At 51.6% G+C, this 56,631-nt stretch carries 61 protein-coding genes, 1 tRNA gene and 2 pseudogenes (2 of these 64 only partly in view); 49 read left to right on the top strand and 15 right to left on the bottom strand.

Annotation, left to right across the window (positions count from 1 at the left end):
- The 3 genes from PSTEL_RS18280 to PSTEL_RS27710 all read left to right on the top strand — a co-directional run.
- A protein-coding gene (locus tag PSTEL_RS18280) for a right-handed parallel beta-helix repeat-containing protein (RefSeq protein ID WP_038697515.1) crosses the window boundary here: on the top strand, positions 1–3,470 show its end. The gene continues 4,597 nt to the left of window position 1, outside the view; the window shows 3,470 of its 8,067 coding nt (coding positions 4,598–8,067); its start codon lies beyond the left edge, outside the window; its stop codon occupies positions 3,468–3,470.
- A gap of 333 nt (positions 3,471–3,803) precedes the next feature.
- The gene (locus PSTEL_RS18275; RefSeq protein ID WP_084065163.1) at positions 3,804–4,574 is read left to right on the top strand and encodes a glycoside hydrolase family 43 protein; all 771 of its coding nucleotides are present in this window, start codon (positions 3,804–3,806) and stop codon (positions 4,572–4,574) included.
- Between the two features lie 52 nt (positions 4,575–4,626).
- Positions 4,627–4,779 carry a hypothetical protein gene (locus PSTEL_RS27710; RefSeq protein ID WP_156995909.1) on the top strand — a complete coding sequence of 51 codons (153 nt, stop codon included), beginning with the start codon at positions 4,627–4,629 and terminating at the stop codon, positions 4,777–4,779.
- A 15-nt stretch (positions 4,780–4,794) separates the two neighbouring features.
- Here PSTEL_RS27710 and PSTEL_RS28555 read toward each other — a convergent pair whose 3' ends face one another.
- Positions 4,795–5,181 carry an alkaline phosphatase family protein gene (locus PSTEL_RS28555; RefSeq protein ID WP_052098663.1) on the bottom strand — a complete coding sequence of 129 codons (387 nt, stop codon included), beginning with the start codon at positions 5,179–5,181 and terminating at the stop codon, positions 4,795–4,797.
- Between the two features lie 22 nt (positions 5,182–5,203).
- Complete coding sequence (locus PSTEL_RS28550) at positions 5,204–5,569, bottom strand: hypothetical protein (RefSeq protein WP_052098661.1); 366 nt, start codon at positions 5,567–5,569, stop codon at positions 5,204–5,206.
- Positions 5,570–5,692: 123 nt separating this feature from the next.
- Here PSTEL_RS28550 and PSTEL_RS18265 point away from each other — a divergent pair, with 123 nt between their 5' ends.
- The 6 genes from PSTEL_RS18265 (at position 5,693) to PSTEL_RS18235 (ending at position 9,683) form a co-directional block, all read left to right on the top strand.
- Positions 5,693–6,394, top strand: coding sequence for a TetR/AcrR family transcriptional regulator (locus tag PSTEL_RS18265; RefSeq protein WP_084065161.1), 702 nt, complete (start codon positions 5,693–5,695; stop codon positions 6,392–6,394).
- Positions 6,395–6,414: 20 nt separating this feature from the next.
- Complete coding sequence (locus PSTEL_RS18260) at positions 6,415–7,128, top strand: DUF6544 family protein (protein ID WP_169744604.1); 714 nt, start codon at positions 6,415–6,417, stop codon at positions 7,126–7,128.
- Between the two features lie 101 nt (positions 7,129–7,229).
- A complete protein-coding gene (locus PSTEL_RS18255) occupies positions 7,230–8,048 on the top strand; it encodes a DUF2935 domain-containing protein (RefSeq protein ID WP_038697513.1) in 819 nt (272 codons plus the stop codon).
- A 182-nt stretch (positions 8,049–8,230) separates the two neighbouring features.
- Positions 8,231–8,614, top strand: coding sequence for a YmaF family protein (locus tag PSTEL_RS18250; protein WP_038697511.1), 384 nt, complete (start codon positions 8,231–8,233; stop codon positions 8,612–8,614).
- A gap of 224 nt (positions 8,615–8,838) precedes the next feature.
- Positions 8,839–9,144, top strand: coding sequence for a PepSY domain-containing protein (locus PSTEL_RS18240; RefSeq protein WP_156995908.1), 306 nt, complete (start codon positions 8,839–8,841; stop codon positions 9,142–9,144).
- On the top strand, positions 9,141–9,683 hold the full coding sequence (locus tag PSTEL_RS18235; protein WP_038697505.1) for a hypothetical protein: 543 nt from the start codon (positions 9,141–9,143) through the stop codon (positions 9,681–9,683). The genes PSTEL_RS18240 and PSTEL_RS18235 overlap by 4 nt, the downstream gene beginning before the upstream one ends.
- 284 nt (positions 9,684–9,967) lie before the next feature.
- Here PSTEL_RS18235 and mprF read toward each other — a convergent pair whose 3' ends face one another.
- The gene (mprF, locus tag PSTEL_RS18230; protein WP_052098656.1) at positions 9,968–12,625 is read right to left on the bottom strand and encodes a bifunctional lysylphosphatidylglycerol flippase/synthetase MprF; all 2,658 of its coding nucleotides are present in this window, start codon (positions 12,623–12,625) and stop codon (positions 9,968–9,970) included.
- Positions 12,626–13,186: 561 nt separating this feature from the next.
- On the opposite strand from mprF, the gene PSTEL_RS18225 reads away from it, so the two are divergent.
- Together PSTEL_RS18225 and PSTEL_RS18220 are read left to right on the top strand one after the other, a co-directional pair.
- On the top strand, positions 13,187–15,106 hold the full coding sequence (locus PSTEL_RS18225) for a PAS domain S-box protein (protein ID WP_038697503.1): 1,920 nt from the start codon (positions 13,187–13,189) through the stop codon (positions 15,104–15,106).
- Between the two features lie 159 nt (positions 15,107–15,265).
- Positions 15,266–15,886: a polysaccharide deacetylase family protein gene (locus tag PSTEL_RS18220; protein WP_038697501.1), complete on the top strand. Its 621-nt coding sequence runs from the start codon at positions 15,266–15,268 to the stop codon at positions 15,884–15,886.
- A 138-nt stretch (positions 15,887–16,024) separates the two neighbouring features.
- On the opposite strand, the gene PSTEL_RS18215 is transcribed toward PSTEL_RS18220, so the two are convergent.
- Positions 16,025–16,231 carry a hypothetical protein gene (locus PSTEL_RS18215; RefSeq protein ID WP_038697499.1) on the bottom strand — a complete coding sequence of 69 codons (207 nt, stop codon included), beginning with the start codon at positions 16,229–16,231 and terminating at the stop codon, positions 16,025–16,027.
- Between the two features lie 357 nt (positions 16,232–16,588).
- Here PSTEL_RS18215 and PSTEL_RS18210 point away from each other — a divergent pair, with 357 nt between their 5' ends.
- On the top strand, positions 16,589–17,194 hold the full coding sequence (locus PSTEL_RS18210; protein ID WP_084065160.1) for an acetylglutamate kinase: 606 nt from the start codon (positions 16,589–16,591) through the stop codon (positions 17,192–17,194).
- Between the two features lie 135 nt (positions 17,195–17,329).
- Here PSTEL_RS18210 and PSTEL_RS18205 read toward each other — a convergent pair whose 3' ends face one another.
- The gene (locus PSTEL_RS18205) at positions 17,330–17,860 is read right to left on the bottom strand and encodes a thermonuclease family protein (protein WP_245624982.1); all 531 of its coding nucleotides are present in this window, start codon (positions 17,858–17,860) and stop codon (positions 17,330–17,332) included.
- A gap of 120 nt (positions 17,861–17,980) precedes the next feature.
- Between PSTEL_RS18205 and PSTEL_RS28185 the strand changes: the two genes are divergently transcribed.
- The gene (locus tag PSTEL_RS28185) at positions 17,981–18,100 is read left to right on the top strand and encodes a YjcZ family sporulation protein (RefSeq protein WP_218917554.1); all 120 of its coding nucleotides are present in this window, start codon (positions 17,981–17,983) and stop codon (positions 18,098–18,100) included.
- 159 nt (positions 18,101–18,259) lie between these two features.
- Positions 18,260–18,394: a hypothetical protein gene (locus PSTEL_RS28180; RefSeq protein WP_425415236.1), complete on the top strand. Its 135-nt coding sequence runs from the start codon at positions 18,260–18,262 to the stop codon at positions 18,392–18,394.
- Between the two features lie 283 nt (positions 18,395–18,677).
- Here PSTEL_RS28180 and PSTEL_RS18200 read toward each other — a convergent pair whose 3' ends face one another.
- Positions 18,678–19,118, bottom strand: a complete 441-nt coding sequence (locus tag PSTEL_RS18200) for a NucA/NucB deoxyribonuclease domain-containing protein (protein ID WP_038697497.1) — start codon at positions 19,116–19,118, stop codon at positions 18,678–18,680.
- A gap of 137 nt (positions 19,119–19,255) precedes the next feature.
- Between PSTEL_RS18200 and PSTEL_RS18195 the strand changes: the two genes are divergently transcribed.
- Together PSTEL_RS18195 and PSTEL_RS18190 are read left to right on the top strand one after the other, a co-directional pair.
- Positions 19,256–19,780, top strand: a complete 525-nt coding sequence (locus PSTEL_RS18195) for a hypothetical protein (protein ID WP_038697495.1) — start codon at positions 19,256–19,258, stop codon at positions 19,778–19,780.
- 337 nt (positions 19,781–20,117) lie between these two features.
- Complete coding sequence (locus PSTEL_RS18190; RefSeq protein WP_038697493.1) at positions 20,118–20,453, top strand: YolD-like family protein; 336 nt, start codon at positions 20,118–20,120, stop codon at positions 20,451–20,453.
- 17 nt (positions 20,454–20,470) lie between these two features.
- Here PSTEL_RS18190 and PSTEL_RS28020 read toward each other — a convergent pair whose 3' ends face one another.
- Positions 20,471–20,623 carry a hypothetical protein gene (locus PSTEL_RS28020; RefSeq protein ID WP_169744603.1) on the bottom strand — a complete coding sequence of 51 codons (153 nt, stop codon included), beginning with the start codon at positions 20,621–20,623 and terminating at the stop codon, positions 20,471–20,473.
- Between the two features lie 124 nt (positions 20,624–20,747).
- On the opposite strand from PSTEL_RS28020, the gene PSTEL_RS28175 reads away from it, so the two are divergent.
- The 4 genes from PSTEL_RS28175 (at position 20,748) to PSTEL_RS18170 (ending at position 24,220) form a co-directional block, all read left to right on the top strand.
- Positions 20,748–21,119 (top strand): WGxxGxxG family protein, encoded by a 372-nt coding sequence (locus tag PSTEL_RS28175; RefSeq protein ID WP_052098652.1) that lies wholly within the window; start codon positions 20,748–20,750, stop codon positions 21,117–21,119.
- A 492-nt stretch (positions 21,120–21,611) separates the two neighbouring features.
- On the top strand, positions 21,612–23,012 hold the full coding sequence (ltrA, locus tag PSTEL_RS18180; RefSeq protein ID WP_038694523.1) for a group II intron reverse transcriptase/maturase: 1,401 nt from the start codon (positions 21,612–21,614) through the stop codon (positions 23,010–23,012).
- A 198-nt stretch (positions 23,013–23,210) separates the two neighbouring features.
- Complete coding sequence (locus PSTEL_RS18175) at positions 23,211–24,038, top strand: sugar phosphate isomerase/epimerase family protein (protein WP_038697491.1); 828 nt, start codon at positions 23,211–23,213, stop codon at positions 24,036–24,038.
- 96 nt (positions 24,039–24,134) lie between these two features.
- Positions 24,135–24,220 (top strand) — tRNA-Leu (locus PSTEL_RS18170).
- A gap of 234 nt (positions 24,221–24,454) precedes the next feature.
- On the opposite strand, the gene PSTEL_RS18165 is transcribed toward PSTEL_RS18170, so the two are convergent.
- Together PSTEL_RS18165 and PSTEL_RS18160 are read right to left on the bottom strand one after the other, a co-directional pair.
- Positions 24,455–24,766 (bottom strand): hypothetical protein, encoded by a 312-nt coding sequence (locus tag PSTEL_RS18165; protein WP_169744602.1) that lies wholly within the window; start codon positions 24,764–24,766, stop codon positions 24,455–24,457.
- A gap of 18 nt (positions 24,767–24,784) precedes the next feature.
- Entirely contained in the window at positions 24,785–25,240 is a 456-nt protein-coding gene (locus tag PSTEL_RS18160; RefSeq protein WP_038697487.1) for a nucleotidyltransferase domain-containing protein, read from the bottom strand.
- 179 nt (positions 25,241–25,419) lie between these two features.
- Between PSTEL_RS18160 and PSTEL_RS18155 the strand changes: the two genes are divergently transcribed.
- The gene (locus PSTEL_RS18155; protein ID WP_038697485.1) at positions 25,420–26,064 is read left to right on the top strand and encodes an HAD family hydrolase; all 645 of its coding nucleotides are present in this window, start codon (positions 25,420–25,422) and stop codon (positions 26,062–26,064) included.
- Between the two features lie 125 nt (positions 26,065–26,189).
- Here PSTEL_RS18155 and PSTEL_RS18150 read toward each other — a convergent pair whose 3' ends face one another.
- Positions 26,190–26,930 (bottom strand): glycosyltransferase family 2 protein, encoded by a 741-nt coding sequence (locus PSTEL_RS18150; RefSeq protein ID WP_156995906.1) that lies wholly within the window; start codon positions 26,928–26,930, stop codon positions 26,190–26,192.
- Positions 26,931–27,005: 75 nt separating this feature from the next.
- Between PSTEL_RS18150 and PSTEL_RS27155 the strand changes: the two genes are divergently transcribed.
- Complete coding sequence (locus PSTEL_RS27155; protein WP_084065157.1) at positions 27,006–27,575, top strand: DNA/RNA nuclease SfsA; 570 nt, start codon at positions 27,006–27,008, stop codon at positions 27,573–27,575.
- Between the two features lie 8 nt (positions 27,576–27,583).
- Here PSTEL_RS27155 and PSTEL_RS18145 read toward each other — a convergent pair.
- A pseudogene (locus PSTEL_RS18145) lies at positions 27,584–27,949 on the bottom strand (MFS transporter); the annotation flags it as partial.
- The gene (locus PSTEL_RS18140; protein ID WP_156995905.1) at positions 27,946–28,827 is read right to left on the bottom strand and encodes an SDR family NAD(P)-dependent oxidoreductase; all 882 of its coding nucleotides are present in this window, start codon (positions 28,825–28,827) and stop codon (positions 27,946–27,948) included. The gene PSTEL_RS18140 and the pseudogene PSTEL_RS18145, both read right to left, overlap by 4 nt.
- Before the next feature lie 134 nt (positions 28,828–28,961).
- Between PSTEL_RS18140 and PSTEL_RS18135 the strand changes: the two genes are divergently transcribed.
- Positions 28,962–29,444, top strand: coding sequence for a MarR family winged helix-turn-helix transcriptional regulator (locus tag PSTEL_RS18135; RefSeq protein WP_052099272.1), 483 nt, complete (start codon positions 28,962–28,964; stop codon positions 29,442–29,444).
- 288 nt (positions 29,445–29,732) lie between these two features.
- Positions 29,733–31,982, top strand: coding sequence for an amylo-alpha-1,6-glucosidase (locus tag PSTEL_RS18130; RefSeq protein ID WP_084065155.1), 2,250 nt, complete (start codon positions 29,733–29,735; stop codon positions 31,980–31,982).
- A gap of 215 nt (positions 31,983–32,197) precedes the next feature.
- Here the strand turns inward: PSTEL_RS18130 and PSTEL_RS28845 are convergent, their stop codons facing one another.
- Positions 32,198–32,491, bottom strand: a complete 294-nt coding sequence (locus tag PSTEL_RS28845; protein WP_342666581.1) for a DUF6809 family protein — start codon at positions 32,489–32,491, stop codon at positions 32,198–32,200.
- An 83-nt stretch (positions 32,492–32,574) separates the two neighbouring features.
- On the opposite strand from PSTEL_RS28845, the gene PSTEL_RS18125 reads away from it, so the two are divergent.
- The 3 genes and pseudogenes from PSTEL_RS18125 to PSTEL_RS27145 form a co-directional block, all read left to right on the top strand.
- A complete protein-coding gene (locus PSTEL_RS18125; RefSeq protein ID WP_038697478.1) occupies positions 32,575–32,808 on the top strand; it encodes a helix-turn-helix domain-containing protein in 234 nt (77 codons plus the stop codon).
- Positions 32,809–33,053: 245 nt separating this feature from the next.
- A complete protein-coding gene (locus PSTEL_RS18120) occupies positions 33,054–33,902 on the top strand; it encodes a hypothetical protein (RefSeq protein WP_038697477.1) in 849 nt (282 codons plus the stop codon).
- Positions 33,903–34,102: 200 nt separating this feature from the next.
- Positions 34,103–34,829: pseudogene (locus tag PSTEL_RS27145) on the top strand (IS5 family transposase); the annotation flags it as partial.
- Between the two features lie 249 nt (positions 34,830–35,078).
- Here PSTEL_RS27145 and PSTEL_RS18110 read toward each other — a convergent pair.
- The gene (locus tag PSTEL_RS18110; protein WP_038697474.1) at positions 35,079–35,789 is read right to left on the bottom strand and encodes an SDR family NAD(P)-dependent oxidoreductase; all 711 of its coding nucleotides are present in this window, start codon (positions 35,787–35,789) and stop codon (positions 35,079–35,081) included.
- Between the two features lie 90 nt (positions 35,790–35,879).
- Here PSTEL_RS18110 and PSTEL_RS18105 point away from each other — a divergent pair, with 90 nt between their 5' ends.
- The 3 genes from PSTEL_RS18105 (at position 35,880) to PSTEL_RS18095 (ending at position 37,934) form a co-directional block, all read left to right on the top strand.
- On the top strand, positions 35,880–36,248 hold the full coding sequence (locus PSTEL_RS18105) for a MerR family transcriptional regulator (protein WP_245624980.1): 369 nt from the start codon (positions 35,880–35,882) through the stop codon (positions 36,246–36,248).
- A 252-nt stretch (positions 36,249–36,500) separates the two neighbouring features.
- Entirely contained in the window at positions 36,501–36,899 is a 399-nt protein-coding gene (locus tag PSTEL_RS18100; RefSeq protein WP_038697472.1) for an Rrf2 family transcriptional regulator, read from the top strand.
- Positions 36,900–37,010: 111 nt separating this feature from the next.
- The gene (locus PSTEL_RS18095) at positions 37,011–37,934 is read left to right on the top strand and encodes a class I SAM-dependent methyltransferase (RefSeq protein ID WP_038701210.1); all 924 of its coding nucleotides are present in this window, start codon (positions 37,011–37,013) and stop codon (positions 37,932–37,934) included.
- A 294-nt stretch (positions 37,935–38,228) separates the two neighbouring features.
- Here PSTEL_RS18095 and PSTEL_RS18090 read toward each other — a convergent pair whose 3' ends face one another.
- Entirely contained in the window at positions 38,229–39,245 is a 1,017-nt protein-coding gene (locus PSTEL_RS18090; RefSeq protein ID WP_038697470.1) for a serine hydrolase domain-containing protein, read from the bottom strand.
- Positions 39,246–39,993: 748 nt separating this feature from the next.
- Here PSTEL_RS18090 and PSTEL_RS18085 point away from each other — a divergent pair.
- The 19 genes from PSTEL_RS18085 to PSTEL_RS17995 all read left to right on the top strand — a co-directional run.
- The gene (locus PSTEL_RS18085; protein WP_038697468.1) at positions 39,994–41,091 is read left to right on the top strand and encodes a M42 family metallopeptidase; all 1,098 of its coding nucleotides are present in this window, start codon (positions 39,994–39,996) and stop codon (positions 41,089–41,091) included.
- A gap of 39 nt (positions 41,092–41,130) precedes the next feature.
- Positions 41,131–42,669 carry an FGGY-family carbohydrate kinase gene (locus PSTEL_RS18080; RefSeq protein ID WP_052098648.1) on the top strand — a complete coding sequence of 513 codons (1,539 nt, stop codon included), beginning with the start codon at positions 41,131–41,133 and terminating at the stop codon, positions 42,667–42,669.
- A gap of 211 nt (positions 42,670–42,880) precedes the next feature.
- Complete coding sequence (gene deoD / locus PSTEL_RS18075) at positions 42,881–43,588, top strand: purine-nucleoside phosphorylase (protein ID WP_038697466.1); 708 nt, start codon at positions 42,881–42,883, stop codon at positions 43,586–43,588.
- 22 nt (positions 43,589–43,610) lie between these two features.
- A complete protein-coding gene (locus PSTEL_RS18070) occupies positions 43,611–44,372 on the top strand; it encodes a DeoR/GlpR family DNA-binding transcription regulator (protein WP_038697464.1) in 762 nt (253 codons plus the stop codon).
- A gap of 304 nt (positions 44,373–44,676) precedes the next feature.
- On the top strand, positions 44,677–45,483 hold the full coding sequence (locus PSTEL_RS18065; RefSeq protein ID WP_038697462.1) for a BtpA/SgcQ family protein: 807 nt from the start codon (positions 44,677–44,679) through the stop codon (positions 45,481–45,483).
- 57 nt (positions 45,484–45,540) lie between these two features.
- Positions 45,541–46,689, top strand: coding sequence for a BMP family ABC transporter substrate-binding protein (locus tag PSTEL_RS18060; protein WP_038697460.1), 1,149 nt, complete (start codon positions 45,541–45,543; stop codon positions 46,687–46,689).
- A 109-nt stretch (positions 46,690–46,798) separates the two neighbouring features.
- Positions 46,799–48,352 (top strand): ABC transporter ATP-binding protein, encoded by a 1,554-nt coding sequence (locus PSTEL_RS18055; protein ID WP_038697458.1) that lies wholly within the window; start codon positions 46,799–46,801, stop codon positions 48,350–48,352.
- A gap of 103 nt (positions 48,353–48,455) precedes the next feature.
- Complete coding sequence (locus PSTEL_RS18050) at positions 48,456–49,391, top strand: ABC transporter permease (RefSeq protein ID WP_235775382.1); 936 nt, start codon at positions 48,456–48,458, stop codon at positions 49,389–49,391.
- The gene (locus tag PSTEL_RS18045; RefSeq protein ID WP_038697454.1) at positions 49,384–50,298 is read left to right on the top strand and encodes an ABC transporter permease; all 915 of its coding nucleotides are present in this window, start codon (positions 49,384–49,386) and stop codon (positions 50,296–50,298) included. The genes PSTEL_RS18050 and PSTEL_RS18045 overlap by 8 nt, the downstream gene beginning before the upstream one ends.
- Before the next feature lie 59 nt (positions 50,299–50,357).
- Positions 50,358–50,705, top strand: coding sequence for a hypothetical protein (locus PSTEL_RS18040; RefSeq protein WP_038697452.1), 348 nt, complete (start codon positions 50,358–50,360; stop codon positions 50,703–50,705).
- Between the two features lie 188 nt (positions 50,706–50,893).
- Positions 50,894–51,457, top strand: coding sequence for a cysteine hydrolase family protein (locus tag PSTEL_RS18035; protein WP_218917553.1), 564 nt, complete (start codon positions 50,894–50,896; stop codon positions 51,455–51,457).
- 32 nt (positions 51,458–51,489) lie between these two features.
- Positions 51,490–52,275, top strand: a complete 786-nt coding sequence (locus PSTEL_RS18030; RefSeq protein WP_038697448.1) for a creatininase family protein — start codon at positions 51,490–51,492, stop codon at positions 52,273–52,275.
- A gap of 75 nt (positions 52,276–52,350) precedes the next feature.
- Positions 52,351–52,917 (top strand): UbiX family flavin prenyltransferase, encoded by a 567-nt coding sequence (locus PSTEL_RS18025; protein WP_038697446.1) that lies wholly within the window; start codon positions 52,351–52,353, stop codon positions 52,915–52,917.
- On the top strand, positions 52,914–54,251 hold the full coding sequence (locus tag PSTEL_RS18020; RefSeq protein WP_038697444.1) for a UbiD family decarboxylase: 1,338 nt from the start codon (positions 52,914–52,916) through the stop codon (positions 54,249–54,251). Before PSTEL_RS18025 ends, PSTEL_RS18020 begins: the two co-directional genes overlap by 4 nt.
- Positions 54,252–54,272: 21 nt before the next feature.
- Positions 54,273–54,539 (top strand): BMC domain-containing protein, encoded by a 267-nt coding sequence (locus PSTEL_RS18015; protein WP_038697442.1) that lies wholly within the window; start codon positions 54,273–54,275, stop codon positions 54,537–54,539.
- Positions 54,540–54,552: 13 nt separating this feature from the next.
- Positions 54,553–55,707 carry a hypothetical protein gene (locus tag PSTEL_RS18010; protein WP_038697440.1) on the top strand — a complete coding sequence of 385 codons (1,155 nt, stop codon included), beginning with the start codon at positions 54,553–54,555 and terminating at the stop codon, positions 55,705–55,707.
- Positions 55,708–55,729: 22 nt separating this feature from the next.
- Positions 55,730–56,140, top strand: a complete 411-nt coding sequence (locus PSTEL_RS18005; RefSeq protein ID WP_084065152.1) for a BMC domain-containing protein — start codon at positions 55,730–55,732, stop codon at positions 56,138–56,140.
- A 103-nt stretch (positions 56,141–56,243) separates the two neighbouring features.
- A complete protein-coding gene (locus PSTEL_RS18000; RefSeq protein ID WP_038697438.1) occupies positions 56,244–56,525 on the top strand; it encodes a BMC domain-containing protein in 282 nt (93 codons plus the stop codon).
- Positions 56,526–56,533: 8 nt separating this feature from the next.
- On the top strand, positions 56,534–56,631 hold the 5' portion of the coding sequence (locus PSTEL_RS17995) for a hypothetical protein (protein WP_156995903.1). The gene runs 784 nt beyond the window's last position; only the first 98 of its 882 coding nucleotides appear in the window; its start codon is at positions 56,534–56,536; the stop codon falls past the right edge of the window.

The raw sequence follows: 56,631 nt of genomic DNA, 5'->3' as shown, positions 1-56,631 counted from the left end.
TAAATGCCGGTGCGGGGAACACGGCAGTCGCGCTAACATCTTCGCCGAAGGCTCAGCTGAATCATTTGACGATCGCAAATGCCAAGAACGGGATCAGCGCTTATGACAGCCCGGATCTCTCTATTGCCAAGGTTACTATTAATAACGTGGAAAAAGGGATTGTTCTGGACGGCGCCAGCAAGGTGAGTCCGGTATCGGTTACCCAATCCAAGGTTGATCAGGCAAGCAGCACTGCAATTGAAGCGAGTAATCAAATCACCCTAACCCTGCACAGCAGCCTGATTACCAATTCGGCAGCAGGCATTGTGGGAACAGGGCAATCCAGTTTCTTCATTATAAATAACACCTTCTATAACAACAGCGGATACAGTCTTGATGTAACCCAGGCGGCCGGCAATGAGACCAATCTGGATATCATCAACAATATCTTCTCGCGAAGCGCCAGAGGGCAGGGGGCATACACCCGAATCGCCAAGAGCTCGGGATTCATCTCGGATTACAACCTGTATGATGCGGATGCGGAAGAGAAGATCACCCATATCAATGATACCGATCAGACCTTAGCGGAAACGGCAGCAGGCGGCAGTGAACAAAAGGGACGCCTCGGCGATCCCAAGTTCAAGAATGCGGCGGACGGTGATTTCAATCTCGTGAAGGGGAGCGCTGCAGCGAGAAATGGTGTGAAATCGGTCAGCGATATTTCAGCAGACGGTTCTTCCCAAGATATTCTCGCTCCTGCCGCAGATTATGAAGGCACACCATTCAGTGAACTGGCTCAGGATATTGGCGCGTATTATTCGCCTTACAGCATGAAGACCATCCACCTGGCAGGCGACAATGCGGGATCGCTTAGTGGAGACGGTTCGGCGGAGCATCCGTTCCGGACTTTTGCCCAGGCTATTAATGCAGCGGATTCCGGCGATACGATCATTGTTCATAAAGGGATATACTCCGGCCGGTACGATATTAATGACAAGCATGGTGTCGCGGATGCGCCTATTGTCATCAAAGCCAGCACAGACCCGAATGATCCGCTGGATTTGGTCAATTCATCGCTGCCCGGCCCTGTCTTTACGAGCAAAATCAATTATGCCGACCGTGATGAAGAAGCCAAAGACGAGCTGATGACGAAGATTACGAACAGCTCCTACATTACTATCGAAGGGCTCTCCATCACAGGCTTCAGAGGGGCGGGCATCTGGACGCTGGACAGCGATAACCTCGTATTGAAGAATTTGAAAATATGGGATATTGATACACCCGAAGAGATTACATCCGGGGTACAGGGCTTGTTGATTAATGGGACGACGAATTCCCAGTTCAAAGACATCGACATTTGGGACATCGGCCAGACGAGAAAGAGCCAGGCAGACCATGGCGCTTATGTCGGCCACAGCTCCAATCTTGTATTTGACGGGATCAAAGTATCGAATTCGCCAGGCGGCGGCATCCAGTTCTACGCCGGTGATAATTACAGCATTCAATCGACGGATGTTGTCATCAAGAACAGTGTATTCTCTGAATCCAAATACGGCCTGATCCTCGTCGGAATCCAGGGATTCACCGTTACCAACAATACGTTCTATAACAGCTGGGCCAACGATTTGTATCTGGACTGGAATGTGCGAGATAACCTGTTCCAGAACAATATTTTCTACAACGACCGCTCAGAGGAATACAACTCGGTCGACGGGATGGTCAAGCCGGTGATTGTCGGCTATCAGTACAATACCGTAAGAACGAATCCGGATCAGTCTACAACCAATATGGTTGAGGATAACACGTTCCGAAATAACTTGTATGAATACACGACGTTCCCTGCGAACGCGCAATTCGGCGCTTCGGTAATGCCGATTCAGGAATTTATGGCAGCCGAAAATGCGGCGGCAACGAACAACAAGTACTCGAATATGTTCACAGGCAGCGTGAAATTTAAAGGCACTCTTGCCGGTACAGATGATGAGTATGAAAGAGCGCAGCTTATCTTCGACAATATTCTGGATCTGACCTCCGGCAGCGACGCGATAGACAAAGGAGTAAGCGAAGACGCGCCAACTGTCGATATTCTTGGACGCAGCAGAGTGAATGAACCTGATCTGGGTGCGTATGAGTATATCGGAACGGATAATGGTGAAGGAAATGGCAATAATGGCGGCGACAATGGCAACAACGGCGGCGACAATGGCAACAACGGCGGCAATAACGGCGGAGACAACGGCGGTAATAATGGAGGCGACAACGGGAATAACGGCAACAACGGTGATAATGGTAACAACGGAAACAACGGAAACAATGGAAACAACGGCAGCTCCGCCGGTGCTGGCGCAGGAGGACTGAATGACAGCAGCGCAGCAACTCTTGAGCTGACGTCCAGTCAGCTTGCCGGGCTGTTCAATCAGGCGAGTGCAGACAACAGTGGTGTCAGAACGTTAACCATCAAGCTCGAAAAAGCAGACGGTGATGGGAATTATGTGCTGAAATTGCCTGCCGATGCACTGACAGCAGCTCAAGCTAACAAAAAGATCATCATCGAAACACCTGTCGGGTCCCTGACTGTGCCCGCAAATATGCTGACCCAGAGCGCTGCAGGAAATGCTGCTCATATCGAACTTAGCGTAGGCCTTGCCGATAAGTCGAAGCTGAGCAAGGAACTGCAGACGCAGATCGGAGACCGGCCATTGATTGAGCTTACACTGTTGGCCGACGGGAAGAAGATCGCCTGGAATAATCCAGGAGCTCCGGTGACCGTTGCAATGAACTATACCCCTACAGCGCAAGAGCTGAAAGAAGCGGAGCATTTGGTAGTTTGGTATGTGGATGACAAGGGAGGGGTATCAGCTGTTCCGAGTGGAAAGTATGACCCTGCCTCCGGTACAATCACCTTTACGACGACACATTTTAGCCTGTATGCAGCGGCATTTGTGCACAAGACATTCGATGACACCGCCAAGTACGGATGGGCCGAGCATCAGATCGCTGTTCTTGCATCGAAGGGAATTATAAGCGGCACTTCGGATACGGCGTATTCACCGGGAGCCAACATTACGAGAGGCGACTTTATCAAGCTGCTTGTCAACGGACTCGGACTGAGTGCGGCTGCGGATAGCAGCTTCGATGACATTAGACCATCCGATTATTACTATGAAGCAGCGGGTATCGCCAAGAAATTAGGCATAACAGAAGGTGTCGGCGACAACCGGTTTGATCCGAAGGCTTATATTACGAGGCAGGATATGATGGTGATGGTAGGCAACGCGCTTCACGCCGCAGGCAAGCTGTCCGTAACGAGAGATGCGGGTGTGCTCGCAGCTTACAGCGACGCTTCAAATATTGCACCATATGCCGCAGCCAGCGCTGCCAATCTTGTCGATCAAGGCATCATCAAGGGAAGCGGCGGACGCATCAACCCGCTGGGCTATGCAACAAGAGCTGAAATAGCAGTTCTGATCTATACGGTTTACAACATGTGAAAGTGAATTGATTATCTAAATCTCGTACGAGTAGACAACAGTCAAGGCTGAGAGAGCCTTGACTGTTGTTTTTTATTGGCTTGTCTGACAGGGCAGCAGAGCAGTTAATGACTCTCTAATCATTTTTAATTAACATAATCATTAATTGAATTCGACCTTCCTCTCATATACCTTGTCATTTTGCATGACTTGTTGAATATTTATGGCATTGACTTCCCGAACGAAATAATGACTTTGTAATTTATAACTTAATTAATATTAACATTAATTAAAGGTCATTCCGATTTCATCATTTCCATTTTCAATAACTATCGCCGCTAGGAGGGCTATATCGTGACACTGCACAACAGCCAATACTCAGGATATCTTCTGGTTCATTTTATCGGGGAGCAGCCTGATGGGGAACAGGTCTATTTCTCTTACAGCGAGGACGGCCTGCATTGGAAGGACTTGAAAGCGGGCTTGCCGGTTCTGCGTTCGGAGCTGGGGGAGAAGGGCGTGAGAGATCCTTTTATCGTTCGCTCGCTGGGGGAAGACAAGTTCTATTTGATCGCCACCGATCTTCACATTGCAGCCGGAAAAGGCTGGGAAGCCGCAGTGAATGAGGGCAGCCGTGACATCATCATCTGGGAATCGCCCGACCTGGTGAATTGGTCTTCACCCTGGTCTGTAACGGTCGGCGTAGAAGGGGCCGGGTGCGTCTGGGCTCCGGAAGCGATTTATGACGAAGCAGCGGATGATTTCCTGGTGTTCTGGGCCTCCGCTACACAGGAGCCGCAGGAGAATGAACGGAAGCATAAAATCTACAGCGTGCGGACGAAGGATTTCCGCAAGTTTGGTACGACTGAAAAATATATCGAACGGGACAACGATATCATTGATACCACGATTATTGAGCAGGGCGGCGCTTACTACCGGTTCTCCAAAGATGAGACGACCAAGAATATCCGGGTTGAAAAAGGCTCATCGCTGCACAAGGAAGCCTTCACCCCTTTGAGCGCTCCCGTACTGGAGGGATTGACCGGTGTGGAAGGGCCGCAGATTTTCAAGCTGGGTGATCGCGAGCAATGGTGCCTGATTTGTTCTATGAACTATGATATGTAGTCCGTAATAATTTGAGGTTCAACCGACAGGCAGCGGGCAGAACTGGAAGCTGATGAAGACCAAGGTGGGCAAGGTTGAAGGCAACCCAAAAAGCGGCAGCTTTCCGAAATCGGAGGCTGGCCGCTTTGTCATTGCATTTGGTCAAGTCCGCTCCTTAGCATCAGTGAAGAACAGAGCGCGATGCGGCCAGTTGGCAAGCCTGTAAAGTTCATTAAGAACATTACTGCTTCCAGATGTCCAGCGGAACTGCCTGTTCGGAATGCCCCAGCTTGTCCAACCCGTAGAGGTCTTCAAGAGTGCGTAGCAGCGAGTAGTGGCTGCTCTTCTGCGTGATCGTCTTCTGCGCGACCATAGGGCCGATGATAAGAGTGGGAATTTTATTATTCGAGCTCATGTCATCCTCGTCCCAAGTGACGACTAACATGCTGTTGTGGGTCTTGGCCCACTGAATGTATCCGGAAAGATGCGATTTCAGCCAATCATCCGCTTCCTTGATCGTTCCGTCATGGATATCGTGATCCAGATTCGGAATGACGAATGAAACGGTTGGCAGCCGGTCGTATTGCTTCGGGAACGAACTCATCGGCAGATTGACGCTGCTGGGCACATTGGAGAAATCAACCCAGGGATTATGCTTCCGGGCGTATTGCGTGCTCAGTTTGTAAGGTCCGGTATAGCCCGTGTAAGGCAGCTCCTTGAGTTGATCCTGAATAAAGAGCGAGATAGTTAGGCTGGCTCGGATGGGTGACTGCGTAATGGCTGGTCAGGTTCGCCCCCTGTTTTGCCAACTGATTGATATACGGAGCAGACTTGCTCCCGATAATCTCAAGGTAGGAATGATTCTCCTCCACGACGATAACCACATGGTCGACTGTCGGCAGCAAGGATTGTTTGGCCGCGGGCTTCGTGGTCCGTGCAGCGTCTGTGGGCTTCGAATCAGCTGCCATACAGGCGGCAAGAATCAACAGGGCCGTAAGGGCCGGCAGTATGCGCATTGTATCCTCCCACTATAAATTAATGAAATACGAATAATCAGTCCTTTCCCACTATAAAGCACAATGGTTAAGAGATGTTTAATTGACAATTCGAATCGGGAAGCGTATTTTTTTGATTGAACGATGTTAAATATATATAACGATGTTCAAGGAAGGCGTGAGCGGCTTGGGGTGAAGGAAAGAAAGGAACGGGAAAAGGAGAAGCAGCGGGAGCTAATTCTGCAGGCAGCAAGCGAGATATTTGCACAAGAGGGGCTGGAGAAGCTTTCCATCCGTAAAATCGCGGACAAGATTGAGTATTCACCGGCGATTATTTATCACTATTTTGAAAATAAGGACGATATCATCAATCATCTGATGACCCGGGGCTACGGCCGGTTAATGGCTTCTTTATCTTCTTCTGCACAGAACGGACACGATGTGCCGGAGATCAGGCTGAGAAAGCTGATGCGCAGCTATATCGAAGCCGCTCTCGACATGCCGGATGAGTATATGGCGGTTCAGCTCAGTTCATCCCCGGATATTTTGCAGCATACTACATTCCTGTATGAAGGTGCTTCCGTTCAGAAGTCTGCCCTGACCCTCCTATTCCAGTGTTTGAATGAATTCATGGGAACCGCCGGCCAGGAGGACGCAGCTAACGAGAATCAGGAGCTGACTGCACAGGTTATCGCAGCCTCTTCGCTCGGGCTAGTCATCAAGCTGATCCAGGAGAAGAACATCGGAGAAGAGCAAAAGAGCCGTCTTATCGATCATTATTTGGATTGGGCAATTGCAGGGGCGAAGACATTGGGGACCGGAACGGAGCGCCAGAGCGATGAATGACAGTGTGGAAGGAAACGAATATGCCTGAATGGTTATGGATCGCTTTAGCTGTATTGGACATTCTGATCGTCACGGTCGTTCTTGCCGCAGCCATTTCCAAGACCGTATTTGATCGAAATGCGAATAAGCTGGCTGGAGAGCTATTACACGGAAGTCCTGCCGCAAGCCCCGGAATCGCAAGTCCCGGAATCGCAAGTCCCGGAATCGTTATGGCGGAGGATCTGGATGGCCTGCCCCTTCCCGTCAGGAAATGGCTGGAGGGTGCTCATATTATCGGAACAGAAAAAATCACTTCCGTCCGGCTGAAGCAGACAGGACAAATGCGGACGAAAGAAGGCGGCCCATGGATGAAGGTCCGGGCCGAGCAGTATTTCCGGGCGGATGAGCCGGGGTTTGTCTGGAAAGCTGACGTTCAAATGGCTCCGCTCCTTCACCTCTCCGGACTTGACAGCTATCAGGCAGGACATGGCCGGATGAGCATCAAGCTGTTGTCGCTGCTGCCTGTGGTGGATGCGAAAGGCCCTGAATTGGACTACAGCACAATGGTCAGATATTTGGCAGAGATGCCCTGGTTTCCGGCGGCGGCAATTAGTCCCTATATCCGGTGGGAGCCGATCAATGATCGCTCTGCACTTGCTGCCATCAGCTACAAAGGGATCAGCGCGTCGGGAGTGTTCGCTTTCAATGATCAAGGGGATCTGATCAGTATTCCAGTGCGAGATTACCGATATTGAATATAATAATCCGAACTTGTATTGAAAAATCGATGACTCCGCTCATAAAATCTCCCCCTCACAATATATGTATATAGACATTGAGGGTGGGGGGGAGAATTTTGTCCAATGAGTTCGTTGTCCGCTCGCTAGATGAAGTAAGATTCTGGTCACGCATAATGAAAGAGCATTCGCTGTTTCTCAGGCTTGGTTTCAGGTGTGAGGATACGCAGCTGATTAATGAAGCCAATCATTTCTACAGCGTGTTTGAAGCGATCGAGAGCAAGGCGAACGCTTATGATGCCGGGACGGACCCGCAGACTATCCAGCGCTTCAACATCGAGGTTCATACGGCCGCGTGCCATATTTGGGCGTTTAAAAGAAAAGTGCTCGGGCTGATCCTGCAATGCCGGCTTCCCGGTCAGACGAACTTCCCGCTGCTGGTCGATCATGTGAGCAGAGAAGCCAATTATTTCCGAAACCGTCTTGAACAGCTGAACGCCGGACAATTGGACCCTCTGCCGGATGCGATCATTAATGAGAATGTATTCTTCCTGAGAATTATGGCGGATCATGCGAAATTTATCGGTCATCTTCTGGATCCTTCCGAGCGTAAGCTCGTTGACCAGGCCAAACAGTTCAGCGATGAATTTGACACTCTGCTGTTTCAAGCCCAGGATATCGAATCCATGCGTCCGCAATCTCAAACCGTTCCTCTGCTGGATCAGTTTCTGGATCAGAACAGGGTCTCGGTTAAATCGCTGCGGGACTTCAAGAAGACCGCCCGCGATTTGATTGAAGCATGCCGGATCAAGAGCATTATCCATCCGCTGCTGGCCGACCATGTATTTCGCGAGGCGGAGAGATTCCTGTTCATTATTGATATGTTCGAGAGGACGCTCACCGGCACAACGGCAAAGAATGTGCAAATCCATCATTAAGCGATACTGCCCCAATTTTGAAGCCTGCAAATCAACGTTTGCAGGCTTCTTTCTGCTGTTCTGAGATCGTATACGATGAGATGTGAAGAATCAGCGCATACCTATGACTGGACTTGGAGAGCCGGCATAATGTAATCCCAAGACTCAATAAACGCGAGACCAATCCAAAAGGAGCTGCTGAGTTGAAACCAATTCCTGTGAAAGGATATATTCTTCAAAACGAGGAAAAGGGCGGCGATCATTCGCATCGCGTCTATATCACTACATGGGACGGTCGGCCGGTTGTTCATACCCATCCTTTTTCCGGCGTTACCTCCTATGATGACGGACATGATCACAAGTACGCCGGTGTTACCGAGCCTGCCCCCAGCGGCGTCCCGCATGTTCACCGGTATTTCTCTATAACCTCGATAGATCAGGGACATACGCACGTGATTCAAGGGATAACCGGTCCGGCTATTCCGGTACCCGGCGGGCATATTCATCATTTCGAAGGGGTCACGACAATTGCCGGTAAAAGACCGCATTCGCACGACTATAAAGGGGTAACCGGCAAGGAGTCTTGATCCCTTGCATTTGCTGTTCAGGAAGCCGTTCGCAGTTACATGCATAGGAAGGATTGCCCCGGGAGTTATGCAGATGCAGAGGACTAACGGAGCAATCCTTTTTATGTTGGAAGACTTAATATGTTATATTAAATTTGAAATATATTTTTTGGAGAAAAGGGGATTATACATATTGGTTGCATAATGTTGCTTCTGACAAACCGAAAAGCCGGGTTGATTTCACCATGCTGAAAATATTGAGACTCATTCATAAAATGGCGGGATTGGCCGGAGCCCTGCTTATTGTGTTCATGGCAGTAACGGGTCTGTTGCTCAATCACCGGGAGTGGATCGGGTATAATACCGGGCGGGAAATGGAGCTGCAAAAGCTCATTTTTGCCCTGCATTCCGGAGCGGTCGGTGGTGGAGCCTTCAGATGGCTCACGGACATCGCCGCGATTTGCATGATCGTACTGAGCGTTACCGGAACCTGGATGTGGTTCAGGGGGGCTGCGGCTGCCAGACGAGCGAAAAGGAGAAACCGATTGTGAAAGGCAAACAAGCATTACTCTTCATATCTGCGGGACTATTGGTCTCGGCCCTGGCGGCCTGTGGCAATGGCAATGCCGGAACTGCAGAGCAGGAACATGCCGGGCATACCGCCCAGGCGAGTCACGCAGAGCACGCCAGACATACGATGACGGCGCAGCCGACGCCGGGAGCAGGAAGTACAGCGACTTCCCAGCCTGTGCAGACTGCTGGATCGACAGCCGCGGCGGAGAGCCCGGCGGCACAAGCCATCTGTGAGGAGCTGGACGGGCTGTTCGCGATCGAGAAGGAAGTCAATCAGGGCGATTTTGCAGCTGCTGCTGAGGCCTTTGAAGGATTGCATGAAGGATTTCATGCTATTCTTGCGATCGTGAAGGATAAGCTGGGATCGGCGTATTCGGAAGGCATGCATCCGGATTTCGACGCCCTGGAAGCGGCGATTCACACAAAGGATAAAGCGAAGACGCTGAAGCTGGTTCAGGCGAACCGGGCGGCGCTGAGCAAGGCAGCGGCGGATATGGGGATCGTCCTGAATCCATAATTCCGCAGCCGCTCAGCTTCGCAATCCTGCAACTCGCAGTCCGCAACTCACGAGCAAAATAAGTAAACACGAACGCCCCTTGGAGCTCCAAGGGGCGTTCGCTGTACAGAGGGTTCGCTGTACAGAGGGTTCGCTGTACAGAGGGTACGCTGTACAGAGGGTACGCTGTACAGAGGGTTCGCTGTACAGAGGGTTCGCTGTACAGAGGACTGCCTGGCCCGTGGTCTTCCGGCAATTATGCAGGAATGACAAGGGCTGCTAAGCAGTCGACAAAGAGGGGCCGGTCAAGCTTTCTTCTCAATCTTCGGCCGCCGGGCGATCAGAATGATCAGATCGACAAGCAGCACCGGCAGGGAGAGCCGCGCGGGGTACGCGAGATAGCGCGGCTCCCATTCCGGCGAGAATTTTTCCTTATAACGGCGAAGTCCTTTAAATCCGTACCAGTATCCTCCGTATTCATACACCCGCTTCGCCAGCTTCTCCTCCCGGATGGCAGCCTGCGTCTCCCCGACGCTCGACAGCGGCGCCATCCCCAGATTAAAGACGGCATATCCCTCTTCCTTGGACCATTCCAGCAGCTTGATGAACAGGAAATCCATCGTTCCGTTCGGCGTATCATGCAGATGCCGCATCAGATCGACCGATACGGTCTGCCGTCCGTCATACGCCGGCGCGAGTGAAGCGAAGGCCAGAATTTGGCTCTCTGCCCCGAGAAGCACGGCGATCTCTCCCTGCTGCAGATAGGCCGGGTCGAACCAGCCGAGCGAGAAGCCTTTTTCCCTGCGGCCGTTCAGCCATTCGTCCGAGATCACGCGGAGCCTGTCCAGAAAAGGCCCGTCATATGGGGGCTTCATGACCTGAACCGAATAGCCCTCCCGCTCGAAACGATTCTTTACTGTGCGCAGATTCGTATTGGCTTTGCCCGACAGCGTGAACGAAGGCAGATGCACCAGTGCTTCTTCCCCGAGCTTGAAGAACCGGTATCCGTTCTCGTGATACACCGGCAGATTGGCGGGAGAGACCTGATAGAAGACGACATCCAGATCATAGTTGTCGGCGAATGACTGAATTTCCTGGACAGCCTTGCTGATCAGCCGGGAATCTCCGATTGGATCGCCTAGCACAACCAGCCTGCTGCGAATAAGCGCGTACGGAATCAGTACCCGGCCTCCGCAAGCCCAGAAGAAGCTTTTATCGCCGGAATAGAGCAGATGGGTCAGCAGATTGCCCGGATTCCGCCCCAGAAATTCGCGGAGCTTGTCCCGCTCGGCCAGTGACGCGCCCGGGGTCTTCAGCGGGCTGGGCCGGAGGATCATGGCAAGCGTGAAGGACAGCCAGGTGACGGCCAGCGCCGTCACTGCGGCGATTGTATGCTCATTCCGGTCCAGAATGAGGTGCTTCAGCTGCGCCTGCGGCAGATAATGCAGGAATCTGGGCTGGGTTCCTGCTGCGATCACGTTGTAGAGATAGACCATGACAAGCGTGATCAGCGCCCACGCCGCCGTCACCCGGCGTCCGACCGGAGCCGCCACTCGGTAGAAGCGTGAGCGGGATAGATAGAGCAGCAGGGCCACGATCAGCAGCAGAATGGCTTCTTCGTAGTCGAATGCTTTGGCGAAGGTGAAGAGGGCGCCTGCGCACAACAGAGCCAGCGTCCATTGGTAAGCCCGTCTGATCCGGTGGGAAATCCCCCGGGACAGAACGATCAGCGACAGCCCGATGATCAGGCTGAGCTGATGCGATATTCGCATGATGGGCTCGGACAGCAGCTCTTCGGTGAAGCGGAGCCGGTACAGCAGGCCCGGGGTTGCAGCCGATAACAGCAGCACGGCTCCGCTGATGAAGACCAGCTTCCCGAGTGCCCAGGCTCCAAGCTCGGAGATCCATAGATGCTGCCCCGGAAACGTCCACAGCCTTTGCCAGCCGTTAAAGACTCCTGTCAGCGGCTCCGGAATCGCGCCGGACTCTTTCCGGCGGCCGCTCGCGAATTCCAGAATGCCCATCGCGAGGCCGACAAGCCACGGAAGCAGATAATACAAAATCCGGAACAGCACAAGGACGGCAACACAGTGCTCCGGCGGGTAGCCAAGCGCCTGAAGTCCGTACAAGGCCACCAGGTCGAATCCGCCAATACCGCCGGGAGCCAGACTGATCAGGCCGGCGGTGGCCGCGATCGTGTACAGGCCGAGGCCTGTCCGGACCTGCAGGCCCGGAAGCAGCGCCGAAGCGACGAACCAGAAGGCGATGCCTGCACACAGCCATTCCAGCAGAGAGGCGCCAACGGAAGCCGCGATGGTCGAGGCGTTCATCCGAGGCAGATCACGGTTCAGCCATTTGGCATAGAAGGGACTCCGCTGGAAGATCAAATATCCGGGCAGGTACAGGGCCATGCCCCACAGTGCATAGTACGTCCAGGGGTGAGCCTGAATAACGGAACCGGCGGTGAACAATCCGGTGAGATCTCCCCAGGCCAGCAGGGAAATGCCTGTAATCGTGATAGTGGACTGGAAGGCGATCGACGCCGTAATTGTCGCAACCGAGATGCCCCGGCTGCGGTACAGGAAGGTCCGCATAGCCGCGCCCGCGATCCCGGCGAAGCCGATCACGCTATTGGAGGTGTTGGCGATCCAGGAATAGCGGAAGGTCTCCCAGTATCCCAGAGGCAGCTTGAAATGCCGCCGAAGCACAAATTCATAGCCGCTGACCGTGCCAACGGCAGCGAACGAGACGGCGAGAAGCAGCAGGAACCGGGACGGCTCCAGATGCCGGATCGTATGCAGCGCCGCCGGCCAGTTGATCCGGCGGAACTCGGACTGGCCTTCCCAGATAATAAGCCCGATAATGGCGATTGGTATGAGAATCTGAATGATTTTTAACCGGTATAGAGAAGAGAAGAGTCTGGCTGCCTTCAGCCTGTACGCAGTCTTCTGGATTGCTGGCATTTCGGTTCACTCCTATGTGGAAATCCTAATCCAAGTATACCCTCTTCGAAAGTCCGATAAAATAAAGTCCGGCCGCTGAATTTCATATTTTTCAAGTGAACCTTTAGGGCTCGTGGCCAGTCTTTCGGTTAATACAGGTTTACCATTGATGTCCAAATGTTTCAAGCCATCCTGAATCCGGTGTCGGCTGGACGCCCCATCATTCCATCGTCAAGTTCGAAGGCAAATGGTATCTATTCTACCATGACAGCTCGCTTTCCGGCGGTGTCAATCGATAGACCCTTACCACAATCACGGAAATCCCTGAGATAAATGAGTACTGCTGCCCCTAGTTATACGCCTTCGTTGTGAGCTGCCGGTTAACGGCGGCTTTCTTTTTTTGGCATAAGGGGTGAAGGATTTCATCGTTGTTGTCCGCACTGTGCGATGCCACCGGGACTTTAGTCCGGAACAGTTCTGTAATTGCCGTTGTTTCAACGCTGGGGAAATAGGGTAACTCGACAAAAAAGAGCTGTCATTTTGCGTGCACGGACACACTGTGAATTTTGAGGGGGCAATCCCATGCATCGAGTGAATCTGAACCAAACGTTATTCAACGAAAAAGTATATCAATACGCAACCTTCGGCATTGCGCTGGTCAGCATGAATGGGGACATTCTGGCGGTTAATCCTGCCATGACCCGGATGTTCGGGTATACGGAGGAGGAATTCCGCACCTTTAACTTTGCCGGGCTGTCCCACCCCGAGGACGAGATCCGCAGCATCGACGACATCCACCGGATGCTCGGTGAAGAGGACACGGAGCTTCAATTCGAGAAGCAGTATGTGCAGAAAAGCGGGCGGCTGCTGTGGGTGATGCTGACGATGCGGCTGTTCCGGGACGATGCGGGTGGCCCGCTCTATTATTTGGCGCAGATTATCGATATTTCCAAGCAGAAGGAATCCGAGCAGAAGCTGATCGAATCGGTCGAACGCTATACCTCGCTGAAGAAGTATAATCATGACGCCGTAATTTCCCTCGATCTTGAGGGCAATATCATTAACGGCAACAACATGGCCGAGAAGCTGACCGGCTACAGCATCCGGAAGGAGCTGATGGGGATGAATCTGAGCCGGCTGATCGGCCAGGCCAACGTCGACCGGATACTCGCCGAAGCGCTGTACGACAATACGGTGGAGCAGAATATTGATGCCATTTACACGAAGAGCGGCGACAGAATCGAGGTGCTGACGAGCATCGCGCCGATTTTTGTGAACAATCAGAATATCGGCTTCTATCTGATCTGCAAGGATATTTCGGAGCAGAAGAAGCTGATGATTGCGAAGGAGCTGGCGGAGAGCACGAATCGTTCCAAGAGCGAGTTCCTCGCCATGATGAGCCATGAAATCCGGACGCCCATGAACGGAGTAATCGGGATGACGGATCTGCTGCAGGAGACGACCCTCCTGGACGATGAGCAGAAGTACTATGTCGAGGTCATTCGGAAGAGCGGGGATACGCTGCTGAATATCATCAATGACATTCTGGATCTGTCCAAGATCGAGGCGGGAAAAAGCGAGCTTCAGGATCGCGCCTTCGGGCTGAGAGACTGCATCAAGGATGCGCTTGATGTCGTCTCGGCGCGTGCGGAGGAGAAAGGTCTTGCGCTGTCCTGTGAAGTCGGATTCGATGTGCCTGACGTTATTTGCGCTGATCCGGAAAGGCTGAAGCAGGTGCTGCTCAATCTGGTCGGCAACGCTGTGAAGTTCACGCCAAGCGGCTCCGTCTCCGTCACCGTGAAGCATGTGACCGGCGAAGGGGAGAGCCCGCAGCTTGCCTTTACCGTCAAGGATACCGGGATCGGGATTCCCCCGGACAAGCTGAGCGACATCTTCGAGCCGTTCTCGCAGGTCGATAATTTCATGAACCGGAACCATGAAGGGACGGGGCTCGGGCTCGCCATCAGCAAGAAGGTGGTCCAGCTTATGGGAGGCGATATTTATGCTGAGAGCGGCGGCTTGAAGACGGGTTCCGCCTTCACGTTCACCATCGGCTATAAGCCGGCAGCCATGGAGAATGGAGACGGGCAATCGGAATCCCTGATGCTGCCTCCCAGGAGCATCCGGATTCTCTTGGCGGAGGACAACTTCGTGAACCAGCTTGTGCTGACCAAAATGCTGGAGAAGCTCGGACACACCGTCAGTGTGGTCGACAACGGAAGAGAAGCTGTTCAGGCGGTTCTGAACGAGAAGTTTGATTTGATCTTTATGGATCTTAACATGCCAGGCCTGAACGGGCTTGACGCTTCGAGAATGATCAAAGAGACTTTGGGCGAAGGCAATAGTCCCGTAATTGTCGCGGTAACCGCCAATGCACTCAAGGGTGACCGCGAGAAATGCCTATCCGCCGGGATGGATGACTATATCAGCAAGCCCGTGCGGCGGGAGGCCGTCGCCAGACTGCTCGGCAAATACTTGTTCAAGGAATTGGCGAGTTCATAATAGGGGCCAGTAGGGGGGCGGTTATCTGAACCCGCCCCTCTCACCATGCAAAAAAAGCGGATTCAAAGCATGAGGAAACGCTGATATAATATAGAAGGATTTTACTATTGCACATAAATACATAGGCTTCCAAATTGATGGATAAGGAGTATGAAGCGCATGAGAGCTTATTCAATTCTCGATTTCGTTCCGGTGAAGGAGCGCGCTGTTGCCTTCACGTTCGACGATGGACCGAATCCGGTCCATACCCTTGAGCTGCTCGATATTTTCGCGGAGGTCGGCGGGAAAGCCACCTTCTTCATGATCGGCGAGCAGATTGACGAGAGTCCGGAAACCGCCTTGAAGGTATTCGCCAAAGGCCATGAGTTGGCCAATCATTCCCAGACCCATCCTCATTTGTCAGAGCTGTCCCCGGAAGCTGTCCGGGCCGAGCTGGCCGAGACGGACCGGCGCATCCGCGCCTTGACCGCCAAGCCCGTGCGCTCGTTCCGTCCACCCTACCTGGAGGACAATGAGGAGGTGCTCGCCTTGGCTGCGGAGTTTGGCTACCGGAGCATCGGCGCGGTCAACCGGGGAACCCGGGATTGGGAGATGCCCGGCGTGGACCACATCCTGGAGCAGACCCGGGAGCATGTCGGACCTGGAAGCATCCTTCTGTTCCATGACGGATTCAATGACCGGTCCCAGACGATCGAAGCTGTCCGCACCCTTCTTCGGGAGCTTGCGGAGGACGGCTACCGATTCGTAACGGTCAGCGAGCTGTTGGAGCTTGCGGAGTGAGCGACAGATGTACTGGGGAGTATCCCTTGTATGAAGGCCGGATCTGAGACGGTATTGACGAACTGAACCCGATTAGACAAGAAAGGATAGGCCCGCTTCTGCGGCGGAGCCTATCCTTTCTTCACTTCACTTCATCGTTCACCATGTTCTGAAGTTGGACTGCGGAACCCGGTCCTCATATCCGGCTCCCGGGCCTCGCTGGAGAGACTGCAAATATGCAGCCAGCGCGAAGGAGAGGAGAAGTCCGCCTATGACGCCGACGGCGACCGTCCACACAGCGAAGCCGAACATTCCGCAAATAAGGACCGCAGACACAAGGGGAGGCAGAGCATACAGCCATTTCATGTGAATTGTCCTCCAAATAGAAGAATTTTCCTAATTGTATAATGGGACAGCTGGGATGGCAATATGGCAATGCAGAATTCGAATGCGTCAGGATACATGCAGGGCAGGGCGCATAGCCGCGGTTCCAAAAGATTAAGCCGGCGTTTAGCCGGCTTTCATGTGGTTTTAAGCTTGCACGGGTATATTATTCACATGACCCCCCTAGATGACACTTGGCCCCGGCTGATCTCAGCCGGGGTCCTTTTTTTGGCCTGGCGCTCGCTTGAACATCCAGTGAACATTCCGGCGGAAAGCGGGCTTACCAGAACCAAATAAGGAATCCGCCTATATACTGTATGAAAAAAAGGAGTTAATCCCATGTACGGTTATTTCCCGGTATATTCTTCATATGGTTATGTGGCGGCTCGCGGCTGCCCATGGACGCCGTCAAAGGTTGAGCTGAACCGGACGCTCCGGGCCTTGTGGGCGCAGCATATTTATTGGACCCGGCTCGCGGTCAACAGCATTGTCGGCGGTCTGCCGGATACGCAGGCGACACTTAACCGCCTTCTTCGCAACCCGGAGGATTTTGCGGCTGTGCTGGCGCCCCTCTACGGCGCAGCTAAAGCGGCCGAGTTCGCCAAATTGCTTCGGGAACATCTCACCATTGCCGCCGAACTTGTACAGCTGCTGAAATCCGGCAATACCCAGGCGGCGGCTGACGCCCAGAAGCGGTGGTATGCCAATGCGGATGCCATCGCCGCATTTCTGGCCGGCATCAATCCGTTCTGGTCCCGGCAGGAGTGGCAGAAGATGCTGTATGAGCATTTGAAACTGCTCACCGAGGAAGTGGCCGCCCGGATCGCGGGGAATTACACCGAGAATGTCGCGACCAACGACCGCATTGAGCCGCAGGCGTATGAAATGGCTGACGTGATGACGGAAGGCATTGTACGGCAGTTCCCGTCATTGTTCCAGAGCTGAATCCTCTGGCTAAGCCGATATTCAGGGAACCTTCAACTTGTTCTCATGCTGCTTTAAGCTCGGGGGATTATAGTAAACACATACCCCCTAGATGACACTTGACCTTGCCGGATTCCGGCAGGGTCCTTTTTTGCATTATTCCACGCTCCAAATCCCAAGACCGGCCGCCTGCGCCTTGCGTTCAACGTCACGGAACCGTTCCTCATATCTCACATCAGGCGGAAAAACAGCAACGCGGGCAAGGCCCTTTTCAAGCAGCAGCTCATTGACCATCTCTTCCCCGATGTAAGCATAGGCGAGCAGGCGCCCGTAACGGTCCCGTTCGGATTTATCGAACTCCAGTGTAACCTTCTTGTCCTGCAGAAGCTTTCTCGTGAAGGCCGAAGCCTCCGGTCCGTATGGCTCTTCAGGCGACATTTCAGGCGTATCAATCAGAATGAGACGCACCTTCTCCTTTGAGCCGTCGTCCAGCCTGATAGTAAACGTATCGCCGTCTGTAACCGAGACGACCTTCGCTTTCTGGTTGAGGATGAAGCTAAAAGTATGAGTAGCCAAGACCTCGTCCTCGTAATCTTGAGGCTCTTCTCTTCCGGACCAAACTTCCAGTCCCAGCAGAGCGATGGCGATCAGAACCGCAAGAAGCCGGATTCGCTTCAGTTTCAACATTCGGACGGACACTCCCATAGTAATTGGTTTCCTTGCCATTTTCATTTCCTGATTACCCAGTTTGCGGCGCAGCGCACGGCATATGCTGTGATGAATCACATTTAGAAGGAGGAATTGTTCATGTGTGACAACAACTCGAACAATGTCGCTGGTGCAGGCTACGGAGGCTGGACCTCGACCACGACAATTCTGGTTCTGTTCATTCTTCTGGTGATTGTCTCCCGTACCTTCTTTATCTAGGTTTCGCCGTTTGTACGGTGGAGCCCTGCCGGCATAACGCCGGCAGTTTTTTTGTCTGTCCCGGCTTCTGTCCCGCATTTGTTTACCGTTATGCCCAGTACAGCAGGGCACAGGTAGTCATATGCTGTGGTGTATCAAACATTAAGGAGGGTGTCGATTATGGGTGGATACTGCGGCGGCGAAGAAGTAGGCGGAGCACACATGGGACCGGCTTACTGTCCAGGAACCTCGACCGGGGCAATTCTGGTTCTGTTCATTCTTCTGGTCATTATTACGAAGTCCTTCTGGATCTAATTGTCCATTTTTACCGAATGTTTTCTTCACAACACCCAATCACTGGAGTCTATGACGCATATTCTGTGATATATCCATTATAAAGGAGGAAATGACGATGGGTGAAGCTTGTGGCGTAGGTGCAGGCGGTTACGGGCCTTGGACTTCGACAACTGCTATTCTGGTGCTGTTCATTTTGCTGGTAATCATCACCAAAGCTTTCTGCCTGTAAGGCTTTCTAACCTGATACACACAGCCCCTTCCAAAAAAATTGGAGGGGGCTGCTGCATTATTAGAGGACAGATCAGGGGATGATGAATTCAACCCGGGTTCCATCCGGGTACTCATCGAGCTGATTGCCGATCCAGCTGCCCGCGCCGCGGTTGTCGGCCGGCTTTATGTATTCGATGTCCGCGCCTGCGCCGCCTTCCTTGCACATGGCCATAGGCCATTCGTCGCGGTCATAACGCTTCTTGGTGGGAACGCCTTTGAGCGACTCCTTGCGGTTCTCCTCGGCGCCATCCCGGTCAATTGTACAGACGCTCGGCTCTCCGCTTTCAATTGCCTTCTGGATATGTTCTGCTGTCTCCGGATACTCGTCCGAAGGGAACACCAGCTTCACAACCGCCGTACCCGGCGGCTCCTGCTCCTGAACGACCCAGCCGTTCCGTTCGGCGAGGTAGGCCAGCACGATCAGCAGCAAAATAAGGAGAATCAGATTTCGGTTCAATTTTCGTTTGCGCACTTTCCATCTCCTTCTTGCGGCGGTATCTTTTACATTATAATCGCTCGGGGCAGGCGCAGGGTAGAAAATTCCCGATTTTTTTTGTTGCGCAAACGGGCAATCTTCTCTATGCTTTTATAGCAGGAGGGATCATAGAGATGAGAAAAGCCTTACTCGCCGGCGCGGCTGCAGCGATCATGCTGCTCAGTGCCTGCAGCGGTACAACACAGCCCGAGTTTTCGCAGGAAGATACGAAAGAGAACGTCCAGAATTTCTATAATGAAATCTCGGCCCTTGACGAGAGCTCCAAATCGTCACTGGATGACTTTAATAAAGCGCTGTCCGCTTATTCAGCAGGAACCTTGGCGGCAGATGATCTGGAGAAGGCGATTGAGAAATTTCAGGATACGTCATCCGATCTGGCGGATAAGGCTAAGAAAGTTAAGGTATCGTCCCGTTTTCCAGATGAGATCGAGAAGATGCTGATTGAAGCCAAGGACTCCTTCGAAAAAGCGTACAACATCAAGAAAGAAGCATCCGAAAGTGCGGATTCCCCGAGCGTTACTGCTGAGCAGTTCGACCAGATGAACAAAAATGCCGATATCGTGATGCTGTACGGCATCTCCAAGCTCAATCAGGCCAGGGAAGCGACCGGACTGCTGAGCGATCAGAAAGCCAATTAAACAGACCTTTATCGTAACCTGTCAGGCGCTGCGGCGCATATGCCGCCGGCGTCTTTTTTGACATGTACTTTTTTGACATGTAAAAGAGAGGATTACGCCATGCCATGTATCTGAATCCGCTTCACCCGGCCGAAGCTCACTTTATAGCGCTATTTGCAAATATTAGATTTATCAGTTTCGCGCTTAAAAAGGCCTTAATTCTTCCCGGTAAAACGCCCGTCGCCCAATGACGAAGCAGGCGTTAATACTTATGTCATTTTTTCCTTGTTGATGAAATGGCGGCGATGCGGATATAATACAAACATACGTTCCCATAATATGAAGGAGGCGAATTCCTTTGGGCAAGAAACTCGAGGGAAACGGACTATGGGAGAGCAGCCGAATGATGCTGCCCGAGCATAAAAGACGGATACTGGAGGAACAGAAAGAGACGCTCCGGCGGGAGCGCCCTGTGCTGGACGATCAGAAGCGGGAAGAAATGGAGAGACTGCTGACACTTTCGCTGCGGGAGCATGTGCGGGTCACCCTGGTTCTGTTCGATCCGTTCGAGAATGTGACGCTGAGCGGCTTCGTCACCTCGATCCACGCGCATACCCGGGAAATCAAGCTTCAGTGGTCGGGCGAATGGAAATGGATCAGCCTCGACCACATTGTGGAGGTGCAGCCTGCCTGATCTCAGGTTCTGCCTGTTCAGGCCTGCTGGTCGTTCTTCTCGTAAGCGATGAGGGTAACCGGGCTTCCGGTCAGCCGGGAGATGTCGGCTTCGGCGCTTCGGATAATCTCGATCGCCTCTTCCCGTTCTTCAAGAGGTGCCACCTGATACCGGTCGCTATGGATGTCCATGGATATACCTCCTTTCTTCGGTAGTGTGCTCCGCGACGTGCGGATTCATTCGGATTTTCCTGCATAGAGAAGCAGGGGCCGGGGGAAGCTAACAGCGACTAACCCAAACAGGAGGGACTTACCTTTGAAAAAGCTGATGGCAACTCTTGCTTGCAGTGCTGTTCTGTCGATGAGTCTGGCTGGAGCCGGCTATGCCGAAAGTGCAGCGGGAACTGTTGGCGTGTACACCAATGACGGCGTGACCGGCAATGTGACTCGGGGCTATAACACGACTTACCCAACAGGCACATATACCAATGATGGTACAATGACGAACCGCGCCGGCACGGTAGCTCCGCTGAACACAACCCGTACCGGCACTTACCGCGCTACCAGCACGACAGCGACCACTACCCGCGGCTCGAACTGGGGCTGGCTCGGTCTGCTCGGCTTGTTCGGCCTAGTCGGCATGCGCAGCAGAACTGGTGACAGAACGACTAGCGGCGACCGCCGTTAATTTTCACTCGGCAATACAGTCATGGCCCGTACAGGCGGCAGCGCCAGTGCGGGTCATATCTGTGGTGCGCCCGGCATGGGCGATAACTCGGCGGTGAAAGTCCGCTACGGGCTTGGCAGTAGGAACTGTTAGCTGAAGGCAAGGGTGTCCGCCGCGAGGCGGAATCTGAAGGAAGCTGGAGGCAAACCCTCGGTCTGACGAACAGAAATCACATATAAGGCATGATGGGACGGACGAGCTTGCCACACAAAGCAAAGTCCAATACTGCCCGAATCCCATGATGTAAATGTGGCAGATAGATGAGGGGAAAGTTATCGCTCTTACCCGGGGAGATCTCACAGACGGGGAGTAGGAGAAAAAAAATCCGAAACACGGAGTAAAGCTTGTTGTGAGAGGTCAGCAGACGCCATAGTACGCCTGTTGCGTCAGCGGCAAGCGGAAGGGCTGAACAATCGTAAGTCTCGAGTACAGACTGGAAGGAGAACCGGTGCGATGAAAGCAGAATACCGAAAGGGCTGCCCTCAAAGGGATAGTGTGGAACACGAAGAGTATGCGGGAGTGCGGAGTGCCGGAGCTCGGGAAGGTAAAGAAAGAGACGGTGCAAACGATCTGATGGAACGCATCCTGGACAGAGATAATCTGAACCGGGCGTACAAACAGGTCAAAAGTAATCACGGAGCGCCCGGGATCGATGGGATGACCGTAGAGGCGGCGCTTCCGTGGCTGCGGGAAAACAGAGATGAACTGCTGCAAAGCATCCGGGAAGGGAAATACAAACCAAGCCCGGTGCGGCGCAAGGAAATCCCCAAACCAGATGGAAGCGGAGTGAGAAAGCTCGGCATCCCGACCGTCGTAGATCGGGTGATCCAGCAAGCGATCTCCCAGCAACTGCAACCGTTATTCGAGCCACTTTTCTCGGATGGAAGCTATGGCTACCGCCGGGGTCGAAGTGCGCAACAGGCCATTCGGAAAGTCAAAACGTACGCCGAGCAGGGCTATGGACAAGCGGTTGAAATCGATCTGTCGAAATACTTTGACACGTTGAACCATGAGCTTCTTTTGAACTTGCTGCGCAAACAGATCGAGGATAAACGCGTCATCGACCTGATCAAAAAGTACCTGAAAAGCGGAGTCATGGAAAACGGGGTACGACGCGCAACGGAGGAAGGATCGCCGCAAGGCGGGCCGCTGTCTCCGCTTTTGTCAAATGTCTATCTGAACGAATTCGATCAGGAGATGGAGAGCCGAGGCGTGAGGGTCATCCGCTATGCGGACGACATTGTCGTGCTGGCGAAGAGCAAACGAGCAGCCATGCGACTGCTGGAATCCAGCCGGACGTACTTGGAGCAGAAGCTAAAACTTCAAATGAACCCGCAGAAGAGTAAGGTCGTCAGCGTCGTGGCGCAGAAACACTTTAAATTCCTCGGCTATGCGCTGGGAAAGAACGGGAACGGTGTGTACATTCGCACCCATCCGCAATCTCTCGCTAAAGCAAAGAGGAAACTGAAAGAGCTCACGAATCGAAGACAAGGCAGGAGTGCAAGAGAGGTAATGGAGAACGTAAAAGTCTACATTCGCGGCTGGCTGGGTCACTTCTACGTAGCCGACATGAAGCGAATCCTGCAAAACTGGAATGAATGGCTGCGAAGGCGGATGCGCATGTACATCTGGAAGCAATGGAAGAAGCCAAGAACGAAGGTACAAAATCTGCGAAAGCTGGGGATACCGGAGTGGCAGGCTTACCAATGGGGAAATACAAGGCGGGGCTACTGGCGAATAGCCAGAAGCGCAGTATTGAATCGCTCTGTAACAAACGAAAGGCTCGTACAGGCAGGGTATTATGACTTCCCTGCCCAGTACGAGCGCTTGCGTCAATTGCACTCAAACGGTTGAACCGCCGTATACCGAACGGTACGTACGGTGGTGTGGAAGGTCGGCTACTCAATTAATGGGTAGCCTCCTATCCGATTCTGGGGCTTCGAATTTTTGTCGAATGTGCGTAATAGGACAATGACTTTTGCCCATAAATCTTCTATAGTGTCCATAGCAGGGCTGCGGTTATGCGCCGGCTTCGAAGGGAGACATTAGACGATGAAGATATCCGTATTCTACGATCATGCACTGACTGCAAGCGGACAGACGGGACTTTCCATTCAAGAGGTGCTGAAACAGGTGAAGGCGTATGGGATTGAGGGTGTCGAGCTGGACTTCGATCAGGCAAGCGCCGATCCGGAAGCGATCCGAAGCACTCTTCAGGAAGCGGGCTTGACAGCTGCTTGTGTGTACGGTTTTTTCGATTTTGGAGAACAGCCCCAGACCGAGCGTGCGCACCGCTTCATTGAGACGGCTGCATTCCTGGGAGCGGACAAGGTACTGGCCATTCCCGGATTTATCGAAGAATCTGCCGGAGCGGAAGAACGGAGCCAGGCGCTGCAACGGATGAGCGAAGGTCTGCGTGACATGTGCCGGTACGCATCGGACCGGGGCATAACAGTGACAATGGAGGATTTCGATGACAGCCGGGCGCCGTTCTCGACGTCAGCCGAGCTGTTGTGGTTCCTGGAGCAGGTTCCGGAGCTGGGCTGCACCTTCGATACGGGGAATTTCAAATACCGGGGCGAGGATGAACTATCGGCTTACGAGCAGCTTAAGAACCGAATCGTTCATGTTCATTGCAAAGACCGCTCGCTGGACAATCCCGAGGCGGGCGCGCCCAAGATTGCGGCAGACGGCACTCCGCTGTATCCCTCTCCGATGGGCTCGGGCTGCATCCCAATTGCAGAGATTGTCGGCAAGCTTGTCAAAAGCGGATATGACGGCGTCTACGCCATTGAGCATTTCGACGCTTCCAATCAGCTGCTGTTCATGAAACGGTCGGCAGACTGGCTGCGTTCCGTGCTCGAAACGCCAAACGCATAAGGTACGGAAACGCCAAAAAAATGGTTTGCGTCTTTTCAAGAACCATGCTATGATATCTCTTGTCGCGCTACGCGGCGCTACTAAGCATCATCCCTTGCCGGGGTGGCGGAATTGGCAGACGCACAGGACTTAAAATCCTGCGGTAGGTGACTACCGTACCGGTTCGATCCCGGTCCTCGGCATCCTAGTAATTTCAACACACAGAACCACGACGATAATACTCCTTTTCGGTCTTGTTTACCACAAGTTCAGAAAAGGAGTTTTTGTTATGGTCAGAGTTAAGCTAAATTCTCCAGCCGCATCCCTGCACTGGGCCGGAAAGTGAAGCCCAGCATCACGGCTCCAGCCGAACCTCGCTCACTGCTCACCCCCGGCTCCAGTCGGACCCGCCAGATACCAGGGGATAGCCCATTCACTCACAGATCCAATACAGGCACCATGCTGTCTAACCAGTTCAGCTGGCTGTCAATCATGAACCGGACGGTCCAATGCTCTTCCGAGGTATACCAGTTGTGAAATCCAGTTATGCTGTTGTACAAAAGTTCAATCGACTCCGCAGACTTCAGCTCAATGACATCATTCAGCAGCTGCATGAAATGGTCCGGCTTCGCTTCGGCTTTCTCCAGCTCTTTGAGCAGCCATTTGTAGGAGGGGAACAAAATTTCATTATAAGCCAGGATCAGTCTTCCGGCGAACATGATGTAATTGGTGCGGGAATAGTCCATCAACAGCTGGTTGTTTCTTTTTTATCCTTCGTAGTAGTACCACTTCCACGTTTCGAACTGGGCATAGAATTTCTGGATATTCTCCTCTTTCTTATCCAGCGGATAGCTGGATGCAGCCCGGATCAGCTCCTCCAGACCATCAACCTTGGAATAAGCGGCAAAAGCATCCTTGAACGCAAACTTTGCAGGCTCGCTTCCAGACTCCGCGACCTTGCGGATATAGTCCACCGACACACATTTGCCGTCCACATAGCCGCCCTCATAAGGAGTGGACTCTGTTTCAAAATAACCGAGATCTCCTGTCTTTATCGCCTGCTGATAAGCTTCGTCGCTGAGTACAATCATAATATCAACATCCGAGGTTTCGCTGGCATATCCATGTGCAATCGACCCTCCAATGATGACCCCAACCACTTCTTCCCTGGCCCCCAGCTTGCCGGCAATAGCTTCAATAGCCTTTTGATGGTGTCGATACATTATGTTTAAGCCTCCTATCGTGAAAATGATGAATAGTTAATAAATATGTTTATTATGTAATATAAATATTAACTATACTAAGGGTATCATAACACAGGCGGCTTATGCTGGATACCAAAAAATCCCTCTAGGAATGCTATATTTTAAGTAGAAAATATTAATGTTCAGGAGGTCATTTTATGGAAGAACCAACGCGAATTATTTTATGGGATTTTGATGGCACGCTTGCTTATAAACCCGGTCTATGGAGCGGCACTTTAATGAAAGTCCTGGATATGTATGTGCCTGATCATAAGATCAACATTTCACAGATTAAGCCGTACCTTCAAAAGGGTTTTCCTTGGCATAAATCGGATGAATCCCATCATCATTTATCAACGCCAGAATCATGGTGGTTACAAGTAGAAGGCGTGATTGCTAACGCTTATCGAGCGGTTGGCGTTTCCCAAGAATTATCCGGCGAATTAGCCAGGTTAGTTCATCAACATGTGATTCTTTCCAATCATGTGCCTGAACTGCCACAAATCGTTGAGCAGCTTGGATTGAATCAACTGATATGGAATTGCATTTCTTCTGCAGCGATTGGGTACAAAAAACCTCATCCAGAAGCATTCAAAATAGCACTTTCTGCATTTAACAACTTATCATCAGTGTGGATGGTAGGCGATAGCCTAGAAGCGGATGTATTCGGTGCCCAAAAGATGAATATTCCTGCAATTCTCGTACATAGTGCCCATTCAGAAGACGTTAAATATTATGCAAGTACGTTGAACGACGTTATAACAATTATAGAAGATCAAACAGGGGCGCCACATGCTGGATGAGCTGAGTACATGAAGCTGCGCAACGAAAAGAGGGTGGTTCCTCAGTCATCACGATGACTTTTGGAACACCCTCATACAGGATCGACGGCAGCTTAGATTGAAAGCCGCTTACTCGATATGTGCAGCTAAAGCTTACGGTCGGCAATGCGGCGGTAGTTGTCGGTGACAGCCAGCGGGATGCTGTCTTTTAGGTAGAAGCTGTCTTTGGCCTTCCAGGTATGGCTGCCTTTATTTTTTCTACGCATATAGACATAGTTATACACTGAGGTAGCGTACGCGCGGTAACCCTTCTTTTTGCATCTTTGCAGAAAGTCAACATCCTCCCCTACGGAACGGTCAGAGAATAGCACCTGCTTCGCAACCGGTCTCCGGAATAACACCGTTCCTCCTTGTATAAAAATGACCGGCTTACGCTGTTCCTTGGGTGACCGGATAATGAGCTGACGGGTCGATTCCAGGTATACCAGGCAGGCGTGCTTGCCGATAATATCGCTTTTGGTCCGGTTCAGCTCTTTGACCTGTTCCTTCAAGTAGTAAGGTGAGTAATAGTCATCATCGTCGAACTTGGCAATCAGCGGATACCGCGCTTTGGCAATACCGCAGTTCAGGCATTGGCCGAGCGAGATTTTCTCCGGCACCTTATAGATTGAGATATCCCGATAGGCCCGGACCTTCTTCCGATAGCGCTCCAGATTCATACTGTCTTTGATCAGAATGATAATCAGCTCTTTGCTCTTCATCTGCTGGGTCCGGTAATTGGAGATCATATTTGCGAAGAATCGGGGACGGTTTGTACACACGATGATCGAAACCCCAGCGGTATTCGCTGTTTTTCCCAAAGCACTCGCTCCTCTCCTGCCATTCATTCAGCATATGAGCGTATTGCCGCCGCCCGTCCGGGCTAAGCGGATCTGCAAGCAATAAAAAAAATAGGTTTCAGCATGCCAGCCGATTTCAGTCTTGGACAGCATCTGAACGCTACTGACATAACGCTGTCAGCAGCGTTGTTTTATGATGGGAAAGGATTATCGGAATCTACAGTCCTCAACAACGGAGGGACCTATATGTTAACAGCAGGCATCCAGTATAGGGAGAAATGGCTTGGTCATTCAAAGCTTGATTTTTTGGTCGGGGATACGTATCTGGAAGTGAAGACGCCGTTGCAGAATCTGATGGTAGACTATCCGGCTCATGTCAAAAGAAAGAAAGTGACACCTTTTCATTCAACCGAACGTTTTGTGAAGCATATCAATGAGCTCGCTGACAGCTTGGAGACGCATCAACGGGCCATTCTGTTATCTTGCTTTATTTATTCCTGTCCCAGCTACAAAATCCCTTTGAATGCTTCTAACACCGCTTATGTCAAAGAGGAGGTACAGCGCTGCATACGGAAAGGGATCGAGATTTGGCAGGTGAATTTCAATATAAGCCCGGAGGGAGTCGTCCTGCAAGGATACACGAATACGACAGCAAACTTCTTGGAGGGTGGGTCTGCGTTGTGGGGACGATGAGTGATCTTTATAGCTCCCCCGCGTTTCTCCTTGGGAAAAATGGCGAGCACAACGTTCATGAGCAGCGGCATGATAATTCCCGCACCTGCTGCCTGGACGAGGCGTCCAATGAGCAGCAGTTCAAAGCCCGGAGCGACGCTCGACAGAATGGACCCCACAAGAAAGGCAAGCATGGCCGACAGAAACAGCTCGCGGGTCGTAAAGCGCTGCATGAGATAGGCCGTCAAGGGGATAAAGACTCCATTGACCAGCATGTAGCCGGTTGTCAGCCATAGGGCAGTTGTTGCGGCAATGTTAAAAGCCGAGATCAGCTCTGGAATCGCCACGCTCATAATAGTCTGATTCAGCACTGTAATAAACGCACCCAGAATCATGATGAAGAGAAGGGGCCCTTTTGTCCAAGCAAATCTTGCGTCGCTTTCCACAGCTTCTTCTGCATCGAGGGATCTCCGCCGGGAGAGACAGGGGTGAGGGACTTGCCTGTTCCGACGTTAAAATACCCTCCCGTCTCCTGCTGATATTTCGGCTCCACGGCTAAGCGGGTGATAATCTCCGTCCCTCTGCGCGGATCACCGATATGAAGGAACTTGAGAATTCGTTCCAGAACGGAAGCGAATTTAAGCTCGCGTCCAAGTCCGGTCACATTGAATCCGGGATTCAGCGCATTCACGCTGATTCCGGTTCCCGACCATTGCCGTGCGAGCTCAGCGGTGAACATGATATTGAGCAGCTTGGTTTTGCCATAGATGGCGGATGAGCCACGGGCAGTGAAGGGTGCGGTGTCGGTTAAATCCTCCGGAAGCTTCAGGGTGCCATGGTTGCGGGACGCTTCGGAAGCGACATTGACCACTCTGGCTTGGCCCGCGTTCTGTAAGGATGGCTTCAGCGCTTGGGTCAACAGCCACGGGGCCAAATAATTGACCGCGATCATCTCGGGAAATCCTTCGGAGGTGGCGCGGGACTCAAATGCATGGATTCCGGCATTATTGACGAGCACGTCGATTCTGGGATAGGCGGCAGCGATTTCGACACCGACCCGTTTAACATCCTTCATTAAGGAGAGATCTCCGAAAAAGAAATCGACGTTCACCTGAGCACCGCTCTCTACTATCTTGGTTCTGGTTTCGTTCGCGCGCTCTTTGCTTCTTGCGGTCAGAACGAGGTTATACCCGCGCTTGGCGAGTTCAATGGCAGTAAGCTGACCCAGTCCGCTGGTGGCTCCTGTTATGACAATGGTAGATGTAATAGGCAATTTCATTCTCCTTTATGTGATACAATAATGTGATACTATGAATGTAATTGATATATGTCCACTATATCGATATGATGGATATATGTCAACTAAATTGTGGCGATATGATTATCAAGAGAAAGGTTGAATATGCAATGAAGTATAATCACAGCACAAGCGATCCGGGAGAGCAGCCGGAGATCAACGATCCGAGAGGACAGCTGGAGATTAAGCTGGGCGAGCAGCTGAACGCGCTCTTAAGCGCTTCGCATGCGCTCAATGTCAGAGCTGCGGCGCGGTTCGATTCTACCTTACAAGCCGCTGCCTTCCATATTGTCCGGTGGCTGTATTCGTATGGGCCGACAAGCGCCGCCGCACTGGCGGAATCTACCGCGATGGACCGGAGTGCGGTCAGCCGTCTCGTCAAGCAGCTGGAGGCCCTGGGCTATGTGAGAAAGGATGCATCTCCCGACGATGGCAGGGGAGTCGTTCTTTCCCTTACCGAGCCCGGGCAGCAGCGAATGATCGGGGCACTCAAGGAAAAAGAATCTACTTTTTTCGATCGAATCTCCAGCTGGAGCGATGCCGAGCTTCAGGATTTCATCCGGATGCTCCGGCATTTTAACGGCTTCAACTAGATGATCAGCCAAGCTCCCAACGTCTCCCGTTAATCGGAAGAGACGTTTTATTTTTGCGGAATGCGCCTCTCGTAACTGCATGTTTGCGATTCTTTTGCTACAATGGGATATGGCTTAGGAAAGCGGCATCATGCAGGTTCCTTTATCGGGAAAAGCGGCGGGGCATCTTTTTCTCTTTTGTGCAAACGTTTGCTCTAATGTGGTCTATTCTAATGTGATCTGCTCATATCTGGTCTGCCCTGATCTGATGCGATAACTTAGCCAAAATCCGAAAATTGACGGAGGGAAATGATGAATACGGAACATAAACAACTGAACCGGCACATCCTGGACGAAATGAAGCGGTTTGTACCGGTCGAGGCCAATCGCGGCGTTTCATTTACCAACAAGGAAGCGGCCTATTACTATACCCAATCTCATGTCAATGATCATGTGGAGCACGCGGAGTTCGAGGGCCTCAATCTGTACAAGCGCAAAATCTTCGGCGGCTATGAGCTGTGGGCGGACGGGCTGAAGCTGGACAATCGGCAGGCCGAGGTTTGGGTATATCCCTACAAGCTGGAGCGCAAGCATGGAGCTTTGACTGAGGAACTGTGGATGTTCGATTATGTTAACGTTCTGGAGATCAGCCTTGAGGGCGCACGGGATAGCATCGGGATTCGGCTTAAAGGCGACAAGGTCCGATTGAAGAAGGAAGAGGACGGGCTTGCTTTTTTCACAGCGGCGGTAGGGGATTGGGTCATTGCTGTCGGTTCGGCAAGCGGTCTGCCGGTGGATGTCCAGGAGGAAATCGTGAGCTCCGGCGGAGCGGCGGGAGGTTTCTATATCGCGGCGGCCAAGACCGCAGAGGAAGCGGCAGGGCTGATCCAGGAAATACGGAGAACCGGTGATGTTTTGAAAAAAGAACGGGTGCGGCGCATGGCAACCTTTTTGAGCGAAAATGCCTATCTGGAAGGCGGTGGAGATTCGTTTGCCCTGGCCCTGAACTGGCTGCATATTACAATGGATCAATTGGTGACCCGCCAGCAGGGTGACGGAATCTATGCGGGGCTTCCCTGGTTTAATGAATATTGGGGCCGGGACCAGTTCATCTCCCTTCCGGGAGCGGTGCTGGTAACGGGGCAGTTCGAGACGGCCCGCAATATTTTGCTGTCTTTTGCCAAATACCAGAATACCGACGAGACCTCCCGCTACTTCGGCAGAGTTCCGAATATTCTCGCGCCGGAAAATATCGATTACCATACGACCGACGGGACACCGCGCTTTATTATCCAGCTTCAGGATTACGTCAAATATTCGGGCGACACAGCCGTTATCCCCGAGCTGTATCCTGCAGTGATGAATAGCATTGAGGGTTCGATTCGGAACTGGACGGACGACAAGGGCTATCTGCTTCATGACGACAACGAGACCTGGATGGACGCCCGTGATTCCGAACTGAAATCCTACTCGCCCCGCGATACCCGGGCAAATGACATTCAGGCGCTGTGGTATCACCAATTGCTGGCGGGAGTCTACTTTGCTGAGTACATGAACGATTCGGAGTCCGCGTCCCGGTGGAGCGGCATTGCCGACAGGCTGAAGCAGCATTTTGAACAGGACTATCGGGCTGTGGAGCATGACTATCTGGCCGACCGCCTCGACAAGGACGATCAGCCGGAATTCTCGATTCGTCCCAACCAGCTGTTCGCACTCGATATGATCGGGGACCGTGATTTCATCGACCGTTCCGTCCGGACGGCCTGGGAGGAGCTGGTCTATCCGTGGGGGACGGCTTCCCTCGACCGGCATCATCCTTTCTTCCATCCGTACCATTTGACCGAGGAATATCACAAGGATGAAGCCTACCACAACGGCGCGGTCTGGCTCTGGCTGAACGGCATCGCGATGCAGCGGATGATCGAAGCCGGGCAGGAGGAAACGGCATACGAATTGTTCAAAAATATGAACAATCAAGCGCTGAACCTGGGCGTGGTCGGAGGCCTGTGCGAGAATATGGACGCTTACCCGCGCGAAGGACAGAGCTGGGCCAAGCTGACGGGCGCGTACCTTCAGGCCTGGTCCAATGCCGAGCAGCTGCGGGTATGGTATCAATATTTTCTCGGAATCCGGCCGGACATGATCAACCGCACCCTGGCGCTGGCGCCCCGGCTTCCCCGCGAAATCGAAGGCTTGCAGACACTGGTCAAGGTGGGCGATGGAAGCATCGGCTTCGTCTATGAGCCCGGTCAGGAAGCGCAGACCTACACCTACTCATTCAATGGCATCGACCTCTCGGCAGTTATCGATATCGCACCTTTTGAGGTGCTGCGTCTTAACGTAACAGCAGGCTCCAAACTGTCGATTACCCGGACAGAGCTTGAGCTGACGGCAGAGCTGACGGATGGATCGGGTTCGATCGTGCAGAAGCTGAAGAGCTTGCCTTCTTCGGAGCGGTTGAAGCGGCAGCAGGACGAGCGGCGGGCTTTTGAAGGGGTGAAGTTTGCGGAGCCGCTGTCGGGGAAGGTGCATCCGGTTATTGAGGGGCGGAGGAAGTAGCATAGGGTGTAGGAGTTGTGGACTTATTACAAAGGCTGGGTGGAGTTAGCAGAGACATAGGAGTTCAAATCCTGCATTAGGTGACTACCGTACGGGTTCGATCCCGGTCCTCGGCAGTACCAGTGAAAACCTTGAGAAATCAAGGTTTTTTGTTTTGGATTAAAAAATGTAATTTATAGTTGTGGCGCTTATAGCACACTGGGTCGCCCCTTCGTTCACTGAGTTTTATCAGGAAAAGCACTTATCTTGTGCGCCAATTCCTCTTGCCCAGTTAAGACCTCGACCATAATGCCCGCCCCGAGGCGAAAGCCGTAGGTGAAGATTGAGGCTAATTCCATGTCATGAGTTTGACCATATAAGTCCAGTAACTTTTCAAGCTCGCGGAACTCTTCTTCAGTAAGTCGTTCTTTCCAAACCTTTATAGTTTCAGATGTTTTTTGGATTAACTGCTCATATTGCGGGTCATTTGAGATGGCTTGCTCATCGGGATGTAAACTGCCATGATACAGCTGTTTATACCTTTTTGTAGAGTATACTACGTGGATTTGGTTAGTGGGACAACTAGATAATGAAACTAAAAAGAGGTATATCCTTGAAATCGGAAGAAGTATTTGGAGAAGTGCTTAGAACAATCCGGAAGAAGCAAAAGATGAGCCAGGAAAAACTGGCCTTCCAAAGTAACCTTGACCGTACTTACATATCCATGCTGGAACGTGGCGTGCACCAGCCAACTCAAAATTCTTTGCTTGCTCTTGCTAAAGCTTTGAACATGAAGGCATCGGAGTTGGTGGAGCTTGTGGAGGAAAAAATTGATGAAAGTAAATAAAATGACTATGCCGTGATTTGGTGTAGTCATTTTTTATCAAGAAGTGAGTACAACAGTGGCTCAATAATCAGAGAACTAAATTCTGATTCAAGTATGTTGAAAACGTCATTGGGACTGGACTACAGAAATACTAATTCTCGACAATTCATTTAAATAAATGAGTTACAAGAGAATTGATATTGACCACTTGTAAATTATTCCATATAATATATTGCAAATATATGGTATTTAAGGAGTGGTTACATTTGGATGGAACTATAATATTAAATGAACCAGAAGAGATTGATACCCTTGCAAAAATGATCAAAATGGCCTATGCTTTTGATAATTGGGAGAAAGTACTAACTTTATCCAACAAATTACTTAATGCCGCAAATAAAATTCTTCTTACTGAGACAAAACATCTTGTAAAACTGGATAGACATATAGCCTATTATTTTGGCTATAGTTATCTAATGAAAGGATTGGCATTTCAAAAAGTCGAAAAATACCCAAACTCTTTTGAATGCATAGCTCATTATTCAAATCTGGAGTGGCTAGATGACGAAACTGAGGAATGCAAAAAGATCATATATGATTTTAGATCTTTCGCAGTAGCCAATACTTTAACACTAGAAATTTTGAACGGAAACAAAAATAAACTGAAGGATTATGTTACATTCCTTGAAGAAAATCCTGATCAAATCTTATCGGGACTCAACACAATCCTTGAATCATCACTTGCTTTTTCATATTCTGTAGACGAGGAACTTGCTTCTCTAATGCGTCACATTAAAGATCCGAGCCACTATGAAGAACAAGTTATCTCTGCAAAATATTTGTCGCTTTATTATTTATTAGCTTGCTACAAATACACAAACGGTATATGTAATGAAGCTGTGGATTTAATACTACATACTATGATTCAGGCTGATAAAAAAAATAATGATAGCTATTTCAAAAAATCGGTGGCATTGTTTGAAGTACTCAAGCCTAACGCATCAGACTCACAACTAAGTGAGTACTCAATAATTCTCAATAATATTTTCAAAGGAGAAGATGAGTATGAAAAAAGCACTTATTCTAGGAGTCATTTTATTAAGTCTACTAAGTAGTAATACATTGGCTTTTTCTTCAGTTGTGTCTGACAACTCAAATATCACCCCCCTTAACCATGGAGCAGAATATTAAAATAATGGGCGAACTATTTTATACATAGTTCGCTCTTTATTTTGATAAAATTTGACTTTCATGTATTCTTTCTAGAGCCTGTATGCAAACTATGACCCCATAAAATGGGTAAATCATAGGTATGATGAATCGATATGAAATCCGTGACGACCAATGGGAAGCCATTAAGGACCTGCTACCGCCGGAGAGAAAACCACAAGGAGGGAGACCCCCGAAAGACCATCGTCAAATGCTAAATGCCATGCTGTGGGTAGCACGGTCAGGTTCCCCCTGGCGGGATTTACCTGAATATTTCGGCTCTTGGTCTACCGTTTACAGCCGGTTTCGTCGCTGGCAGATCGCCGGTATTTGGGACCGTATTCTGGAGCATGTTTCCGCAGAGCCCGACGAGGAAAGCGTCATGATCGATACCACGATTGTCCGTGTCCATCAGCATGGATCGGGCGCAAAAGGGGGGGCCTCAAGCAAGCCATTGGGCGGTCCCGGGGCGGATTAACCACCAAAATCCACGCAGTCGTTGACGCGCTGGGCAACCCACTGCGCTTTGTGCTGACCGGAGGCCATTGTCATGACTCCGTAACCGGTTATGAGATATTGAAACAAATGGACTTAACAAAAAGGCAAGTGTTGGCCGACCGGGCGTACGATACCAACCGAATCCTCCGTCTCTTGGAAGAACAGACTGCACCCTGTGTGATTCCAAGTAAGAAAAATCGTCGGAAGCCTCTGGAATGGGACCGTGAGATGAGATCTACAAGGAGCGTCATCTGATCGAGTGCTTTTTCAATAAACTCAAACACTATCGTCGACTAGCCACTCGCTATGATAAGCTGGCGTGTACCTTTATGGCTTTTTTTGTCCCTGGCTTCCATTATGATATGACTTGCTTAGGTTTGCATACACACCCTAGTACTGTTAAGGCTGCAAGAGAATTAGATGATGCTATTATTGAAGCTATAAATGAACAAATACCTTTGAAAGCAAAACGTACAAGCCTCCTGCACATCACCTGGCCTAGCCAGAAAACGTACAGGAGGCTTTCGCTGTTCTCTTTCCGAAATCCGGCTAATCTCACCTAATCCGGGGCATCCCCACCCCAATCACCACTCAAACACCCCATTCACATCCAAAAACTCCCCGTTATGGCGTTTCCCATCCGTTGCATATCCTACAATTATCGCCGCACCGGCGTCTTTGGATTTACCGCCTTCTGCATTGCCGTTCAAATCCGTTGAGGTGAAACCGGGGGTTACGGCGAAGACCTGGGCTTTGCTGTCCTGGAGTTCAAGCGCCATCGCAACCGTCATTGCGTTATTGGCTGTCTTCGATGAATTGTAGTCGAACGCATTCAAGGCATGCTCGAAATTCTGCATATAGTTCAGCGATCCCATATCGGTGGATACATTCACGATCGTTCCTTCATTCTTCTTAATTAAAGGGAACAGCCGTTGGTTCAAGCGGAACGTGCCGAAGAAATTGACTTCAAACGCGTTCCGCAAATGTTCCTCCCGGGTATCGCTGAATGAGCCTGAGAAAGCTCCTGGCATACCGGCATTGTTAATGAGCAGCGTAAGCTCCGGATAGCGGTTTTGAATGGTGTCTGCGGCTTGTTCGATGCTTGCCCGATCGGTCATATCAATCTGCACAAACTCCGCACTAAGCCCTTGATTTCTTAATTCGGAAGCGGCTGCTTCGCCTCGTTCAATACTGCGTGCTCCAAGTACAACGGTCCAACCTGCCTCGCCCAGCTGTCTTGCGATTTCATATCCAATTCCTTTGTTAGCACCGGTTACGAATGCGATTTTGTTCATGTGTGGCCCTTCTTTCATTAAAGTATGTTCGGTTAACAATTCATAGCTTACTATGCTACACTTAGTGCAGGTCAACCATGAATTTAGGGGATGATGATGATTTTTACAATTGGTCAGGTTGCGAAAAAAGTTGGCATTAATATCGGAGCGATTCGTTTCTATGAACGCAAGGGCCTTCTCGACACGGTGGTCCGCAACGAGCAAAATATCCGCCTGTATACGGATTATGAAATTAATTGGCTCATATTCCTGAAATGTCTGCGTGAGACGGGGATGAGTGTGGAAGAAATCAAGAAATATCATGACATGGTCAAGGCCGGAACCGCTACGCTGCCGGATCGAATTCAGCTCATTCAGAAGCAGAAGCAGACTCTTCTGGATGATATAGAAATGAAAAAAGCTCAGCTCGTCCACCTGGAGCATAAGCTTGAACGTTATTACCGGGGTGAGAATTATTGACCGGGAAATACTCATCATGTGTTGGGCTAATAGATGGCTGTGAGCCGTATTTTTCGAATCCGCAAAGCGCAAAGGTGGTGATGGATTGTGAACAAGGCTACGAAAATCTCTTTAATCGTAATTGCGGCTATCTTTGTGTTAATGGCGCTGGTCGGGGTACTAAGTTATTATTCAGCCTGAAGAAGCTGTTGACAGATTGAAAGATAATGTATATTGTAGATACATGAAGTCCGCGATTAGGGGGTGAAGAGCATGAAATATTCCAAAGCGACGAATTATGCGCTGCATACGATGCTGTTCCTGGTGGCCGCAGCTTCGGATAAGCCGATCGGGGTGCAGCAGCTGGCGGAGAGGCAGGATGTATCTCCAACCTATCTGTCCAAAATCCTGACCAAGCTGGTGAAGGCGGGACTCATCGAATCCGCGTCCGGCGCGAACGGCGGGTACAGGGTGAAGCGGAACAAGGAAGACGTTTCGTTCCTGGATGTCATCCATGCCATTGAAGGCACGGCCTCCTTGTTCGACTGCACATTGAATCATCCAACCGAATGTCTGATTCAGAGGGAAATGGTGGAGGCGGAGCAGCGGATGGAAGAGTATTTGCGCAGTAGAAAGCTGGCCGATCTAGCCGCCAAAATGACGGGAAGGTAAGCATCGGCCCGTTATTTTTGGATTAATTATAGATATAATAAGTCTTTTAAATCTTTGATTGACCCGGAGTTAATCCGGCACTTAATTCTCAAGGAGAGAGGAATGAACGAGATGAGTAATGATCTTTTTAATGAAGAGGTATGGGAGAAGGCGTGGAAGGAAGACCCGCACAGCATGGCCAATCGGATGAAGCGGTCGGGGGTTGATATGACCCGCAGCTTCGACGACAAGGCGGAGGTGTTCAACCGGGAAGTGTTCAGTGACGCGGGAAGACACCGGAGCGAGCGGATTATCGGGTGGATCGAAGGGCAGGGCGTCGAGTTCGACGGAATGTCGGTGCTGGATGTCGGGGCGGCCTCGGGTGGGTTCTCCGTTCCTTTTGCCGAGCGCGGCGCCAGAGTAACGGCGGTTGAGCCAAATGTTCCGTTGGCGAAGCTGTTCAAAGCCAATACGGAGCCGCTTAACCGGGAGCAGGAGCGGGTGAGCCTTGTCCATGAGGCTTTTGAGGATATTGATCTGGCCCAAAAAGGTTGGCAGCAAGCCTTCGACCTGGTGTTCGTCTCCATGTGTCCGGTCGTTACGGACTGGGATAGTGTGGAGCGGTTGCTTGGCTGCGCACGCCAATTTTGCTATATTAGCACGATGGCGGGCGATCGAGAACACAGTCTGGTGAACGAGGTGCTTCCGCTGTTGGGTGGACAGAAGAATATGAACGGGCCTTCGGACATGGCCTATCTCCTGCATCTGCTCTACCTGAAAGGGTATGCCTATGAGTCCATTGTTACCCGGGAGATGAAGACGGTGGAGCTGTCCCCGGATGATGCTGTCATTGAAGTTATGGAGATGCTGAAGCATCACCGAGTGGAGGCGAATGCGACTGCCCGGAAGGTCGTAACGGATTACGTACGCAGCACCTACGGCGACGGGCCGGTAACGGTCAGCCAGGGCGGGCGGTTCGGCAAGGTGTTCATTCGGCTGCAGGATCAGAATATGTACACAAGGAAGAGTGTGACCGGGAACAATGTGAAAGGGTAGAGCATGAACGGGTTGAGCGTGAACTAGTAGAGTGTGAACGAATAGAGCATGAAAGGGTAGAGCATGAACGGGTAGTACGTGAACGAGGAGACTGGAACCGGGAAGACCGGGAAGATTCCAATCAAACAATCAAGCACCCTGCGGGGTGCTTTTGCATGATTAGGCCAGCCAGACTTCTGGCTGGTCTATTTTTATAGATGCTTTTTTATATAGGCTATGTTTAATAACAGTGTTGATAATATGATAATTTTTAAGGGGTGTCATTTTAAGCTTCACTTATATTAAGAATCTCTTTTAGAATATCTTCTTAAAAGCACCTAACTTTTTACCATAAATTAAAGAAGCAATCTCTCTACCTATATATGTACCACCAGCCCCGCCCAATGATAAGAATTGGTATTTTACTAAATCATTGCTTAATACAATAATGGTAATATCGTCATCAATATATTTTTCAAAATGAGAAGTGTAACCATTTGCAATTCCCCCACCATGGCATATACTTTTACAATCGAAGTGTTTTTTTATAATCAATCCATATCCATATTTTACATATTTTCCGTCGTGGTGAGGCTTTTGCATTTCCTTTACTATTTGGGTTTTCAATAGTTTACCATCCTGAATTGCTCTATCAAACAAATAATAATCACCAACAGTTGATACAATATCACCACAAGCAAACCATATTGATGGGTCCATATAGAATCCTTTTTCACCCTTAATATAATTATTGGCTACATTTTTTTCTTCTTCATCACAAAAACCTGAATTATTCATGTTAGCAGGAATAAATATATGATTTTTAACATATTGGTGATAACTCATTCCAGAAACCATTTCAATTATCAAGCCAAGAATAATATAATTAGTATTACTATACGACCATTTTTCACCAACAGGGAATTTCAATTTATAACCTTTTATGATTTGTAGTATTTCTTGGGGTGTATGATGTTCTCCCCATTTTATTTGTTTTCTTAGCATTATGTGGTTAGGTATTCCAGAAGTATGAGTTAGAAGATGATGAATTGTAATTCCTTGACCCTTGTATAAGTCTGGAAAATAATCTTCAATATTCTGACTTGTTGAAAGCATACCTTTTTCTGATAACTGCATAATACATAATGCAGTTATTGGCTTTGTCATAGAGCCAATCATGAATTTTGTTTGAGATGTATTTTTTATTCCTTTTTCCTTATCTGAATATCCATATGATTCATTAAATATAATTTCATTATTTTTTGATACCAATACACTTCCACTAAATTTTTTTTGCTTTTTAAAGTATTCATTTAAATTAATATTCAACATTGACATCCTCCAATAACTTGCCCATATTTCATATAATCACTATTAATCATTTCGCTTTATTTTACTATTGTGACTGTACTTAATTATATAACAGAATAGTGTAATTATTTAAATATTTACCATAGTTATATATAAATCGCTTCCCTAATTTTAAAATCTTTTAACTTTGTATCTGAGTGAGAGGTATGTGACTGCACTAATAAATGTTTAGTTTTTACAGCAAGGTATTTTGTAGCAACACTGTGAAATCCATACTTTCTTGATACTTCCTCATGCCCACAGTAAGGGCAGACTTTCCCCTTGGAAAATCGGTTCTCTCTAACCTCGTTAGTAACTTCGGTAGCAAATCTATACTTGGCATAATAAGACCTCCGTAATCCTTCATATAGCCTTGTTATACCCGACTATTCTGAAAATATCAATTTTCAACATTTATCTTAAACATAACCATTATATAAAAAAGGGTAGTACGCCTTCTGAAGTGAGATCGACACGTGCCCAGCCCATCCGCGCAGGATATGAAGATACTCTAGTGTACAAGGATTGTCTCCTGAATCGAATGTCAAAAAATATTACGTCATGCCGCTCTAAGCATAGTTATTCATACAGCATCAAGAAAATGATGTCATCATTGTTTACAGATAATCATGAAGTGTATATAATAATAAGAAAAAGAATATAAAACGATCATAAAAGAACATAAATGATCATATTCGCGGATTTGATTCCAAAGGAGTGATGTTCCTTGATGCAGAAGGAAGAACTAAAGACAACACTGAGGGAATATATGGGAATCATCCGGTTGTCAGGCTATGAATCCCGAATGGCATATCGGTTCAAGGATGATCTGTCCAAATACACCGACCAGGTGATGATCGACAAGACAGGGAATGTGATCGCCACCTTTCCGGGTAGTGATCCGGAAGCGCCCCATCTGATGGTGTTCGCGCATATGGATGTAATCGGTTTTGTTATCAGCCGGATCGAGCCTGACGGGTTTCTGCGGATCGAGCGGGTGGGAGGCATTTCCGAGAAGATCGTCCAGGGCATTCCGGTGATGGTCGGCAGTGAAAATGGCGACTACTATCCCGGCCTGATCGGCGCTAAGGCCTATCATATTCAATCCCCAGCGGATAAGGCGAAGGTTGATCCGTTCCCCAGCTTGTTCATCGACATCGGCGCGAAGAGCATGGAGCAGGTGCATGAGCTTGGTATTCATGTCGGCTGCCCTGTAACTTTTGCGCCTCATTATGTGGAGCTGCTTGGCGACCGGATTGCCGGAGCCTATATTGACGATGCGGCCGGACTGACGAATCTGCTGCAGATTGCCTCCGCCCTGGCCGAGAAGAAGCCGGAATGCACCGTTCATCTGGTGGGGACTGTAATGGAAGAATTTAATGCCAGAGGCGCGATGATGGCGGCCCGCAGCGTCAAGACGGATATGGCAATCTGCCTGCTTGGCCCCGGCGCCGGAGATACCCCGGATCAGCGGGGCGTCAACAATGTGGTGCTTGGTGGAGGGCCGGGTGTCACCCTGTTTAATTTTCATGGAAAAGGTACGCTGAACGGAAATATCGCTCACAAGGGGCTGTTCGAGTTAATCAAGAAATCGGCGCAGGATAGCGGAATAACACTTCAGCGGAGCGCCGCTCGGGGGGCGCTGAGCGATACGGCGTATTTGCAGCTGGAGAACGACGGTATTCCGTGTCTCGATATGGGGATGCCGGACCGTTACAGCCACTCGCCGATGGAGACCTGCGATCTGAACGATCTGGAGCAGGTCGGCATCGTCGTTACCGGAGCCATATACGGGATTAACAGGGATTTTAATCTTCATCGCTATTAGAAGGACGCTTCATGTGTGAACAGGATAAGGGGTGAAGGAATGGAACGGGATGTGCTGGTCGGTATTGATGGAGGCACAGGAAGCATTCGCGTAGGATTCTACGATTTGCAGGGGAATTCCCTGGGATTCGCGGCGACCGAATATCGGACAACCCATTTACATACCGGATGGGCGGAGCAGTCGCCTGAGGATTGGTGGAACGCCCTTAAGGCAAGCTTGGCCAAAGGCATGGCGGAGACGGGCATAACCAAGGACCGGATTATTGGCATCAGTACGGCGACGACCAGCTGCAGCGTGGTCCTGAGCATGCTCGACGGGACTCCGGTGAGGGATTGTCTGATCTGGATGGATGTCCGCGCTTCGCAGGAAGTGAATGAGATCGAGGCATTGACGGGAGCGAAGCTGTCGGCGGAATGGATGCCGGGCAAGCTGCTCTGGGTGAAGCGCCATGAGAAGGAGAACTACGAGAAGGCGGAGGTCTTTTGCGAATACCAGGATTGGCTCACATATCGTCTGACGGGGATCTGGTCCATCAACATCAACAACTCCTGCAACTGGGGGTACAATGCCCGCGACGGAGCGTTCGCAGAGGATTTCTACAATACGATCGGCCTGGAGGAGGCGGTGTCCAAATTCCCGGACGGGCATGTGTATGCAGTAGGAGACGCGATTGGAACGCTGACAAAAGAGGCGGCGGATGAGCTTGGCCTCGGGTATCATACGCTGGTGGCGCAGGGCGGCATCGATTCTTCCATCGCCATTCTGGGGATGGGGGTAAGCGAACCGGGTAAGCTTGCGCTCATTACAGGCTCCTCGAATCTGGCTATGGCGCTGACGGATGAAGCTCTGTTTAATGAAGGCTTGATCAATACGGGACCGGATCATCTGATTCCGGGCTATTATACCTCCTACAGGGGCCAGGTCTCGTCGGGCTCGATTCTCAGCTGGTTCCGGCGGGAATTTTGCCGCGATCTGGAGGATGTGGAAGAAGGCGTATTTGATTATCTGAACCGTCAGGCCGCAGAGCTTGAACCGGGATCAGAGGGACTCATAGTGCTGGATTACTGGCAGGGCAACCGCCATCCTTATCTCGATTCGAAGGTCAGGGGCATGTTCTATGGACTCTCGCTCAATCACACCCGTGCGCATATGTACCGTGCGCTTATGGAGGGAATTGCCTTCGGCACGGAGAATCTTTTGGTACAGTTCAGAGACAGCGGCTTTCCCGTTCAGGAGATCAATATTGCAGGCGGCACGTCGCAGTCCGATGTGTTCATGCAAATTCATGCGGACGTCAGCAATGTGACAGTGAACGTGCCGCAGGACCGGCAGGCGCCATGTCTCGGCTGTGCGATCACTGTGGCTGTGGCGGCTGGAATCTATCCGGGATTGGCGGAGGCGACCAAGGCGATGGTCAAGCTGGAGAAGGTCATCACTCCGAATCCCGAGGCGCACCGCAAGTACAGACGCATTTTTGAACAGTACCGCAAAATTTATCCCGGCTTCAAAGACTGGATGCATGAGACGACGGATATTTATCTTCAGTCTCTGGCCGAATCGGATCAGGAGCAGCAGTGACATGGAATCGCTATGACCTGGAATCGCAGTAACCAGGAACCGAGAAATCAAAAGGGAATAATCCGGAATTATAGCAGCCCGGAATCGCAGCAATCGCGTAACCGAGCAAGCCAGTCAAGTTACAACCAAGCACAATACAATCGTTCACAATACAGCCAATCATGAGACGGCAATTACAATACGGGAATTACACAACATGGAGGGATTCACTATGTCAACGCCAACACCGCATATTACAGCCTCGCCGGGAGATATCGCCAAGACGGTTCTGATGCCCGGGGACCCGCTGCGGGCCAAGTTTATCGCCGAGAATTTTCTGGACAACCCGGTATGCTTCAATGAAGTCCGCAACATGCTGGGGTACACGGGAACGTATAAAGGAAAGCGCGTCTCGGTAATGGGCCATGGGATGGGTATGCCTTCGATGGGGATCTATTCGTATGAGCTGTTCAATTTCTATGATGTGGACAACATTATTCGTATCGGCTCGTCGGGCGCCATTCAGCCGGATGTGAAGATGCGTGATATTATTATCGGCATGGGGGCGTGTACGGACTCTAATTATGCCAAAAGCTTCAATCTGCCCGGCACGTTCGCCCCGATTGCCAGCTACGAGCTGCTCAGCAAGGCTGTGGAAGCGGCCAAGGAGCTTGGGCTGCCGGTAAGAGTGGGCAACATTATGTCAGGTGACGTCTTCTACTGCGACAATGCCAAGGAGCATGATGAAGGCTGGCTTAAAATGGGTGTGCTTGCGTCCGAGATGGAGGCTGCTGCCCTGTATATGAATGCCGCCAGAGCCGGCAAGCACGCGCTGTGCATGGTCACGATCTCGGACAAGCCGGGAGAGAAGCCGACGACGGCCGCAGAGCGGGAGCAGACCTTCACGGGCATGATGCAGATTGCCCTTGCTCTGGCCTGACACTTGTGGAGGGGGATGAACCGTGTTCCAAATTGAACGCGTTGAGAAAATTCTCGAGTATATCAACCGCAAGAAGAAAGCCAACGTCAAAGAACTGAGCGAGCAGTTCGAGGTGTCCAAAGTCACGATCAGACGGGATCTGGATGAATTGGCGGAGAAGGGGCTTGTCGTCAAGACTCATGGCGGCGTCATGTCCATCATGAACAAGTTCGCCTACGAGATTCCGATCGCCAGCAAGTTCGAGGCGAATTCCGAAGCGAAGAAGAAGATTGGAGCTCTTGCTGCCAGTCTGATTGAAGAGGGCGACATTGTTGTCTTCGACGCAGGCTCCACCACGCTGGAAATCGCCAAGAGCATGAAGACGCAGGATATCACCGTGCTGACCAATGATATCAAAATCTCGATGGAAGTGGCGATGAAGCCCAACGTGAAGCTGATGGTTTCAGGCGGCGCGCTCAGCGATTCCGTGTATACCCTTGTCGGTGATCAGACAGTTGAATTTTTCAAAAAAGTTCATGTGAACAAAACCTTTCTGGGCTGCGACGCGATCGATCTGGAATTCGGGATCTCCAACCGGACCAGGGAAGAAGTGCCTGCCAAGAAGGCCATGATTGATGCCGCCGAAGAAGTAATTATGGTTACGGATGATAGCAAACATAACACAAAAGTATTTTGTTACCTGTGTGAAATTTCCAGAATTAATAAATTAATAACAAATCGAATTGATGATCGTTTTAGGTTGGAATTGGAAAAGATTGGCGTTGAGGTTCTGATTGCTGAATAATGCGGTTCTGTAGGCTGCCGTGAAAAAATGCTGGGAAATTTCTTGATTTATCAAGGGATTCAGCGTTTTTTCACGGTTTTTTTGTGTGATTTTTCTTCTGTTGGAAATCAATTGAAAAACCATGAAAGATAATAAAAAGAAAATAAAAATAAATAAATTATCACAAAAGTTCTTGACGTGATCAGAAAGTTGTCGCTATAATTGCGTTAAATTAATAAAGCAATATGTTATTTTATCTGACACGATGGGGCGAGGCCGAAACAGTTGTCTTCACCCGATACACCACGACGGAGGAGTCAAAATTATGGAATGGATTAAACAAACGTTTGGAACGATAAAGCCGATTATTGCCATGTGCCATATTCGCGCTTTACCGGGAGACCCTTTCTATGAACGCGAAGGCGGCATGGACCGGGTAGTAGAATTAGCCAGACAGGATCTGATGGGACTGCAGAACGGCGGGGTAGACGCTGTGATGTTCTCGAATGAATTCAGCCTGCCTTATCTGACAAAGGTGAGACCCGAGACAACAGCCGCCATGGCCCGGGTGATCGGGGAGCTGAAGCGGGATATCCGAATCCCCTTTGGCGTCAACGTACTATGGGACCCGATTGCATCGATTGATCTGGCAGTCGCCACCGACGCAAGCTTCATCCGGGAGATCATCACGGGAGTCTACGCCAGCGACTTCGGCTTATGGAATACGAACGTCGGACAGACGATCCGCCACAAGACGGAGCTTGGAGCCCATGATCTGAAAATCCTGTTCAACATCGTACCCGAGGCTTCGGCTTATCTGGGAGACAGAGACATCATAGATATTGCCAAATCGACAGTATTCAACAACAGACCCGACGCCTTGTGCGTGTCAGGCTTGACGGCCGGGGCGGAAACCAGCAGCGAGGTTCTCTCCAGAGTGAAGGATGCGGTCCCGGAGACGGTGGTGTTCTGCAACACAGGCTGCACCGTGGATAATATCGAGCGGCAGCTGACCATCGCGGATGGAGCCGTGGTAGGCACCACCTTTAAGGTGGACGGAAAGTTCGACAACCTGGTGGATGAGAGCCGGGTACGGATTTTCATGGATAAGGTGAAACGGTTTAGAGGATAGATTGACTGGTCAACGTCCAAGCCATCACAAATTTAAGGCGAAGAAGGGGATATTTTTATGAAGAAAATGCTGGCTCTGGTAAGTGTACTCATGCTTGTTATTCTGACCGCTTGTTCAGGCTCGGGCAATTCCGCCACCGGCAACACAGCAGCTACCAGCAGCAATGCTCCGGCCGCTTCCGAAGCGGCTGCCTCTAAAGATGGGGACAAACTGAAAGTAGTCCTGCTGATTCCCGGCAACTTGGGCGATAAATCATTCCTGGATTCGGCGAACAGAGGTCTTGAATTGGTTCGGGACCAGCTGGGAGCCACAACCAAAGTCATCGAGATGGGAACTGACCAGACGAAGTGGGAGCCGATCTACCGGGATGTTGTCGAGCAGGATTGGGACCTCATTATTTCGGGCAACTCCACCGCATCGGAAATCTTCCACGCCATTGCGGCCGAGCATCCGGAGAAGAAATTCATCGACTTTGACACCGACTTCGAAGATGTGCCGGACAATGTGTATGCCATGTGGTACCGTGTAAATGATGCTTCCTTCCTCGCCGGAGCGGCAGCGGCGCTGACAACCACCTCCAATCTTCCTAATGCCAACCCTGAGAAAATTATCGGATTTCTGGGCGGGCTGGACGTACCGGGCATCAACGCTTTCCTCGTAGGCTACATAGAGGGTGCTCAATATGTCGTACCTGATATTAAAGTAATCACTTCGTACGCAGGCGACTTCGGCGATCCGGCCAAGGGCAAGGAGCTGTCGCTGGTGCAGTACAATTCCGGCGCTGACGTTATCTTCGGTGCGGCGGGCGGAACGGGTCTTGGCATCTTCGATGCCGCGAAGGAGAAGAAGAAATACGCGATCGGCGTAGACTCCGACCAGGCTGAAATGGTTAAGGGCACCGACCCGGACAAGGCGAACCTGATCCTGACCTCTTCCATGAAGAACATTGACCAATCTATCCTTCGGGCTGTGAAAAAATATCAGGAAGGCACTCTGGAGTTCGGCAAGCGCGAAACGCTTAGCTTCACGGAAGGCGCGGTAGGCATCGCCAAGAATGATATCTACAACGCTGCGTTCACTCCTGAAATGAAGGCGAAGATCGAAGAGATCGAGAAGAAGCTGATCAACAAAGAGATCGTGGTCAGCGATGCATCCAAAATGGAAACATCGGAAGTTGAGAAGATTCGCAACGCTGTAAAACCATAAGCGCATTGAAATCAAGCAGCACAAAGGGGGAGATTCCGTACGGAATTTCCTCCTTATCCCTATCCGTGATTCAATGAATCCGGAAATAACAGCAGGAAGGAGGCGGCGAATGATGGGGGCGTTGCTGGAAATGCGTGGTGTAATGAAGGTATATCCGAATGGCGTGGTCGCGAACCGGAACGTGAACTTTAGCTTGAATGAAGGTGAAATTCACGCGCTTGCCGGGGAGAATGGAGCCGGCAAATCGACGCTCATGAAGATCTTGTTCGGGATGGAAGAGCCCAGCGAAGGCGAGATGTTCCTGAGAGGGAAGGCGATTAGGCTAGGCTCTCCGCAGGATGCGATCGACATCGGAATTGGAATGGTCCATCAGCATTTCATGCTGATTCCTTCCTTCACCGTAGCCGAGAACATGGTTCTCGGAATGGAGCCGAGAACAGGCGTGTCCTTCAATTATAACGAAGCCGTCAGAATCACCAAAGAATACTCGGCCAAATACAATCTCGCGGTTGACCCCGAACTGAAGGTCAGGGATTTGTCCGTAGGCATGAAGCAGAAGGTGGAAATCCTGAAGGCTCTGGTCCGCGGCGCGAAGATTCTGATTCTTGACGAGCCGACGGCTGTGCTGACGCCGCAGGAGACGATAGAGCTCTTCCAGGAGCTGAAGCAGCTTAAGGAGGCCGGACATACCATCGTCTTTATCTCCCATAAGCTTAAGGAAGTCAAGGCCATATGCGACCGGATTACGATTATGCGCGGCGGCAGAACGGAAGGCGTCTTCGGCGTTCAGGATATTACGGAGCAGGAAATTTCCCGCCTGATGGTCGGAAGAGATGTCGTGCTGAAATATGAGAAAGAGCGGCATGAGTATGGAGAGCCGGTACTGGCTGTGAAAAACTTGTCGCTCAAAGGAGAGCACGGCAACGATCTGTTGAAATCCGTCCAGCTCTCGATCCGCCAGGGTGAAATCCTGGGCATTGCCGGAGTCGAAGGCAACGGGCAATCCGAACTGGTCCAGGCCATCACTGGCCAGTTGAAGTCTCCACCGGGCGCCGTCCATGTAGGCGGGGCGGATATCGGACAGTTTAACATCGGAGCGATCCGGAGCCTCGGCGTCTCTTACATCCCGGAGGACCGGATGAGACAGGGGACGGCCAAGGATGCCAGCATTGTGGACAACCTGGTCTCTACCATTTTCAAGAAGAAGGATTGGAGCAGCGGGATGTTCATGAAGCGGAAGAAGATGCTTCGTCTTGCCGAGAGTCTGATCGACTCGTTCCGCATCAAGGCATCGGGTCCCGCCCAGGAGATCGGCATGCTGTCCGGCGGCAATATGCAGAAGGTGGTCGTCGCCCGGGAGAGCTCAACGGAGCCTCGGCTGCTGATTGCCGAACAGCCGACACGGGGTGTGGATGTCGGCGCCGCGCAGCTGATCCACCAGAAGCTGATCGACCTGCGCGCGGAAAAATGCGCGATTCTGCTGATCTCCGCCGATCTGAACGAGATTCTGGAGCTGAGCGACAGTCTGGCGGTCATGTACGGAGGAGAAATCGTCGGCTATTTCGACCGTCCCTCTGAGCTTACGGAAGAAGAACTCGGACTGTTCATGCTGGGCATCAAGAGACAGGATGAGGAAGAGATAAGGGGGGCTCAACATTTTTAAGCTGAAATATTTCGAATGGTTCCGTACGCTGGCGGTTGTCGTTATTGCGCTCCTCCTTTCTCTTCTGATCATTTCTTTTGTCAGTGAACAGCCATGGCATACCATGTTCATCTTCCTGTATGAGCCGATCTCCTCTCTGTCCCATGCGGGGAATGTGGTGGAGATGGCGATTCCGCTCATGTTCGCGGGCGTGTCGCTCGCTCTGCTGTTCAAGATGAACATGTTCAACCTGGGAGCTGAAGGGATATTCTATTTCTCCGGCCTGGTGGCGGCCTCCATTGCCATTCGTTCGGGCCTCGGATTCCTGCATCCCGCTGTCGCTATTATCGCGGGAGGGCTTGTAGGTGCGCTGATTATGGCGATCCCCGGCATCCTCAAGGCGAAATGGAACGCCAACGAACTGGTGACCTCGCTGATGTTCAACAGCATTTTGCTGGGAGTCGGGCTGTATCTGCTCAATTACAAGCTCAGGGATGCGGCGGCGTTCCAGACGGCCTCATTCAAGTTCAATCCCGATGCGGTTCTCAGCCGCATTATTCCCGGGACCCGCATCCATTCGGGCTTGATCATCGTACTGCTGTGCATTGTCGGCGCCCATCTGTTCATGTACAAGACCAAATGGGGATATGAGCTGCGGATGACTGGCTCCAACCGGGAGTTCGCGGAATACTCGGGAATCAAGACTGGAAGAGTTATCGTATACGTCCATCTGCTGGCCGGATTTATCGCCGGAGTCGGCGGATCGGTGGAGGTGCTGGGCATGCATACCCGGTTCGACTGGACATCCCTGCCGGGATACGGCATGGACGGCGCACTTGTGGCGATGCTGGCCAAGAACAATCCGCTCGCGGTTATCGGTTCGGCCTTGTTCCTTGCCTACATCCGGGTAGGGGCGGATATGATGTCGAGATTGTCCGATGTTCCCGCCGAGATGATTTCCATTATCCAGGGGGTAATTCTGCTCCTGGTGTCCGCAGAGCAATTCCTGAAATTCTGGAAGAATAGAATGCTGCTGAAGGAGGCGCAGAAGAATGGGTAACTTTTTCGCCGCCATCTTCACAACCGAGTTCGCCTTCTCCATTCTGCGGGTCACGACCCCAATCCTGTTCGCAGCGCTGGGCGCGCTCATCTCCAACAGAGCCGGCATTGTCAACATCGGTCTGGAAGGCATCATGTTAACCTCCGCACTTATGGGCGTTCTGTTCAGCGCCTACACGGGAAGCGCCTGGCTGGGACTGCTGGGAGCCGCCGCAGGCGGCGTGCTGATCGCAGGTCTGCTGGCTTTTTTCACACTGAAATTCAAGACGCATATTATTCTGGGCGGTATCGCGATCAATGCGTTCGCTTCCGGAGGGACGATCTTCGTTCTGTACCTGCTCACCGGCGACAAGGGAACCTCCTCATCCGTAGCGAGCAAGGTGCTGCCCAACATCGACATCCCGCTTATTAAGGACATTCCGGTTATCGGCCCTATTCTTTCGGGGCATCATGTGCTGACCTATCTGTCGCTGATTGCTGTCGCTGCGGTATATTATCTGCTCAAGCGGACGCCGCTTGGACTGCAGATCCGGGCGGTCGGCGAGAATCCGCAGGCAGCGCAGTCCGTTGGTGTCAAGGTCGTCCGCACACAGTACATTGCCCTCCTGCTGAGCGGCCTGTTCGCAAGCCTGGGCGGAGCCTATATGTCGATGGGCTATCTGTCGCTCTTCACCCGGGATATGACGGCGGGAAGAGGCTGGATTGCCCTTGCAGCGGAATCGATGGGCAGAAGCACGACGATCGGAACGGCGCTGACCTCGTTTCTGTTCGGGTTCGCCGAAGCGATGTCGAATGTGCTGCAGCTGTTCAAAATACCGGCCGAGCTCGTATCGACGGTGCCTTATGTGGTGACAGTCATCGGTCTGATGATCTATTCCATCAATGAATCCAGAAAGAAGGGCAAGTAGAGGCCGGGATTAAGTCTTAGCACCCATTCATCAAGAAAACCGGAAGGCGGTGATCACTCATGATGATTGCAAAAGGGAACGAAATGACCGAGCTCAAGAAGCTGCTCTCCCGTTTCTATAATGAAGTCAACAAAGAAATTTACGGCTTCGGCGTCAATCAGCTCAAGATCAGCATTGAGGATAATATCATCCACTTTCTGGTCAAGCATCAGCGGATTGTGGCCCTCAAGGCTTTGGAATTACGCCACGCCTCCACCAAATTGGCTGTCGATCATGCGCTGCACTCGGAGTTCAAGCTGCGTTTTCTGGAGAAGGTGGAGGCGGAGACGGATCTCAAGGTGGTCTCCATTCTCCGTGACTACGATCCGTCAACGGAATGGGCTTCTACTTTAGCCATTCTGGAGTAAGTGTCTGACAATTGAATCCTAATAGGAGATCGCCCGGGATTTATCTCGGCGGGATAGCCTGCAAATGGAGCAAAGCGGTAACTTTCGATTCGTTTACGATGAGAGGCGGCCGTTGTCAACAGGGAGTTCTGTGTGACAACGGCCGCCTCTTTGTATTTATAAATCACAGATCAAAGGAGTGGATGAGGGTGCTGAGCCTCAAGAATGCTGCAATTATTGTCATCGACATGCAATACGATTTCGTTGGTGAGGAGGCGGTCATTCCATGTAAAGCGGATGCCGGACTGATCGAATCCAATCAGAAGCTGCTGGCATACGCAAGAAAGTCCGGAGTGCCCGTCATCTATACCCAGGAGATTCACCGGAAATCGCATGTCGACTTCGGACGGGAGCTGGACCGCAGCGAGCCGATTCACTGCGTGGAAGGAACGCATGGCGTGGAAATCATCGAGGAACTGAAGCCGGAAGAGAGCGATTATGTCATTCAAAAACGCAGATACAGCGCCTTTTTCCAGACTGATCTTCAGGTGCTGCTGCAAGGGCTGGGCGTGAAGACGATCATTCTGACAGGTGCGGCGACGGATGTATGTGTACGGGCGACGGCGACTGACGCGCAGCAGCATGACTATTATGTGGTCGTACCGAGAGAATGTGTGGCAGGCACGAGCACCAAGCAGCATGAAGCCGCTCTGGAGCATATCGACTATGTGCTTGGGCAGATCGTCAGCGTGGATGATTTGTCATTTGAATAACGCTAGAACCTGAAAAAAAGGAGCGGGTGTTGATGATTCGACAATGGAGTATGTGCACCACCGAAGAAATTGGCGCTATGGACAAAGAGCATTCGCTCGTCATTATTCCGATCGGGGCGACGGAGCAGCATGGAAGCCATCTGCCGGTCGGAACGGATTCGATCATTCTGGATAACCTGCTGAACACATTCATGAAGGAATGCGATTTCCCGGATAACCAGGTGCTCATTACCCCGCTGCTGCCGGTTGGCAAGAGTATGGAGCATATGGATTTTCCCGGAACGCTGAGCTTCAGCACGCGGACATTCTACTCGATGCTGGACGATCTATGCGAATCGATCCGCTGCCACGGGTTCACCAAAGTGCTGCTGATGAACAGCCATGGCGGCAATACGGACCTGTTGAATGTGCTGAGCCGGGATCTGCGAATCAAGCATGATATGGAAGTGTTTGTCTTCGACTGGTGGTTCACCTCCTTCTGGAACGATATTTTGGAGCAGGTGCAGCAGTCCGGGGATTATGGCGTCTTCCATGCCTGCGAGCTGGAAACGTCGCTTATGCTAGTGTTTTGCCCCGAAGCTGTCGATATGAGCAAAGCTGTGGATGAATTTCCGGACATACAGCTTACGGCGAATCCGCATGTTACGCTCAAAGGTCCCGTTACGCCCGGCTGGAAGACCAAAGACGTCTCCCATCACGGCGTTATCGGAGCGCCTACGCTCGCAACGGTGGAGAAGGGCGAGATCTTCATCCGCTATGCCGTGCAGAAGCTTCATGCCATGCTCACGCAGGTCATTCAGACGAACTATAAATCCTAACAGACACGCGGCAAGCATTAGACCCTGATTCCCGTGAGCCGGCGCCGGTCCGGAGCGGTTAAAGGAGACAGCAAGATGAAAATTGTAGTAGGCATTACAGGAGCGAGCGGCTCTATCTACGCATATACGCTGATTCGTGCGCTGCATCAATTGAATATCGAGACATATGTTATTGCGACCGAAATGGCTAAAAAGGTCATGAAGTTCGAGTGCGGCATCACGATGAACGAGATCAAGGCATACGCGGAAGTGCTGGACAACAGCAATCTATTCGCATCCGTAGCGAGCGGTTCGTTCAAGACGGACGGGATGGTCATCCTGCCCTGTTCGATGAATTCGCTTGGCGCGATCGCGAACGGCGTGGGGGATACCCTGCTGAGCCGGACAGCAAGCGTCATGCTCAAGGAGAAGAGACGGCTGATCGTCGTTCCGCGCGAGACTCCGCTTCATTTGATCCATCTGGAGAATATGACCCGGCTGGCCCGCGCCGGCGCGGACATCATGCCTGCCTCGCCGGGATTTTATCACCATCCGACCGAGATTTGGGAACTGGTCAACTTCGTGATCGCCCGGATTCTCGACGCCCTGAATATCGACCACCAGCTGATGGCGAGATGGGGAGAGAAAGCGGTGGAGAAATGAATAACATCCGGGAGCTTGTACAGCATTTGGAACGCAGCAGCCGCATCACCCATATCCGCAAGGAAGTCGATCCCGTCTTCGAGGTTGGGGCGGTCATCAAGACCGGTAAAGGCAAGCAGCCGTTCTACTTCGAGAAGATCAAGGGCTATAACATGCCGATGGTCTCGGGGCTTGGCGGGGACCGCGATTTGCTGGCGGAGACGATGGGGATTACGAAGGACAAGCTTGTGGAGAAGCTGATCGACTCCATCGTTCATCCGATCAAGACGCGGAAGGTCGCCTCGGGTCCCGTTCATGAAAATGTAGTGCTCCGGCCCAAAGAGGTGACGGATTATTTTCCGGTCTGTACGTATCACAAGGATGATTCGGGAGCTTATCTCGTCTCCGGCATTCTCGTCGTCAAGGACCGGAGCGGCCGCAGACGGTATACCTCGATCCGCCGGATGCAGATGCTGGGAGGCAACCGCTCCAGCGTGCTGATCTCTTCGCCGGAGCTGCACCGGCAGTTCCTGGAATTCGAGCAGCGGGGAGAGCCGGTGGAGGTTGCCGTTATGTTCGGCGTCGTGCCTGCGGTCGTGCTTGCCTCGCAGATCAGCACGCATCTGTACCACTGCGACAAGCTTGATGTGGCGGGGGCGCTGCTGGGCACATCTCTGGATGTCGTGCAGTGCCGGACGGTGGATCTCGAAGTGCTCGCCGAAGCGGAAGTTGTGCTGGAGGGCAAGATTTTGCCCCATGTCCGGGAGCCGGAGGGGCCGTTTGGCGAACTCGGAGGCTATTACGGGGATCGCACGCAGCAGCCCGTCATCGAATTTACGGCGATTACGCACCGGAATGAGCCGATCTGGCAGACGATCTATCCGTCCAGCCATGAAGAGCATTTGCCGATGGCGCTCGCCCGGGAGGCAACGCTGCTCAGCACCGTGCGGCAGGTTGTGCCGGAGGTGCTGAATGTTCACTTAACGGTAGGCGGAATCGGCCGTTATCACGCGGTGATCTCGATCCGCAAGCGGAGTGAAGGGGATGGCAAACAGGCATTGTTGGCTGCATTCGCGAGCGACAAGGATCTGAAGCATGTCGTAGTGGTCGACGAGGATGTGAATCTGTTCGATCCGCAGGATGTGGAATGGGCGATTGCGACGCGCGTACAGGCCGATCTTGATGTGTTCATCGTTCCCGGAGCGAAGGGGTCGCCGCTGGAGCCGTCCCATCAGCTTCGGGGAGTGTCAGCCAAGATGGGAATCGATGCGACATATCCGATCACGGCCAAAGAATCTTATCGGCGTACGAGCATTCCGGTCGCACCCGATTTCAATATCCAGGATTACTTATGATGAAGGAGGTGGATCATCGTTATGGAAGCCATCGGCCTGATTGAAACCCGCGGTCTTGTCGCGGCAATGGAAGCGCTGGATACGATGTGCAAGGCCGCTACTGTCAAGATGATCGACATGAAGGTCGTCGGCTCGGGCCTTGTGGCCGTCGTCGTGGAAGGCGATGTCGCCGCCGTGACGGCTGCGGTTGAAGCCGGGAAGACTGCCTATGAGCGTACGGGAGGAGAACTGATCTCCTGCAACGTTATCCCGCGTCCTCATCCCGAGCTTGCCAAAATCTTATTTTAGGAGGTGATGGGCGGTGTCGGATTTTATGAAGGAAATTGTGCAGGAGGCGCTGCGCGGCGGGGCTGGCAGACGTCAGGAGCCGAATCGCGGCAATAGCAATGAGCCTTCCCGGCAAAATCCGAGCGTGCGGAGCACATCCGCCGTGCCGGGGATCAGCCGTCCCAATTACCAGCGGGACCGGAAGGAACAGCGTCTTGGTGCGGCGACCGGAGCGGTGACGGGCGTGGCAGCCGGTTCGGTGTCAGATACGGCGTTAGAAGCGGGGCTGGGGGCGGTGACAGGTTCAGCCTCAGGCGGGAATGGAAGAGCTGCTGCATTGTCTGCTGCGCCAGTGCCGGCTTCTGCGGGCTCGCCTGCGGCAGCAGCGGTGCAGGCGAATGCGTCATTACCCGCGTTCGTGTCCGCATCGGCACATGCACCTGCAGCCGTGAAAACTCCGGCTTCTGCTACTGCCGCTGCGTCCGCGGCTTCGCTGACCCGCGATTTCATTGAGGAATCGCTGGCCCCCTTGATGCGGATGTCCCTGGTTCAGGGGAACAGCCGGGAGGAGTGCGGGGCGGACTGCACGGATACTGCAGCGGCTCCGGATGAGTCGGGCATGCTCGGCCGAAGCTGCGCCGGGCTGGACTTCTGGTATTACCCGGAGCTGCGTCCTGAATTGCTCGGTGAGCTGGGCATCCGCCGAATTTCTGCGAAGTCGGCCGGAATTATTGCCGAAGGGCGCTGCCGGCCCGGGCAGTTATTCCTGCTTGATGGATGCTCCGCCATTTCCGGCGTCGATGTGGACATTAACTGGAAGATGGAAGGCGGCCGGGATTTTCAGGCCGTGCTTACCGGCGAGGCTTCATCCGATATCCGGAATGCGCTTCAGAGCATGTACGATCAATGTCTGCGGAGCGGGAGCCGCCGGATTCAGAGCTATATCGCGCTGGAGCCTTCTTCAATTCTGGTAAAGTATCTGAACATCTCCCGTGGCGATGCGGTCGCCGCCCTGGAGGGCATTTCACGATACCGCAGCGTTGCACTTCTAGACAGAGCGCTCAAACTGGGCATGAGTTCCCGGGTGAAGTTCAGCATTGCGGACGAATTCGTGATCCTTACCGGGGAGCGGGGAGACCTGTCGGAAGCCTCGGCTCTGCTCGGGAAGCTGATAGAGCCTTATGCCTGATTACGGAAGGAGGGATTAGCTGATGCAGCAAGCATTGGGTCTTATTGAAGCAATCGGATTTACAACCGCCGTATCGGCAGCGGATGCCGCGCTGAAGACGGCAGATGTCACGATTGAAGCTGTGGAAAAAGTCATCGGAGTGGGCGGAATGCTCGGTGTAACCATCCATTTCAGCGGGGATGTGGCGGCGGTCACCTCTGCGGTTGAGGCCGGAAGAACAGCGGCCGAGCGAATCGGCAAGGTAGTCTCCGCGCATGTCATTCCGAGAGCCCACAGTGATGTCGTCACGAAGATGCTGTCGCGGTTTGAGGTGTTCTCGGCGGAGCCGCCGGGTCAGGTTCAAGTTCAAGTCCCTGAGCCGGATTCCTCCACAGCCGAGGTCAAGAAGCGGCCGCCGGGGCCGGGCAGACAAGCTCCGCCGAAGCCGGAATAGCAGCATGTGAGCTGAGATAGCAGTGTGTGAACATCATAGGCGGCCCACGTTCCCTGGAACGCAGCCGCATGCAGAACCAATAATCAATCGGGAGGAATTGGAAATGGGAGAAGCTTTGGGATTGATCGAAACGAAGGGGCTTGTCGGAGCGATTGAAGCGGCGGATGCCATGGTCAAAGCGGCCAATGTGGAGATTTGCGGGTATGAAAAAATCGGCTTCGGTCTTGTTACCGTAATGGTGCGGGGAGATGTCGGCGCAGTTAAGGCAGCAACCGATGCGGGAGCCAGCGCAGCCAAGCGGGTTGGCGAGCTGATCTCGGTTCATGTCATTCCAAGACCCCACAGCGAAGTGGAAAAAGCGATTCTGTCCAGCATTAAAGCGTAGGACCCGTCATGCGGTCCTCATCTAGCGCGCTCGCCGTACGAACCGCTGCCGAAATGCTGTATCGCGGCAGGGAAGACGAGCTGGACCGGCGGTATCCCCGCATGCT

It is taken from the genome of Paenibacillus stellifer (assembly GCF_000758685.1).
Classification (GTDB): Bacteria; Bacillota; Bacilli; order Paenibacillales; family Paenibacillaceae; genus Paenibacillus_AQ; species Paenibacillus_AQ stellifer.
This window is presented reverse-complemented; position numbering and strand designations above follow the sequence as displayed.

Excerpts from the sequence above, each read along its gene's own strand:
- PSTEL_RS27710 (WP_156995909.1), top strand. The coding sequence starts at position 4,627 with ATGAAGACCAAGGTGGGCAAGGTTGAAGGCAACCCAAAAAGCGGCAGC.
- PSTEL_RS28550 (WP_052098661.1), bottom strand. The coding sequence starts at position 5,569 with ATGCGCATACTGCCGGCCCTTACGGCCCTGTTGATTCTTGCCGCCTGT.
- PSTEL_RS18265 (WP_084065161.1), top strand. The coding sequence starts at position 5,693 with ATGTTAAATATATATAACGATGTTCAAGGAAGGCGTGAGCGGCTTGGG.
- PSTEL_RS18260 (WP_169744604.1), top strand. The coding sequence starts at position 6,415 with ATGCCTGAATGGTTATGGATCGCTTTAGCTGTATTGGACATTCTGATC.
- PSTEL_RS18240 (WP_156995908.1), top strand. The coding sequence starts at position 8,839 with ATGCTGAAAATATTGAGACTCATTCATAAAATGGCGGGATTGGCCGGA.
- mprF (WP_052098656.1), bottom strand. The coding sequence starts at position 12,625 with ATGCCAGCAATCCAGAAGACTGCGTACAGGCTGAAGGCAGCCAGACTC.
- PSTEL_RS18225 (WP_038697503.1), top strand. The coding sequence starts at position 13,187 with ATGCATCGAGTGAATCTGAACCAAACGTTATTCAACGAAAAAGTATAT.
- PSTEL_RS18220 (WP_038697501.1), top strand. The coding sequence starts at position 15,266 with ATGAGAGCTTATTCAATTCTCGATTTCGTTCCGGTGAAGGAGCGCGCT.
- PSTEL_RS18215 (WP_038697499.1), bottom strand. The coding sequence starts at position 16,231 with ATGAAATGGCTGTATGCTCTGCCTCCCCTTGTGTCTGCGGTCCTTATT.
- PSTEL_RS18210 (WP_084065160.1), top strand. The coding sequence starts at position 16,589 with ATGTACGGTTATTTCCCGGTATATTCTTCATATGGTTATGTGGCGGCT.
- PSTEL_RS18205 (WP_245624982.1), bottom strand. The coding sequence starts at position 17,860 with ATGTTGAAACTGAAGCGAATCCGGCTTCTTGCGGTTCTGATCGCCATC.
- PSTEL_RS28185 (WP_218917554.1), top strand. The coding sequence starts at position 17,981 with ATGTGTGACAACAACTCGAACAATGTCGCTGGTGCAGGCTACGGAGGC.
- PSTEL_RS28180 (WP_425415236.1), top strand. The coding sequence starts at position 18,260 with ATGGGTGGATACTGCGGCGGCGAAGAAGTAGGCGGAGCACACATGGGA.
- PSTEL_RS18195 (WP_038697495.1), top strand. The coding sequence starts at position 19,256 with ATGAGAAAAGCCTTACTCGCCGGCGCGGCTGCAGCGATCATGCTGCTC.
- PSTEL_RS28020 (WP_169744603.1), bottom strand. The coding sequence starts at position 20,623 with ATGGACATCCATAGCGACCGGTATCAGGTGGCACCTCTTGAAGAACGG.
- ltrA (WP_038694523.1), top strand. The coding sequence starts at position 21,612 with ATGAAAGCAGAATACCGAAAGGGCTGCCCTCAAAGGGATAGTGTGGAA.
- PSTEL_RS18175 (WP_038697491.1), top strand. The coding sequence starts at position 23,211 with ATGAAGATATCCGTATTCTACGATCATGCACTGACTGCAAGCGGACAG.
- PSTEL_RS18160 (WP_038697487.1), bottom strand. The coding sequence starts at position 25,240 with ATGTATCGACACCATCAAAAGGCTATTGAAGCTATTGCCGGCAAGCTG.
- PSTEL_RS18155 (WP_038697485.1), top strand. The coding sequence starts at position 25,420 with ATGGAAGAACCAACGCGAATTATTTTATGGGATTTTGATGGCACGCTT.
- PSTEL_RS18150 (WP_156995906.1), bottom strand. The coding sequence starts at position 26,930 with ATGAATGGCAGGAGAGGAGCGAGTGCTTTGGGAAAAACAGCGAATACC.
- PSTEL_RS27155 (WP_084065157.1), top strand. The coding sequence starts at position 27,006 with ATGCCAGCCGATTTCAGTCTTGGACAGCATCTGAACGCTACTGACATA.
- PSTEL_RS18135 (WP_052099272.1), top strand. The coding sequence starts at position 28,962 with ATGAAGTATAATCACAGCACAAGCGATCCGGGAGAGCAGCCGGAGATC.
- PSTEL_RS18130 (WP_084065155.1), top strand. The coding sequence starts at position 29,733 with ATGATGAATACGGAACATAAACAACTGAACCGGCACATCCTGGACGAA.
- PSTEL_RS18110 (WP_038697474.1), bottom strand. The coding sequence starts at position 35,789 with ATGAACAAAATCGCATTCGTAACCGGTGCTAACAAAGGAATTGGATAT.
- PSTEL_RS18105 (WP_245624980.1), top strand. The coding sequence starts at position 35,880 with ATGATGATGATTTTTACAATTGGTCAGGTTGCGAAAAAAGTTGGCATT.
- PSTEL_RS18100 (WP_038697472.1), top strand. The coding sequence starts at position 36,501 with ATGAAATATTCCAAAGCGACGAATTATGCGCTGCATACGATGCTGTTC.
- PSTEL_RS18095 (WP_038701210.1), top strand. The coding sequence starts at position 37,011 with ATGAGTAATGATCTTTTTAATGAAGAGGTATGGGAGAAGGCGTGGAAG.
- PSTEL_RS18090 (WP_038697470.1), bottom strand. The coding sequence starts at position 39,245 with ATGTTGAATATTAATTTAAATGAATACTTTAAAAAGCAAAAAAAATTT.
- PSTEL_RS18085 (WP_038697468.1), top strand. The coding sequence starts at position 39,994 with ATGCAGAAGGAAGAACTAAAGACAACACTGAGGGAATATATGGGAATC.
- PSTEL_RS18080 (WP_052098648.1), top strand. The coding sequence starts at position 41,131 with ATGGAACGGGATGTGCTGGTCGGTATTGATGGAGGCACAGGAAGCATT.
- deoD (WP_038697466.1), top strand. The coding sequence starts at position 42,881 with ATGTCAACGCCAACACCGCATATTACAGCCTCGCCGGGAGATATCGCC.
- PSTEL_RS18065 (WP_038697462.1), top strand. The coding sequence starts at position 44,677 with ATGGAATGGATTAAACAAACGTTTGGAACGATAAAGCCGATTATTGCC.
- PSTEL_RS18060 (WP_038697460.1), top strand. The coding sequence starts at position 45,541 with ATGAAGAAAATGCTGGCTCTGGTAAGTGTACTCATGCTTGTTATTCTG.
- PSTEL_RS18055 (WP_038697458.1), top strand. The coding sequence starts at position 46,799 with ATGATGGGGGCGTTGCTGGAAATGCGTGGTGTAATGAAGGTATATCCG.
- PSTEL_RS18050 (WP_235775382.1), top strand. The coding sequence starts at position 48,456 with ATGTTCATCTTCCTGTATGAGCCGATCTCCTCTCTGTCCCATGCGGGG.
- PSTEL_RS18045 (WP_038697454.1), top strand. The coding sequence starts at position 49,384 with ATGGGTAACTTTTTCGCCGCCATCTTCACAACCGAGTTCGCCTTCTCC.
- PSTEL_RS18040 (WP_038697452.1), top strand. The coding sequence starts at position 50,358 with ATGATGATTGCAAAAGGGAACGAAATGACCGAGCTCAAGAAGCTGCTC.
- PSTEL_RS18030 (WP_038697448.1), top strand. The coding sequence starts at position 51,490 with ATGATTCGACAATGGAGTATGTGCACCACCGAAGAAATTGGCGCTATG.
- PSTEL_RS18025 (WP_038697446.1), top strand. The coding sequence starts at position 52,351 with ATGAAAATTGTAGTAGGCATTACAGGAGCGAGCGGCTCTATCTACGCA.
- PSTEL_RS18020 (WP_038697444.1), top strand. The coding sequence starts at position 52,914 with ATGAATAACATCCGGGAGCTTGTACAGCATTTGGAACGCAGCAGCCGC.
- PSTEL_RS18015 (WP_038697442.1), top strand. The coding sequence starts at position 54,273 with ATGGAAGCCATCGGCCTGATTGAAACCCGCGGTCTTGTCGCGGCAATG.
- PSTEL_RS18005 (WP_084065152.1), top strand. The coding sequence starts at position 55,730 with ATGCAGCAAGCATTGGGTCTTATTGAAGCAATCGGATTTACAACCGCC.
- PSTEL_RS18000 (WP_038697438.1), top strand. The coding sequence starts at position 56,244 with ATGGGAGAAGCTTTGGGATTGATCGAAACGAAGGGGCTTGTCGGAGCG.